The organism is Paraburkholderia sp. FW306-2-2C-D06C (genome assembly GCF_058781505.1).
Genome location: NZ_JBYSWU010000044.1, coordinates 1 through 49,122, shown reverse-complemented (window position 1 = coordinate 49,122; position 49,122 = coordinate 1). Strand labels below are relative to the sequence as shown.

Sequence of the window (49,122 nt, the reverse complement as noted above, 5' to 3'; positions counted from 1 at the left end):
TTGGGCCCGATTGCCGCCGCCAGCCATCCCCCCGCTGCGCCCCACCCTTCGGGCGCACGCTTCGCGCCCTTCCGCCCCGGTCCAAAACTCGCTGGCACAGCGTTTGCTGTGGTTTGCCATGTGTATTGCCGAGCGATCTGGCCAACTCCCGTGCAATCGGCCTCTGGCGTCAAAGCACCTGTTACTGGCCAGCGGCATGACGATCTTTGCACTACATTGACCAGTACGCGCCCTCGCTTCACGCATCGCGCGGGCAGCCGGCTCTGGAAGCCCAATGAGCGCTGTGATCGCATGTCAATTGCATCCACACCGCAGCAGGACGAATCTGGAAAAGACCGATGGAATCTCCAAACGGGTATGCGCCGCGGATCTACTTTTTTCATTCACTCCTCGTTGGGCCGCTCGATGCCTGGCCTGCGCAATTCGCTCATGCGGCCGCGCTGGGCTTCGATCACGCGCTGATCGGCAGCCTCTTCGAGCCGGGCCGGGCGGGACATGGACAGGTGGTCGGCAATCACGGCCAGGTGCATCCAGTGTTCGAGACGCAGCAACCGGCCACCGCGGCAATCAGGACGCTCGCGGATGCCGCCCGTCAGAACGGCTTGACCTTGCTGGTCGACCTCGTGATCGACCGGATGGCCGCCGATGGCGCGTTGTACGCCGAACATCCCGGCTGGTTCCATCCGTTCGAATCCGCAGAGGCGCGGCTCGATCCACGCCATGCGCATCGCGAGGACAACGTCGCCTACGCGAACTTCAACGACGCCGGCAGCAGCGCGGCGCTAGCCGGCTGGTGGACGCGTCAACTGCTGGCGCTGGCCGACGCGGGCGTCGGCGGTTTCCGTTTCGATTCGCCGCACCGCGTGCCGGCTGCGGTCTGGCGGCAACTCGGCGAGGCGGTGCGCGCGCGGCATCCGGAGGTGCGCTTCCTCGCTGCGACGCCGGGTCTCGCGCGCGGCGACCTGCTCGGCCTTGAAGACGCGGGCTTCGACAGCGTGTTCTCGTCGGTGCGCTGGTGGGACTTCCGCGCCGGCTGGATGGTCGAAGACCATGCGGCGCTCGCGCGCGTCGGCGCACCTGTCGCGTTTCCCGAAGCCCCTTACGGCACGCGGCTCGCCGCCGATCTGAACGATGCGCACGACGCCGCCATCGTCGAGCGGGCTTATCGTCGCGGGCTGTTCACGGCGGCCTCGACCGGCGCCGGCTGGATGATGCCAATGGGCTTCGAATACGGCGTGACGGAGCCGATGTGGCAAACGCGCGGCAACGCCTCGCAATATGCCCTTGCCTGTCAGTCGAAGAAATTCGACCTCTCGGAGCAGATCTCGCTGGCGAACGCGATGGTGCGCAATACGAAGGTACTGCAGGCCAATGGCGAATTGCGTCCGCTCAGCGGTCCGGGCGCACCCGCGGCCGTGCTGCTGCGCGCCGACAACCCCGACCTGCGCGACGCCGGCGAAGCAATCCTGATCGCGATCAATCCCGAACTCGGCGCGCCGGTGCGCGTCGATCCGGCGCGCTTCCTCGGCGGCGTGCCGGGCAACTTCACGCGCTTTGTGCCGCTCGAAGCGCCAGGCCATGTCGAACCCGCCGGATTGACGCCGTTCGCGCTCAAGCCCGGCGCGATCCGCCTGTTCCGCGCGGTGGCCGACGAGCCGATCCGTCTCGCGCCGCCGATCGACAAGGCGAGCGGCAAGCGCAGCGGCCACAAGACCGTCATGGAAGCGATCGCCGCGCCGCGCGTGGCGATCGAAAGCGTGACGCCCTCGGTCGATAACGGACGCTTTCCGGTCAAGCGCACGGTGGGCGAGCGCGTCGAGATCGGCGCGGCGATCTTCGCCGAAGGTCACGACAAGATCGCTGCCGCCGTGATCTGGCGCGCCGCCGACGAAACCGCATGGCACGAAGTGCCGATGGACCCCGCGCCGCCGGCCGGCCTCGACCTCTGGCGGGCGCGCATTCCGCTCGAACGCCTCGGCCGCCACGAGTTCACCGTGATTGCGTGGCGCGACGACTTCGCGTCGCTGGTCGAACACATCGAGAAGAAGCTGAAGGCCGGCCAAACCGTCGAGATCGAACTCGAAGAAGCTGCGCACCTGTTCGCGCTGGTGCTCGCCGAGGTGGAAACGTCTGACGGCGCGGTCACCAAGCCGCTCGAACAGATCGTCAAGGACTTCGCCAAGGCCGGCCCCGACGCGAAGCTCGCGCTGATCCTCGCGCCGGGCACGGCGAAGGCGATGACGGCCGCGCGGCACCGCCCGTACCTGAGCCGCGATCCGATCGTCTACAAGATCGAGGCCGAGCGCACCGCCGCGCGCTTCGCGAGCTGGTATGAGATCTTCCCGCGTTCGATGAGCGACGACGAATCGCGCCACGGCACCTTCGCCGATGTGATCACGAAGCTGCCGCGCGTGCGCGACATGGGTTTCGACGTGCTGTACTTCCCGCCGATCCACCCGATCGGCCGCGCCAATCGCAAGGGCCGCAACAACACGCTGAACGGGCAACCGGGCGACGTCGGCAGCCCGTATGCGATCGGCGCGGCGGAAGGCGGCCACACTGCCGTGCATCCGCAACTCGGCACGCTCGACGACTTCAAGACAATGCTGGCCGCCGCGCACGCGCACGGCCTCGAAATCGCGCTCGACTTCGCGATCCAGTGCGCACCCGATCACCCGTGGCTGAAAGAGCATCCGACGTGGTTCGCCTGGCGCCCCGACGGCACGCTGCGTTACGCGGAAAATCCGCCGAAGAAGTACCAGGACATCGTCAATCCCGACTTCTATACGCACGACGCCAAGCCCGACTTGTGGCTCGCTTTGCGCGACGTGATCCTGTTCTGGATCGAAGCGGGCGTGCGCATTTTCCGCGTCGACAATCCGCACACCAAGCCGCTGCCGTTCTGGGAATGGATGATCGACGACGTCCGCTCGCGCTATCCCGACACGATCTTTCTCGCCGAAGCGTTCACGCGGCCGCGCATGATGAACCGCCTCGGCAAGATCGGCTTCTCGCAGTCGTACACGTATTTCACGTGGCGCGAATCGAAGCGCGATTTCATCGAGTACATGACCGAACTCACGCAAACCAATGCGCGTGATTTTTATCGGCCGAACTTCTTCGTCAATACGCCGGACATCAATCCGCGTCATTTGCAATCGTCAGGGCGTTCGGGTTTTCTGATTCGCGCGGCCCTGGCGGCAACCCTCGCCGGTTCGTGGGGCGTGTACTGCGGCTTCGAGTTGTGCGAGGCGGCCGCGCTGCCGAACAGCGAGGAATATCTCGACGCCGAGAAGTATCAGCTGCGCGCATGGGACTGGCACCGGCCCGGCAACATCGTCGGCGAGATCAGCGCGTTGAACCGGATCCGCCGCGCGAACCCGGCGCTGCAAACGCACCTCGGTCTCACGTTCCTGCCCGCGCACAACGACAACGTGTTGTTCTTCGAGAAAGCGACCGAAGCACGCGACAACGTGATCCTTGTCGCGATCAACCTCGACCCGTTCAACGAACAGGGCGCCGATATCGAATTGTCGTGGGACACTTTCCAGCGTTGGCATCTGCACGACCACGGCACGCTGGAAGTGACCGATCAGATGACGGGTGCGCGCTTCGAATGGCATGGCCGCTGGCAGCACGTGCAACTCGGTTCGGGCCAGCCTTTCTCGATCTGGCGCATCGCGCCGCTCGGCGGCCTGCCCGCCGACCGCCCGGACGATGCCGACAGCGGCTATCACGCAGACGACGCTGGCAACCCAACCCCAACGGAAGGTGCGACATGAAGCGTGACGATCCAGCCCCAACCACGTCGCAAGCCCATTCGAGCGCAGCCACCGGCAGCACGGCGAAAGTGCGGACGGCACGGCGCGGCAAACCCGCCGCCCTCAGCGACGACCCGCTCTGGTACAAAGACGCGATCATTTATCAGGTGCACATCAAGTCGTTCTTCGACGCGAACAACGACGGTGTGGGCGACTTTCCGGGCTTGATCGCGAAACTCGACTACATCGCCGAACTCGGCGTGAACGCGATCTGGCTGCTGCCGTTCTACCCGTCGCCGCGTCGCGACGACGGCTACGACATTGCCGATTACCGCAACGTGCACCCCGACTACGGCCAGCTCGCCGACGTGAAGCGCTTCATTCAGGAAGCGCATGCGCGCGGCATCCGCGTGATTACCGAACTGGTGATCAACCACACGTCGGATCAGCACCCGTGGTTTCAGCGCGCGCGGCGTGCGAAACCGGGCTCGAATTATCGCAACTACTACGTGTGGTCGGACACCGATCAGAAGTACACGGAGACACGGATCATCTTTATTGACGCGGAACCGTCGAACTGGACGCATGACCCGGTTGCGGGCGCTTACTACTGGCACCGTTTCTATTCGCACCAGCCTGATCTGAATTTCGACAACCCCGCCGTGCTGCGCGAGGTGCTGCATGTGATGCGCTTCTGGCTCGATATGGGGATCGACGGGCTGCGGCTCGACGCCGTGCCGTATCTGGTCGAACGCGAAGGCACCAACAACGAGAACCTGCCGGAAACGCACGCGGTGCTGAAGAAGATCCGCGCGACCATCGACGCCGAATATCCGAACCGGATGCTGCTCGCCGAAGCGAACCAGTGGCCGGAAGACGTGAAAGAGTATTTCGGCGACGAAGACGAATGCCACATGGCGTTCCACTTCCCGCTGATGCCGCGCATCTACATGTCGATCGCGAGCGAGGACCGCTTCCCGATCACCGACATCATGCGGCAAACGCCGGACCTCGCCGAAACGAATCAGTGGGCGATTTTCCTGCGCAATCACGATGAACTGACGCTCGAAATGGTCACCGATTCGGAGCGCGATTATCTGTGGAACACGTATGCGAGCGACCGCCGCGCACGCCTGAATCTCGGCATTCGCCGCCGCCTCGCGCCGCTGATGGAACGCGACCGCCGCCGTATCGAGCTGATCAATTCGCTGCTGCTGTCGATGCCCGGCACGCCCGTGATCTATTACGGCGACGAACTCGGCATGGGCGACAACATCCACCTCGGGGACCGCGACGGCGTACGCACGCCGATGCAATGGTCGTCGGATCGCAACGGCGGTTTCTCGCGCGCCGATCCTGAGCAACTGGTGCTGCCGCCGGTGATGGGTTCGCTGTACGGCTTCGACGCGGTCAACGTCGAAGCGCAAAGCCGCGATCCGCATTCGCTGCTGAACTGGACGCGGCGCATGCTTGCCACGCGCCGCGCGAAACAAACCTTCGGACGCGGCACGATCCGCTTCCTGAAGCCGGAAAACCGCAAGATTCTCGCGTACCTGCGTGAGATGCCGGGCGAACCACCGATCCTGTGCGTCGCGAATCTGTCGCGCGCACCGCAAGCGGTGGAACTCGACCTGTCGGAATTCAACGGCTCGGTGCCGATCGAAATGACGGCGGATTCCGTGTTCCCCGCGATCGGCCAGCTCACCTATCTGCTGACCTTCCCGCCGTACGGCTTTCTGTGGTTCATGCTGTGCGAGGGCAGCCAGCGTCCGACGTGGGCGCAAGCGCATTCCGAGCCGCTGCCCGAATTCGTCACGATCGTGATCCGCGAAGGCCAGACCGGCCCGACGCCGGAGAATGTCCGTCTGCTGGAATCCGAAGTGCTGCCGTCATGGCTGAGCCGGCGCCGCTGGTTTGCATCGAAGGATCAGAAGATGCATGCCGTGCGCCTCGCCGCGCTGACCACGATTCCGAACGGCGGCTTCGCGTTCACCGAAATCGAAGCGGACGTGGGTGATCACACCGAGCGCTACGTGGTGCCGATCGCGATCACCTGGGGCGGCGAAACCACCACGCCGCTATTCATCCAGCTGGCGCTCGCGCGCGTGCGCCGCGGCCGCAACGTCGGTCACCTGACCGACGCATTCGCGCTGCCGATCTTCGCGCACGGCGTGCTGCGCAAGCTGCGCGAACGCGCGGTCATTCCGACGGTGCAGAAGAGCGAAATCAGGTTCGTCCCAACCGCGCGATTCGCCGAACTCGAGCATCTTGGCGAGCAGCCCGAAGTTCGCTGGCTCGCCGCCGAGCAAAGCAACAGTTCGCTGATCATCGCCGACGCTGCCGTCCTGAAGCTGGTGCGGCGCCTCGTGAGCGGCATTCATCCGGAAGCGGAAATCAGCCGCTATCTGACCCAGCTCGGTTATGCCTACACCGCGCCGCTGTATGGCGAAGTGGTGCGCGTGGATCCCGAAGGCGTACCGCATACGCTGGCTATCCTGCAAGGCTATATCGACAATCAGGGCGACGCCTGGAACTGGTCGCTCGACTTCCTGCGCCGCTCGGTCGACGAGCTGGCGCTCGCCGTCGATGCGGATGCGCAATCGCCCGATCGCGACAACGAAGCGATTCTGGTGGAAAGCTATAGCACGCTGGCCAGCACCATCGGCAAGCGGCTCGGCGAGTTGCACGTGGCGCTCGCCTCGCCTACCGACGACCCGGCCTTCGCACCGGAGCGCGCGAGCGCCGAACAGGTCAAGGCGTGGATCGACGGCACGCAAGCGATGCTCGCCGCCGCGCTCGATCTGCTCGCGCAGCGCATCGATCAAATGACCGACCCGGAAACCCAGGCATTGGCACAAAGCCTGATGGACCGTCGCGCGGCACTCACCAAAGCCGTCAACAAGCTCGTGCCGGCCGACGCAGGCGCCTTGCGCATCCGCATTCACGGCGACTTCCATCTGGGTCAGGTGCTGGTCGCGCAGGGCGACGCGTATCTGATCGACTTCGAAGGCGAGCCTGCCCGTACGCTCGAAGAGCGGCGTCAGAAGTCGAGCCCGTGGCGCGACGTGGCCGGTTTGCTGCGCTCGCTGTCGTACGCGAGCGCGGCGGCGCAGTCGACGATGGAAAGCGCGCCGCAGCAAACCGCCGATCGCAAGCGTGTGCTGTTCGAGCGCTTCCGCGCGAGCGCGGCGGAAGCGTTCCTGAAGGAGTACCGCGCCGCGATCGCCACCGCGGAGCCGCCGCTGGTCGCCGCGGAATCGGAGCAGGGCTTGCTCGATCTGCTCCTGATCGAGAAGGCCGCTTACGAAATTTGTTACGAAGCGGCCAATCGTCCGACGTGGCTCGGTTTGCCGGTACGCGGCCTCGCCGCGCTCGCCAGCCGTTTGCTCGACTACACCGGCACGCCGGCCCACGATTCATCCAACCAGGCGCCCGGCGCCGGCGCACCGCCTAACCCGACCGAGGGCGACTATGAGTGAGCACGATCCGGCCTCGGGCCTTCAACCGCTCGATATCGATGCGCTCGTCGAGGCGCGTCATCCAGATCCTTTTTCGCAGCTCGGGCTGCATCACACGGACGCGGGTCCGGTGGTGCGCGCGTTGCTGCCGAACGCCGCGCACGTCAGCGTGATTACGCGCGCCGACGGCACGACGCTCGGCGAGCTTCAGCAGCTGCGGCCCGGACTGTTTGCCGGCCGCGTCACGTCCGCGGCGCAGTACCGCTTGCGCATCGACTGGCACGGCGCGGTGCAGGAGATCGAAGACACCTATTCATTCGGCCCCGTGCTTGGCGACGAACCGCTGGGGCGTCTCGCCGGCGGCGATCCATATGCGGTGCTCGAATGTCTCGGCGCACGTCCGATGGAAATAGACGGCGTGCCTGGCGTGCGCTTCGCCGTGTGGGCGCCGAACGCGCGGCGCGTCTCGGTGGTCGGCGACTTCAATGCGTGGGACGGCCGCCGCCATCCGATGCGGCTGCGCCATCAGGCCGGCGTGTGGGAGTTGTTCGTGCCGCGCGTCGGTGTGGGCACGCGCTACAAATACGAGTTGCTCGCCCGCGACGGCCATCCATTGCCGTTGAAGGCCGATCCGTGCGCAATGCAAACGGAACAGCCGCCCGGCACCGCCTCGGTGGTCGCGCAGGTCGACGAAATCGAGCAGTTTCAATGGACCGATCAAGCGTGGATCGAGTCGCGCGCCGCCAGGCAAACCGCACGCGCACCGATCTCGATCTACGAAGTGCATGCCGAATCCTGGCTGCGCGTCGTTGAAGAAGGCCAGCGCGGTCTCAACTGGGAAGAACTCGCCGAACGCCTGATTCCGTACGTGCAGAGCATGGGCTTCACGCACGTCGAATTCATGCCGATCGCCGAGCATCCGTTCGGCGGTTCCTGGGGCTACCAGCCGCTCGGGCAGTTCGCGCCGTCGGCACGTTTCGGCAAACCCGAGCGGTTCGCCGCGTTCGTCAACCAGGCGCATGAGGCCGGTATCGGCGTGATTCTCGACTGGGTGCCCGCGCATTTCCCAAACGACGCGCACGGTCTGGTCGACTTCGACGGCACGCCGCTCTACGAGCACGCCGATCCGCGCGAAGGCTTTCACCAGGACTGGGACACGATGATCTACAACCTCGGCCGCAACGAGGTGAGCGCGTTCCTGATCGCCTCCGCGCTGGCATGGCTCAAGCGCTATCACGTCGACGGTTTGCGGGTGGATGCGGTCGCCTCGATGCTGTATCGCGATTACTCGCGCGCCGCCGGCGAGTGGGTGCCGAACATCTACGGCGGGCGTGAGAATCTCGAATCGATCGCGTTCCTGAAGCGGCTGAATCATGAGGTCGGCTATGTGCCGGGCGTGCCCGGCGCGATGACGATCGCCGAGGAATCGACCGCGTGGCCCGGCGTCACCGCGCGTGTGGAAGACGGCGGCCTCGGCTTCCAGTTCAAGTGGAACATGGGCTGGATGCACGACACGCTGCACTACATGCACGAAGACCCGATCCACCGCCGATACCATCACCATGAGATGACGTTCGCCATGGTGTACGCGTACTCGGAGCGCTTCGTGCTGCCCCTCTCGCACGACGAAGTGGTGCACGGCAAGGGCTCGCTGCTCGGCAAGATGCCCGGCGACACGTGGCAACGCTTCGCCAATCTGCGCGCGTACCTCGGCTTCATGTGGACGCATCCGGGCAAGAAGCTGCTGTTCATGGGCGACGAATTCGGCCAGATGGCGGAATTCGATCACGACACGTCGCCGCATTGGCATCTGCTCGACGATCCGAACCATCACGGCGTGCAGAAACTCGTGCGCGACCTGAATCATCTGTACCACCAGGAGCCGGCGCTGCATCAGCTCGACTGCGAACCCGGCGGCTTCGAATGGCTGATCGGCGACGACAGCAGCAACAGCGTATTCGCCTATCGCCGCAGCGACGGCGCGGGCCGCGAACTGGTGGCGGTCTGCAATATGACGCCGATGCCGCGGGTCGGCTACCGGATCGGCATGCCGCACGGCGGCCGCTGGGTCGAAGTGCTGAATACCGACGCCGGCGTGTATGGCGGCTCGAACATGGGTAATGGCGGGCTGGTTCACAGCGAGGAAATCTCGAGCCACGGCAGGCCGTATTCCGCTTCGCTGATTTTGCCGCCGCTGGCGACAATCGTTTTGCGCGCGGATTGATCGATGCGCCGTGGATGTGCCGTATACGAGCGCGCGGCGCATGCGTCGCGCGCTCGTTGCATGACGACCCACGATAGCGTCCATAAATCAGAACAAGGAAGGGGAACCATGTCGCATGCAATGCCCGACCGGCTTCTGCCGGGTTCGCCCTATCCGCTCGGCGCCAGCTGGGACGGCCTCGGGGTCAACTTTGCGGTGTTCTCGGCGAACGCGCAGAAAATCGAGCTTTGTCTGTTCGACCCCACCGGCCGCAAGGAACTCCGGCGTTTCATGCTGCCCGAATGCACCGACGAAGTCTGGCACGGCTATCTGCCGAACGCGCATCCCGGCACCGCATACGGATTTCGCGCGCATGGTCCGTATCAGCCGCAACATGGTCACCGCTTCAATCCGCACAAGCTGCTGCTCGATCCGTACGCGCGCAAACTGGTTGGGCGGTTTCGCTGGTCCGATGCGCTGTTCAGCTACCGCGTGCATTCGAATCGCGCGGACCTTTCCATCGACCGGCGCGATTCGGCGCCGGCCATGCCGAAGTGCGTCGTGGTCGACGAAGCGTTCGACTGGTCGCACGACCGGCGCCCGAATGTGCCATGGGGCGAAACCATCATCTACGAGGCGCATGTGCGCGGTGCGTCGATGCTGCGCAGCGATTTGCGCCAGCATGAACGCGGTACGTTCGCCACATTGGCTGCGCCGGAATTCATCGCGCATTTGCTGAAGCTCGGCGTCACCGCCATCGAACTGCTGCCGGTGAATGCGCTTCTGAACGACCGCTTTCTGGTGGAGCGCGGCCTGCGCAACTACTGGGGTTACAACACGGCGGCGTTCTTTGCGCCGGAGCCGTCGTATCTGAGCACGCACCGGCTCGACGAAATGCGCATTGCCGTGCGTCAGTTGCACGCGGCCGGCATCGAGGTGATTCTCGACGTGGTCTACAACCACACCTGCGAAGGCAACGAAATGGGGCCGACCGTGTCGTGGCGCGGGCTCGACAACGCCAGCTACTACCGGTTGATTCCCGGCGACGAACGCCACAACATCAACGACACGGGCTGCGGCAACACTGTGAACCTGCAGCATCCGCGCGTGCTGCAAATGGTGATGGATTCGCTGCGCTACTGGTCGACCGCGTTCAATATCGACGGCTTCCGTTTCGATCTCGGCGTGACGCTCGGCCGCGAGCACCACGGCTTCGATCCGGGTTCCGGTTTTTTCGACGCCTTGCGCCAGGACCCGGTCCTCTCGCAACGCAAGCTGATTTCCGAGCCGTGGGACATCGGCCCGGGTGGCTATCAGCTCGGCAATCACCCGCCTGGATTCGCCGAATGGAACGACCGTTTCCGCGACACCGTGCGCCGTTTCTGGCGCGGCGACGCCGGCTTGCGGCCCGACCTCGCCGCGCGTCTGACCGGCTCGGCCGATCTGTTCAACCGGCGCTTCAGGAAGCCGTGGGCATCGGTCAATTTTGTCGCGTCGCATGACGGTTTTACGCTCGCCGACATCACGGCGTACGAGCACAAGCACAACGAAGCGAATGGCGAAGACAACAACGACGGTCACAATGAAAATTGCAGCCGCAATTGGGGCGTCGAAGGCCCCGCCGACGATCCGCAGACTCTCGAAACCCGCGCACGCGTGGCCCGCTCGCTGACCGCCACGTTGCTGATGGCGCTCGGCACGCCGATGCTGCTGGCCGGCGACGAATTGCTGCGCACGCAGAACGGCAATAACAATGCGTACTGCCAGGATAACGAACTATCATGGCTCGATTGGGAGCGCGCGCAGGCGCCGGAAGGGCGCAGGATGACCGAGTTCGTCGCGCGGGTGACCGCGCTGCGCAAACAGCATCCGCTGCTGCGCGAGACGCGCTTTCTGTTCGGCGACCGCGAAGTGTTGCCGGGCCTGTTCGACGTCGGCTGGTTCGACGAGAACGGCGATCCGCTGACCATCGAAGCGTGGCAGGACCCGGAAGGCCGCGCGTTTACGCTGCGGCGCGCCGGTCCAGGCTTGAACGGCGAAACGGAAGTATTGTTGATGATGCTCAACGCGTCGGCGCACATGCTGCGTTTTACGCCTCCCCCACCGCACCTGGAATGGCACGTGCTGCTGGATACCGCCGAGCCCGAAAGCGCGCCGCATCGGTTGGCGGTTGCAGAGCTCGAAGTAGCCGCGCATAGCCTCGTGATGCTGGCGGCGCAACCGGTCGGTGAGGCGGATTGGCAGGCGGGCTGGAAAGCCGGCGCGCAGCACGGGCCGCGGCTATTGACGGCGCTGCCGCCGGATCCGGGGGCGCAACCGGCGGGAGACGAGAGGTCGCCGTCCGCGTGAGCAGTCCACGCATGGCAGCACGCACAGCAGGGCGGCGGCTTCACGACGCATAGGGTGAATAAGGTGCATAAGACTCGTTAGACACGTAAGGCGCGGCTCGATAGCAAAACCGAAGGGTGACGAAATCATGTCCGAATGTCCGATTGATCCTCACGCGCATCACCACGCACATTGCCTGCCGTTCGGCGCACAGTTGCTCGGCGCGGCGGGGACGAAACCGCGTACCCGGTTTCGTTTCTGGGCGCCTTCGTGCAAAACGGCGCAGGTGGAAATCGAAAGCGGACCAGCACAAGGCGCGCACGACATGACACCCGCCGGCAACGGCTGGTTCGAAGCGACCGCCGATTGCGGCGCGGGTACGCTCTATCGCTTCCGGCTCGACGGCAAACTTGCGGTGCCCGATCCGTCGTCGCGCTTCCAGCCACAAGACGTGCACGGTCCGAGCGAAGTGATCGATCCGCGCGCCTACTGTTGGGACAACACGCACTGGCATGGCCGCCCGTGGGAAGAAACGGTGCTGTACGAACTGCACGTCGGCGCGCTAGGCGGTTATGCGGGCGTGCAGGAGCGCTTGCCGGCGCTCGTCGCGCTCGGCGTGACCGCGATCGAGTTGATGCCGTTGAGCGATTTTTCCGGCAAGCACAATTGGGGCTATGACGGCGTGCTGCCGTATGCGCCGGATTCCGCCTACGGCCGCCCCGAAGCGCTGAAAGCGCTGATCGACGCGGCGCACGGCCTCGGTCTGATGGTGTTTCTCGACGTGGTCTACAACCACTTCGGTCCTGACGGCAACTATCTGCACCAGTATGCGCGCTCGTTTTTCCGTGACGGCACACATACGCCGTGGGGCCCGGCGATCGACTTCGACCGCAGCGAAGTCAGCGATTTCTTCACTGACAACGCGGTGTACTGGCTCAATGAATATCGCTTCGACGGCCTGCGTTTCGACGCGGTGCACGCGATCGGCGATCACGCGTGGCTGCGCGAATTGTCCGACCATATTCGCGCGAAGACGCAGCACGGGCGGCACGTGCATCTGGTGCTGGAAAACGAACACAACAGCGCGAGTCTGCTGGAAGCGCATTTCGACGCGCAATGGAACGACGACGCGCACAACACGCTGCACGTTCTGCTGACCGGCGAAACCGAAGGCTACTACCACGCCTACGAGGACCAGCCGATCCGCCGATTGGCGCGCGTGCTGTCGGAAGGCTTTGCGTATCAGGGCGACCCATCGCCGATTCACGGCGGTGCGCCGCGTGGCGAACCGAGCAAGCATCTGTCGCCGACCTCGTTCGTGATGTTCTTGCAGAATCACGACCAGATCGGCAATCGCGCGTTCGGCGAGCGTCTGCGCAAGCTGACATCAGACGACGCGTTACGCGCCGCGACCGGCCTGCTGCTGTTGTCGCCGCAAATCCCGTTGCTGTTCATGGAAGAGGAATACGGCTCGACCCAGCCGTTCCTGTTTTTCACCGACTACACCGGCGAGCTCGCCGACGGCGTGCGTGAAGGACGCCGCCGTGAGTTCGCCCGCTTTTCAGCGTTCGCCGACGAACAGCGCCGCGCACAGATTCCCGATCCGAACGATGCGAAGACGTTTGCTGCGTCGTCGCCGCCTGCGCTTGCCGAGGCGAGCGCACTGGAAGACGTAAAAGAGCGCCTCGAATGGATGCACTTCTACAAATCCGCGCTCACTGTGCGGGCGAAGCTGATCACGCCGCGTCTGAAGCATTCGAAAGCGCTCGGCGCGACGGTGTTGACCGCGCAAAGCGGCGCTGATGCCAATGCGCTGATCGCGCGTTGGAAACTCGGCGACGGCGAGACTTTATCGATCGCGTTGAATCTGTCTAACGACAGCGTGCCGTTCGCCGACGTCCCCGCCGGCAAGGTGATTTTCGAAACGCCGCCGCGCGTGCGCGAACAGATCGACACCAGGGTGTTGCCCGCGCACGCGTTCGTCGCATGGCTGACCGGCAACGTCAGCGACTACGCCATCGGCCACGATGCGCGCATCGCAGGTGTTCAGGAGCGCAACGCGTGAGTCCGACCCACCGCCCGAACGATACGATCGCCGCCCTCGCCACGCGCGCCGGCTTCGAGGTGGAATGGCGCGACGCGCACCATGCGACGCGGCATGTGCCCAAGCATACGCTCGCCGTTCTGCTCGAACGGATGGGGCTGCCGTGCGGTAACGCCACCGAGATTCGGCAAAGCGCCGCCGCGCTCGAAGCCGAACTGTCCGGCCGCAAACTGCCGCCGCTGATGACCGCCGAAGTCGAACGCGGTATCGCGCTGCCTGCCGCCGCAATCAGGTCCGACAGCCACTACCGGATCGAACTCGAAAGCGGCTCGATCATCGACGGCCGCTTCACCGCGCCCAAAGGCGAACAGGCCTTGCTCACGCCGATCAGCGAGCCCGGCTATCACACGCTCGTGATCAACGAGCAGCGCATGACGCTGGCCGTCGCGCCTTCGCGCTGCTACACCGTTGCCGATGCATGGCGCACGCGGCACGGCGGCTCCGCGCAAACGCCGCCGCTGTGGAGCATCGCGGCGCAGTTATACGGCTTGCGCCGCACGGGCGACGGCGGCATCGGCGATTATTCGGCGCTCGCGCAGCTGGCGATCGAAAGCGCGAAGCGTGGCGCGCATGCGCTCGCCGTCAGCCCGACACATGCGATGTTCAGCGCGGAGCCGCATCGCTTCAGTCCGTATTCGCCGTCGTCGCGTTTGTGGCTGAACGTCACGCATATCGATCCTGCCGCGGTGTTCGGCGCGGACGCGGCACGCGCCGCGATCGACGCCGCGCAAGCGGCCGATGCATGGTCGAGGCTCGAAGACTTGCCGCTGATCGACTGGCCGAATGCGGTTGTGTTGAAGCTGAAGGTATTGCGCGCGCTGTACGAGAACTTCTGCACGCATGAACGCGCGCAGGGCGCACCGCGCGCGCTGGAGTTTCACGGCTTCTGCGAACGCGCCGGCCGCGCACTCGAAGACCACGCGCGATTCGAAGCGTTGCAGGCCGCGCAACTCGCGCAAAAAGGGGGCAACGGTCACTGGCGCAACTGGCCCGAAGCATTGCGCGATCCGCGCAGTCCGGAAGTCGAAGCATTTGCGCAAGCCAATCGCCATGAAGTCGAGTTTCATCTCTTCCTGCAATGGCTTGCCGCCAAGGGTTTGTCGCACGCTCAGCACGCGGCTTGCGACGCAGGCATGGCCGTCGGCCTGATCGCCGACCTCGCGGTCGGTTGCGACAGCGCCGGCAGCCATGCATGGTCGTATTGCGACGACATGCTGCAAGGCGTGTCGGTCGGCGCGCCGCCCGACCTGTTCAATCAGGCGGGACAGGCGTGGGGCCTCACCACCTTTTCGCCGCGCGCGATGCGCACGCAGGGCTTCTCCGCATTCATGGACATGCTGCGCGCCGCGTTCTCCCATGCGGGCGGCATCCGCATCGATCACATTCTCGGCTTGCGGCGCTTGTGGCTCGTGCCGGAGGGCGAAAGCGCGCGCAACGGCGCCTATCTGCGCTATCCGCTCGAAGACCTGCTGCGGCTGATCGCGCTCGAATCGTGGCGGCATCGTTCGATCGTGGTCGGCGAAGATCTCGGCACCGTGCCGTCCGGTTTTCGCGAACGGCTCGACGAGCACGGCATCGCCGGGATTCGCGTGCTCTGGTTCGAGCGCACGCAAGACGGCAAGGGTTTCAAGCCGCCGCACGCATGGGATCGCAACGCGGTGGGCACCACGACGACACACGATCTGCCGACCGTAGCGGGCTGGTGGCGCGGCAGCGACATCACGTGGCGCAACCGGATTGGCCAGACGATGGCGCGCGCCGACGGCCGCGACCCCGAGGAAGCCGCGCAGGAAGAACGCGCCGCGGATCGCGCCGAACTATGGAGCGCGTTCCAGCAGGCCGGCGTCGCCGCGTCCGACGTCGCTGCGCCGCCGCCCGACGACGCGCCCGTAGACGAAGCGCTGGCCTTTGTCGCCGCGACGCCTGAGCCGCTCGTCACCTACCCGCTCGAAGATCTGCTCGCGCAAGTCGAGCAGCCGAATCTGCCTGGCTCGATCGACGAGCATCCGAACTGGCGCCGCCGCATGAGCTTGCCGATCGACGCGCTATTCGAGGACACGACGTTTTGCGATCGCCTGCTGGCAGTCGATCGCGCGCGCAGCGCCGCTATCCGTTCTACGACTCACGCTTCTTCGGAGCCTGATACGCCATGACCGTCCCGAGCTCCACGCTTCGCCTCCAATTCCATCGAGGCTTCACCTTCGACGACGCCGCAAAGCACGTCGAATACTTCGCCGCGCTCGGCATCAGTCACCTGTACGCGTCGCCGATCACAACCGCCGAGCCAGGCTCGATGCACGGCTACGACACCGTCGACTACACCCAGGTCAACGCCGAATGCGGCGGCGAGGCCGGCCTCAAGCGCCTCGTCGACAAGCTGCACGCGCGCAACATGGGGCTGATCGTCGACGTGGTGCCGAACCATATGGGCGTCGGCGGCTCGAGCAACGCGTGGTGGCTCGATATCCTCGAATGGGGCCGGCACAGCGCGTATGCGCGGCATTTCGACGTCGATTGGCATTCGCCCGATCCGGCTTTGCGCGGCAAGGTGCTGGCGCCGGCGCTCGGCGCGCCCTACGGCGAGGAACTCGCGGCGGGCCGCATTGCGCTGCATTTCGCCGCCGATACCGGGCGCTTCCATATCGGCTACGGTCCGCATGTGTTCCCCGTTTGCCCGATCGATTACGCGTCGATTCTGCAAGGCGCCGACCGCGCCGATCTCACCGCGCTGGCCGAGCGCTTCGAGGGCCTGACGACGCAGCCCGCCGATCAGCCCCGCGCCGCCGAAGGACGCGCCCTGCTGCGCGAGTTCGCCGCGCAGCAGGGCGCCTCGGCGATCGAGATCGCGCTCGAAACGTATGCGCCGGAGGACCCGGTCACGCGTGACCGGCTGCATCGCCTGATCGAACGGCAGCACTTCCGCCTGGCGTGGTGGCGCACCGCTTCCGATGAAGTGAACTGGCGACGCTTCTTCGACATCTCCACGCTAGCCGGCGTGCGCGTGGAGCGGCCCGAGGTGTTCGAAGCCGTGCACGCGCTGATTTTCCGTCTGTACCAGGAAGGCGTGGTGGACGGTTTGCGGATCGACCATATCGACGGCCTCGCTGAGCCGCGCGAGTACTGTCAGCGTCTGCGGCAGCGCCTCACTGAGTTGCGCGACACCGCGCCCTACGTGGTCGTCGAAAAAATTCTGGGCCGTGGCGAGCCGTTGCGCGACGATTGGCCAGTGGACGGCACGACCGGCTACGACTTCATGAACGACGTAGGCGCACTGCTGCACGATCCGGCCGGCGCCGAGCCGCTCGCGACGACGTGGGCCGAACTCACCGGCCGCAGCGCATGTTTTGCGGACGAGGCCTTAGCCGCACGGCGCAAGATCCTCACGGAAAACCTCTGCGCGGAACTGGATCGCGCGGCGCGTGCATTGCATCGCATTGCGCGCGATTCTCTGACGACGCGCGACTTCACCTTCACCGCGCTGCGGCGCGTGTTGACCGAGCTGGTCGTGCATTTTCCGATGTATCGGATTTATCCGCAGAACGGCTTGCGCAGCGCCGCCGATAACGTCTATTTCGAACAGGCGCTGGCCGGCGCGAAGGAAACGCTATCGCGCGCGGACCATGTCGTGCTCGAACGCGTGAGCGCATGGCTCGGCGGCAGCGCCGAAGAAGTGCCGAATGCACGGGTTAACGCACCGTCGCAGGGTCAGAATAGCGCGCCGCCGATTTATGCCGGCTCCGCGCGGCGCACCGCGCAAACGCTGTTTTCGCAACTGACCGCGCCGGTCGCGGCGAAGGCGATTGAAGACACCGCGTGCTATCGCTATGGCCGTCTGCTGTCGCGCAACGAAGTCGGCTCGGATCCGGGCGACTTCGCGTTGTCGGTTGAGCAGTTTCATGCGGGGAATCTGGAGCGCTCGCAGCGTTTTCCTCACGCGATGCTCGCCACCGCAACGCACGATCACAAACGCGGCGAAGACGTGCGTGCGCGGCTCGCGGTGTTGAGCGAGATTGCGCACGACTGGAACGCGACATTGCGCGCGTGGTCGACATTGAATGCGCCGCATCGCCGGGCGCTCGACGGCACGCCGATCAGCAGCGTCAGCAAGGATGCTAGCTACGACTGGGCGCCTGGCCCCGCCGCCGAAGCGATGCTGTATCAGACGCTGGCGGGCTGCTGGCCGCCGGAGCTATCGCCGGACGATGAAGCCGGCGTCAAGGAACTGGCCGGGCGCGTCGCGCAATGGCAACTGAAGGCGTTGCGCGAAGCCAAGCAGCAAACCAACTGGCTCGCGCCTGACGAAGCGTACGAAGCGGGATGCCGCGACTTCCTGTTCGACATCCTCGCGCCGCAGCGGCGCGACGGATTCTTGCGCGAGCTGTCCGGGTTCGTCGCGCGGATTGACCGCGCTGGTGCGCTCAATAGCTTGCAGCAGACGGTGTTGCGGCTGGCGTCGCCAGGGATTCCCGATCTTTATCAGGGCACTGAGCTGTGGGACTTCAGTCTGGTCGATCCCGACAATCGCCGGCCGGTGGATTTTGCAAAGCGCGAGGCGTGGCTCGTGCAGACGCCGCCGTCTGGATTTTTGCCGAGCTGGCGCGACGGCCGCGTGAAGCTCGCGGTGGTGCAGCGCGTGCTGGCGCTGCGCGCGCATTTGCCGGAGTTGCTGAGTCAGAGTACCTATTTGCCATTAACCGTGCGTGGCAGGCATGCGGCGCAGGCGATTGCGTTCGCGCGGCGGCATGAGAATGCATGGGCTGTGGTTATTGCCAGCCGGCTCGCTACTGGATTGCTGGGCGACGACGGCGATTTGCCTTTGGTCGATCCGGCCAGATGGGACGATACGGCGGTCGAAATGCCAGCTGATCTGGCTGGGCGGGCTTTGTTCGACTGGTTAAGCCCGGCGGCGCCTAAGGTCGATGAGAACGGATTGCTGTTTTTACGCGATGCGTTGGGAGGGATGCCGGTGGCTGTTCTGGTGGAGGATGGCGTACCAAGGGTTTAGGTTTTTTGCCTGCGCGGGCAGGCAAAAAAGAAACCTCAGGCGGCGCGGGTGAAAAAACCTTGTCACCCTCCTTCATCATCGAAAACCTTCGGGTACACCCGCACGAGCACAATGCGAGGTCCCTTCATCTTCTTGACGACGACGTCGAAACGATCGAATTCGACCCTCTGCCCTTCAACAGGCAGATCATTGAGCGCCTGAATCACGATACCGCCCACCGATTCGGCCTTGCCCTCGTCGATATCGATCCCCAACGCGCGCTCCAGCGACACCACCGGCAAGCTGCCCTTGCCCATCAACGTGCCATCGTCCATACGCGACCAGTCGGCGTCGCCTTGCCGGAATTCGTCATGAATCTGGCCGACCAGCGCGCCCAGCAGATTGTCGAGCGTCAGAAAACCGATCGGCTTCGAGTTCTTGTGTCCGACCAGCGCGAAATGCGGCGCGCCCTTCCGGAAGCGGCGAAACAGCTCAAGCGCCGGCATCTCCGGTTTGACGTACTGCACCGGCCGCGCATATTTGGAGAGATCGTCGAGCGTACTGCCCGCGTGGCGCGCCAGCAGCATATCCTTCAGGTGAATCATGCCGGCCACGCGCTCGCCAGCTGCGTCTTCGAATAACGGATAACGGCTGAAGCGATGCCGCGCCACCACCTGCATGTTCTCGCGCAACGGCAAATCGCGCCGCAAGCCGACCATTTCATAAGCAGGCCGCATCAGATCGGACACGGTCATGCGCGAGAAATCCAGCGAATGCGCAATCGTGTTCCATTCGTCCTGACTGTATGCGCCATCCGGCGAACCGAACTCAGTCGCGACATTGGCACGGCGGCCGCGCAAGATCAGCTTGAGTTCGTCGGTCGAATAGTGCGAATCGTGGCCGTGGCCGGCGTCCAGTCCCGCGAGCTTCAGTACCGCGTTGGCGCTGGAGTTGAGCACCCAGATCGCCGGATACATCGCCCAGTAAAAGCCGTAGAGCGGCGTGGCGGCCCACAGCGATACCTTCTCCGCTTCGCGAATTGCCAGCGACTTCGGCGCCAGTTCGCCCACCACGATGTGCAGGAACGAAATGCACGAGAACGCGAAGAACAGCGAAATGCCGTGGATCAGCTTCTCCGACTCCACGCCGGCCAGGCTGAAGAGCGGCGTGAGCAGTTCGGCAAACGCCGGCTCGCCGATCCAGCCCAACCCGAGCGACGCCAGCGTAATGCCGAGCTGACAGGCCGACAGATAGGCGTCGAGCCGGCCATGCACCTTCGCCAGCAAACGTCCGCGCATGCCGTGCTTGACGGCAAGGCTCTGCACGCGCGTCTGCCGCAGCTTGACCAGACCGAACTCGGCGGCGACAAAAAAACCGTTGAGGGCAACGAGAAACAACGCACCGATAAGGGCGACAACCTGGATCAAAGCGGCAAGCTCCGGCAACAAAAGTTGTCAGTATAAAGGGTGAAAGCTCGACGAAAGTTAATCGCGTACGGGAAAACGCTGCGACAGCCGGCCCTCACGCGGTTGCCGTCGCGCTGAGCGGCACACGCAGCGCGAGCGTGGCCGCTTCGGCGTCTTGCGTGTCGCTTTGCTCGAAACTGCCGCCGTGGGCTTCCGCGACGCGCTTGCTCAGCGCGAATACCCATGCGATCCGTTTGGCTTCACGCGGTTCGCGCGCCTGTTTGCGGGCGAATGCTTCAAGCACATGCGGCAACGAAGGATCGTCCAGCGCAGCGGCTGTCACGTTGAAGGTAACGGTGGCGTGCCACGTGGCAGCATCGGCACGCGCGGCCAGCGCGACGGTTGCGCCCTCCGCGCTCGCTTCCACGGCGAAGGTGAGCATCAGCCACAAGGCGGCGGCAAGGCGCTCCCGATCGCCGCTGAGTTGCTCCGTAGCAAGCTGCGAGTTCACGACGATCTCGACGCCGCGCGAGCGGGCCAAACCTGAGCGCACCTCTTCAGCGGTTTCGTCGAGTAAAGGATGCAGCGGAAACGGTTTGTACGCGAGCGCCAGCGATTTGGTTTCGGCGCGGGTCGCGTCGACGATCGTTTCGAGCAGCTTCACCTGCTGGTCTACGCCATTCCGGATGCCGGTCACGGCGCGCTGCGAGTTGGGGTCGTTCGCATCGAGCTTGCGCTCCAGCACGTAGGCCCAGCTATGAATCGCATTCAGCGGACCGCGCAGATCGTGCGACACCAGCGACAGCACGTGGTCGCGCATGAACAGCGCGGTCTCCGCCCGCAGATGCGCGGTGCGTTCGGATACGGCGAAGCCGGGACGAACCGGCTGACTGCCGCCGGCTCCGGTAGAAGACGTTGTCACGATCGAGCCCTCTCAGCCGGTACATGAATTGTTAAAAGAAGCCTAATTATAGGCATGCTGCCCGGCGCAACCACCCTGGCCGGACGGCCAAGGTGGCCGCAAACCGCGTGCCACGCGGCAATCCTCGGCGATGCGGCGCCAACGCGCCTACAATGTCGAGTTTTACGATTTGACCTAAGGAGCGACTCATGTCGACTGTGACTACCGAATCCGGCCTGAAATATGAAGACATCGTTGAAGGCACCGGCGCCGAAGCCGTCGCCGGCAAGACCGTCAGCGTGCACTACACCGGCTGGCTGACCGATGGCCAGAAGTTCGACTCGAGCAAGGACCGCAATGACCCGTTCGCCTTCGTGCTGGGCGGTGGCATGGTCATCAAGGGTTGGGACGAAGGCGTGCAGGGCATGAAGGTCGGCGGCACGCGCAAGCTGACGATTCCGCCGCAACTCGGCTACGGCGTGCGCGGCGCGGGCGGCGTGATTCCGCCGAATGCGACGCTTGTGTTCGAAGTCGAATTGCTCGGCGTCTAAGTTTTTCGCAGCTTTGCAATCGGTCATTGCCAATGAGTCACGCCGCCGTCACCGCGCCTAGCGTTTCGTTGCGCCGATACGGCGCGATCGAAGCGTCGGACGTGCACGACTTTCATCAGGTCGTGCTCGGACTCGACGGCGCGATGGTGATGGCCGTGGACGGCGTCGCGCAGCAGATCGACGCCGGTTCCGCATGGCTCATTCCGGCGGGCGCGCGGCACGATTATGCGGGTGTCGGCGAGAACCGGCAGTTGGTGCTGGATCTGCCGGCCGCCTCGCTGGCCATGCCGGAACGTCTGTTCGACCGCGCGCGGGCTGTCACGGTGGATGCCTCGCTCACGGAGCTCGTGCATCGGATTGCGGCGCATGCCACGGGCGGCGCCCAAGGCGACGATCTGGATACCCGGCGTTTTCATTGGGACGCCGCGGCGCGCTTAGGCGCAGCGTTGGTCGCCGACGCAGGCACGACAGCTGGGACGCAAGCGCCCGGCGCCGGCCTCGATTTCGCGCGTATCGACTGCTGGCTGCGCGCGCATCTATCGGAGCCGCTGCGCATGGCCGACCTCGCCGCGCATTGCGGCTTCGGCATGCGGCGCTTTCATCAGCTTTTTATCGAAGCCTTCGGCGAAACGCCGCATCGCTATTTGCAGCGGCTGCGGCTCGATACGTCGATTACGCTGCTCGCCGATCCGCGCCGTTCTTTGACCGACATCGCGTTGGAGATCGGCTTCGGCGATCAGAGCGCTTACACGCACGCTTTTACGCGGCGTTTCGGGCTGGCGCCCGGTCAATGGCGCGCGTTGCGCCACTGAGTTTTCAACGCGAGCCTTCCACGCGAGCCGCCTGATCAGGCGGCCCGCTTTCCTGCTTCAAGCTCCGTTGCTTCCAGCTCCGCGGCTTCAAGCTCCGTTGCTTCGAGCTCTGCGGCTTCAAGCTCCCATTACCCCGCCAAACCGCGCTCCAGATCGCCGCGAATATCGCCGGCGTTTTCCAGGCCCACGGCCAGACGGATCAACCCTTCGCTGATGCCTGCCGCCGCGCGCGCCTCCGGCGTCACGCGTCCGTGCGTGGTCGTGGCCGGATGCGTGATAGTGGTGCGCGTGTCGCCGAGATTGCCGGTGATCGAACAGATTTTCGTGCTGTCGATCACGCGCCATGCGTTCGCGCGCATCGCCTCAGGCGTCTCGCCCTTCAGCTCGAACGACAGAATCGCGCCGCCCGCCTTCTGCTGACGCATGGCCAGCGCGTGCTGCGGATGCGATTCGAGCCCCGGATAGAACACCCGATTCACGGCCGGATGCGTTTCCAGCCAGCGCGCGATTTCGAGTGCGTTCGCCGACTGCTTGTCGACCCGCAGCGACAGCGTTTCCATGCCCTTGAGCAACACCCACGCGTTGAACGCCGACAGCGTCGGCCCGGCGCTGCGCACAAACGGAAACACTTTCTCCATGATGAACTGCTTCGAGCCGACCAGCGCGCCGCCGAGCACACGGCCCTGGCCGTCGAGGAACTTGGTGGCCGAATGCATCACGACGTCCGCGCCGAGCTTCAACGGCTGCTGCAAGGCCGGGCTACAGAAACAGTTGTCGACCACGAACAGCGCATTGGCCGCCTTCGCGATCTTGCTGATCGCCTCGATATCCGCGACTTCGGTCAGCGGATTCGACGGCGTTTCGAGGAAGAACATCTTCGTCTCGGGGCGCACGGCGTTTTCCCACGCGTCCAGATCCGTCGGATCGACGAACGTGGTCGTGATGCCGAACTTGCTGAAGATCTGCGAGAACATGCCGAGCGTCGAACCGAACAGCGCCTGCGAGCTGACCAGATGGTCGCCGGCCTGCAACGCCGACATCACCACCGACATGATCGCGGCCATCCCCGAGGCCGTGGCCATGCATGCCTCGCCACCTTCGAGCGCGGCCAGACGGTCCTGGAACATCGAGACGGTCGGGTTCGTGAAGCGCGAGTAGGTGTAATAGTCTTCGGAATTCTTGAAGCGGTCGGCAGCTTCGGCGGCGTTCGCGAACACAAAGCTCGACGTCAGGAAAATCGCTTCCGAATGTTCGTTGAAGTCGCTGCGCACAGTGCCCGAGCGGACTGCCAGCGTGTCGAAGTTCAGGGAGTTGTCCATGTTGGTTCTGGTTTCCAATGTTCCATGGCTGCGTTCAACGTGGCTCACGTGAGAAGGCGCGCGCAACGCTGAACGGCAGCAACAAAAAAGCCCGCTTTTGCGTCGGCATAAGCGGGCTTCATGTGCGGGGGAAGCTGGAGCGGAGGCGGATGACTGCGGCTTTTCCACCATTCGCTTTAGCTGTTTCGGGTTGCCCCGCGTCCGCAAGCTGAGATCAAATCGACGCAAGCCGTCATGCTAACACGCTCGCGGCGTGGCGTGCAGCGCGCCACGCCGGTTGCGGGACCGCTCAACCTACCGACAATTGCAGGTGCAGTTGCGAACGCGCAGGCGCGCCGCCGTCGATCGCTTCGCTCGCAGCGTCGCGGTCCGATTGCGCGGACGGCGCAAGGCGTGCGGTTTCGATGCGGTCGAGATACTCCGTGGTGACATCGCCGGTGATGTAGTTGCCGTCGAAGCACGATGCTTCGAACTCCTTCAGCGCCGGATTGATGTCGCGCACCGCCTGCTTCAACGCATCGACGTCCTGATAGACGAGATGGTCGGCGCCGATCATACGCGCGACTTCTTCGTCGGTGCGGCCGTGGGCGACAAGTTCACCACGCGTCGGCATGTCGATACCGTAGACGTTCGGGAATTTCACCGGCGGCGCCGCCGAGGCGAAGATCACCTTGTTCGCGCCCGCGTCGCGCGCCATCTGCACGATTTCATGCGAGGTGGTGCCGCGCACGATCGAATCGTCGACGATCAGCACGTTCTTGCCCTTGAACTCGATGCCCATCGCGTTCAGCTTCTGACGCACCGACTTCTTGCGCACCGCCTGGCCCGGCATGATGAAGGTACGGCCCACGTAACGGTTCTTGAAGAAGCCTTCGCGATACTCGACGCCCAGCTTCTTGGCGACCTGCATCGCGGCCGGCCGCGGCGCAAAGGGAATCGGCATCACGACGTCGATCGCGACGTCAGGCAGTTCGCGCTTGATCTTCTCGGCGAGGTAGTCGCCCATGCGCAGACGCACGTTGTAGACCGGCACACCGTCGAGCACCGAGTCCGGACGCGCGAGGTACACGAGTTCGAAAATGCACGGGTTCAGGCTCGGATTCGTGGCGCATTGCTGCGAATGCAGATTGCCGTCGAGGTCGATGAAAATCGCTTCACCCGGCGCCACATCGCGCACGAACTCGAAGCCGATACCTTCGATCGCCACCGATTCCGACGCCAGGATCCACTCGACGCCTTCCGGCGTTTCCTGCTTGCCGAGGCACAGCGGGCGGATACCGAACGGGTCGCGGAACCCGAGCAGTCCATAACCGGCGATCAGCGACACGATAGCGTACGAACCCCGCACCCGGCGATGCACGCCCGACACCGCCTTGAACAGCGCGGCCGGATCGAGTTGCAGGCCTGAACTGGACAGCTGCAATTCGTGCGCGAGCACGTTGAGCATCACTTCGGTGTCGGAATTGGTGTTGATGTGGCGGCGATCGATGCGGAACATCTCATCTTTCAGCTGCTGCCAGTTGGTCAGGTTGCCGTTGTGGGCGAGGATGATGCCGAACGGCGCGTTCACGTAGAACGGCTGGGCTTCTTCTTCGCTCGACGCGGAACCGGCGGTCGGGTAACGGACCTGGCCGATACCGGTGGTGCCGGGCAGGCTGCGCATGTTGCGCGTGCGAAACACGTCGCGCACCATGCCGTTGGCCTTGTGCATGTGAAAATTGCTGCCGTTCGCTGTCGCGATGCCGGCGGCGTCCTGACCGCGGTGCTGCAGAAGCAGCAGGCTGTCATAGATCAGCTGATTGACCGGAGAGTGGGAAACTACGCCTACGATGCCGCACATGGCATGTCCTTCAAAGGTACGAAATTCGTAACGGCGACCGGTGCCTGCTATGGAACGTAAAAGCAGCCGGATTGCGCCGGAGTACTGCGGGCTTCCTCTGATCACCCGCCTGATCGTCACACACGGACGTAGGCGGCGAGCGTCTCGGGAAGCAGCGGTTTCATTATGTGCACGCCGTCGACCGCGTAGGGCCGAAGCAGGGCGTTGCGCCAGAATTCCTGTTGGGGCAGTTCGGTCAAGCCCGCGAGGGCGACCAGAATCAGCACCAGAATGACCCCGCGCACGAGGCCGAACATCAAACCAAGCGAGCGGTCCACGCCGCTCAAACCCGTTGCCTGCACGATGCGGCTCAGCAGCGCATTCAGCACGCTCGCCACCAGCACCACACCGATCACCACCAGCGCGAACGCCAGCAGCCATTGGGTCAACGCGCCGCCCGGCCACGTGGCGGGAATAAACGGCACGACATAACTGACGAAGCGGCAAGCAATGAAAAACGCCGCGATCCAGCCGATTAGCCCGAATACCTCGGACAAGAAGCCGCGCCACGTGCCGCGCAAAGCCGACAAACCGATCACCGCCATTACAGCGTAGTCGAAGGCAGTGAACATCGCTCGCTTACTGTGCAGCGGCGTTGTTCGCGCCCGACGTCAAGCCAGCCTCACGAACCTTCGCAATCGCGGCGGTGGCCGCTGCACGGTCGGCGAACGGGCCGGCGCGCAATAGCGTGCGGGTCGTGCCGTCTGCCTGCTTCCGACGTTCGGTATATGCCGGCACGCCCGCCGCTTTCAACTTGGTGGCCCAATTGCGCGCACCGGCATCGTCCGGGAACACGCCGAGCTGCACAGCGAAGCGGCTGCCCGGAGGCGACGCAGGCGTGCCGGAATCGGCGTCCGCGCTCGCGGCGTTGCTGTTGGCGCTGTCTTCGCTCGGAGCCGGAACGTTCGCGGCGCTATGCGTAGTCTGCGGTTTCGCTGGCTTGGCTGGCGTCGGCGGCGCAGCCACTGGTGCGGTATTGGCCGCGACGGCCGGCGCTTGCGGTTTCGCCGCAGGCCTGGCTACCGGCGCTGCGCTCGTTGCCACGCTCTGCTGCTTTGCGCCACCGGACTGACCTTGCGTAGCTGCCGTTGCCGGTGCAGCCGGCGTAAGGCCGGAAGCGGCGAGGGCCGCATCGGGCGCCGGATTGTCAGGCGCTACGCCGGCCTGCGTGTCTTCGTCGACCTTGTGAGCCCTCGGCGCGGGGCGGTTCGGGATGTCGATGGAGATGTCGTCGGTGACGGGCTTGGGATGCGAGTCCAGCACCATGGGCAGGACGACTACCGCTGCCACCACCAACGCGATCGCGCCGACGAGCCGGCGCCGCGCACGCTGCTTTTCAGGCAACGTAGGGTCGAGCAGCATCGCATCGGCGTCCACGGCGCGCTCCGTGCGGCGGGTTCGCCGCTCCACGCGTTCGCCACGGGCGGCACGAGTGGAACTGGTGTTTGCGCCACGCCGACCGGGCGTGTCGTCTTTCTTGCCGAACGAGAAAATTCCCATGAATCGCTTGGTTCGAGGCTGGCGCCCGTTCAGTGTTGCTGCGATTTACGGTAGGCCATGACGCCTGCTACCGTATAGAAACTGCCGAAAACCACGATTCTATCATTCTCCGACGCTCGTTTTAGAGCGTCTTGAAAAGCCTCGGCCGGCGTCGCGTAGCGCATCACACTGCTATCGGCGCCATCGGTCACGCCCTGCTCGCGCAACGCGGCTTCGAGCTCTTCGGCGGAAGCAGCGCGCGGAGTCGGCAAATCGGTCACGCACCAGTGGTCGATTTCGCCTTTCAGATGCGCCAATACGCCGGCAATGTCCTTGTCGCGCATCGCGCCGAACACCGCGTACGTGTACGGGAAAAAGCCCATATTGCCGAGGTTTTGCGTGAGCACCGCCGCTGCATGCGGATTGTGGCCGACATCGAGCACGATGGCCGGCTTACCGGGCAGGACCTGGAAACGCCCCAGCAATTCGACATTGGCAAGGCCGAGCCGAATGTCCTGCGCCGAGACCGGCAGACGGTCGCGCAGCGCTTCGAGAGCGGCGAGCGCCGCCGACGTATTGATCAGCTGGTTCGCGCCACGCAGCGCCGGATAGGCGAGCGCCGAACGGCGCATTGTCGGGCCCACGTAGCTCCATTGCTGGCGCTCGCTGCCCGCCTGCCCTTCATAGCGGAAATCGCGTCCGAACAGCCACAGTTCGGCGCCGATCTGTTCGGCGTGATCGATCAGCGTTTGCGGCGGAACCGGATCGGCGCAGATCGCCGGCTTGCCCGCACGGAAAATGCCGGCCTTTTCGAAGGCGATTTTTTCGCGCGTACCGCCGAGATAATCGGTGTGATCGATATCGATGCTGGTAATGATCGCGCAGTCCGTGTCGAGGATGTTGACCGCGTCCAGCCGGCCGCCCAGACCCACCTCGAAAATTACCGCGTCGAGTCCGCGCGAAGCGAACAGGCTCATGATCGCCAGCGTCGTGAATTCGAAGTACGTCAGCGTGACCGGTTCGGCGAGGCTCAGGCGCGCAGCTTCAACCGCTTCGAAATGCGGGAGCAGATCGGCGTCGCTCGCCATTGCGCCATTCACGCGCGCGCGTTCGTTGAACGACAGCAGATGCGGCGACGTGTGGCAGCCGACCGTAAAGCCGGCGCGCAGCAAAATCGATTCGAGGATCGCGCAGGTCGAACCCTTGCCGTTCGTGCCGCCGACCGTGATGATCGGGCACGCAAACGACAACTGCATCGCGTCGCGTACTTTGGAGATGCGAGCCAAACCCATGTCGATGCCGACCGGATGCGCGGATTCGAGGTGCGTGAGCCACGCGTCGAGGGTGGGGAATGTGGTCATCGGGTGAATCGCGAGTGAATCGGTTAGGCAGTGTGGCGAATATGCGCGGGGGCCGTCGGTTCGGTGCGCTGCGTACGACGCCATTGGAGGTCGCCGCGGACTTTATGCGCAGAAAGCTGGGCCTGGCAGCGCGAATCATGCGGCGCCGCGTCACGAGACCGTGATTATCCCGGAAATGACAGCGCGCCGCTTGATGACTCTCGCGGCGCGCTATTTTTTTCTGCTTTTCGTACTGCCGCCGCGCTTCGAGGGTGCGGCGCTGGTTAATGCTTTGACAGATCGATGCAGCCGCTTATTGTCACTCAACGGCGGTCACTCAACGGCGGTTCACACAACGGCCGCTCACACACCCGCGGCTTACGCGACGGCGTCAGCCGGCTGGCGGCTCAGCAGCGCCATCAATTGCGCGAGTTCTTCGCGCAGCTTGCGGCGGTCGACGATCATGTCGATCGCGCCCTTCGTCAGCAGGAACTCGGCGCGCTGGAAGCCTTCCGGCAGTTTTTCGCGCACGGTTTGTTCGATCACGCGCGGACCGGCAAAGCCGATCAGCGCTTTCGGTTCCGCGATCACCACGTCGCCGAGGAAGGCGAAACTCGCCGACACGCCGCCCATGGTCGGGTCGGTCAGCACGGAGATGAACGGCAGCCTGGCTTCGGCCAGTCTGGTCAGCATGGCCGTGGTCTTGGCCATTTGCATCAGCGACAGCAAGCTTTCCTGCATCCGCGCGCCGCCCGAAGCGGTGAAGCAGATGAACGGCACTTGCTGTTCGAGCGCGTTCTGCGCGCCGCGCGCGAAACGCTCGCCGACCACCGAACCCATCGAGCCGCCCATGAACGAGAACTCGAAGCACGCGACCACCACCGGCAGCGTATGGATTGCGCCGCCCATCACGACCATTGCGTCGGTTTCGTCGGTGTCGTCCATCGCCTCTTTCAGGCGCTCCGGGTACTTGCGGCTGTCTTTGAACTTGAGCGCGTCGACCGGCACAATTTCCTGGCCGATTTCATAACGGCCTTCGGGATCGAGCAGGCCGTCGAGCCGTTCACGCGCGCCGATGCGCATGTGATGGTCGCATTTCGGGCAAACATGCAGATTGGCCTCGACGTCGCTGCGGTACAGCACCGCTTCGCACGACGGGCACTTGATCCACAAGCCTTCCGGAATCCCCTTGCGGTTCTTCGGGTCGGTTTGCTTGATTTTCGGCGGCAGCAGCTTATCGAGCCAGCTCATATTGAATCCTTCTCGGGGTCAACGGTAGAGCAAACGGCGGGACGAACCCGCCGTTCACGCTACAGAAGACAAAAATAACTGTTGTTATCGGGCAGTCGCGACGCTATCGAGCGCCTCGCGCACTTCGGCGATGAAACGCGTGAGCGTTTCGGCAGCGGTGTCGGGTGCGGCTTGTTCGAGCAATTGCACGATACGGCTGCCGATCACGACGGCATCGGACACTTCGGCCACCGCACGCGCCGTTTGCGCGTCACGGATACCGAAACCGACACCCACCGGCAGGGGGACGCGCGACTTGATGGCCGGGATTTTACTCGCGATGCTGGAAACGTCCAGATTTGCCGCTCCGGTCACGCCTTTGAGCGACACATAATAGACGTAGCCGCTGGCGATCTTGCCGACTTCCGCGATGCGTTCATCCGTGGAGGTGGGCGCAAGCAAAAATATCGGATCGATGCCAGCAGATCGCATCTGTTCGGCGAAGCTTACGCACTCTTCCGGCGGATAATCGACCACCAGCACGCCATCTACGCCCGCTTCCTTCGCGGCCTTGGCAAACGCTTCGGCGCCCATCCGTTCAATCGGATTGGCGTAACCCATCAGCACGACCGGGGTTTTGTCATTGGTTTCGCGGAAGCGCTTCACATCGGCGATGACGTGGCGCAGCGACACCCCGTGCGCCAACGCGCGCTCCGACGATTGCTGGATTACCGGACCGTCAGCCATCGGGTCGGAAAACGGCACGCCAAGTTCGATCACGTCCGCGCCGCCGGCAGCGAGCGCGTGCATGAATTCGACCGTGCGCGCCGGGTCGGGATCGCCGGCCGTCATGAACGGGATCAGGCCTTTCTTACCCTGTGCGGACAGCGCGTCGAATGTGTTCTTGATACGGGACATGGAATATTCTCGGATTTAGGCTACTGCGCGCTCGCTTATTGCGCCTCGGTTTGCCGTTCGGTTTCGGCTGCAAGCGGCCGGGCAACAGCGGGAGCCGCCGCGACCGCGCTCACGCGTTCGCGCGCTATCGCGCAGTAACTTTCATTGATCTCATAGCCGACGAATTCGCGCTGCTGACGGGCGCAAGCGACTGCGGTGGTGCCGCTGCCCATGAAGGGGTCGAGCACGCGCCCGCCCTTCGGACAACTTGCCAGCACCATACGCTCGACAATTTCCAGAGGCTTCTGGGTCGGATGATCGACGCGTTCGGCATGTTGCCGATGCAGCCGGGACACCGACCAGACATCCTTGGGATTATAGCCAAGCTCCAGCCACTTGCTGCCTTCGAACAACTTACGCGAACGCGCCTTCTTCGTGACGGCATCGTACGGGATGCGGACGGGATCGAGATCGAAGTAATAATCCTTCGATACCGCGAAAAAGCCGATGTTGTCGTGCACCGACGTAAACCGGCGCGTCGTTCCGCCCATGCTCGGTACCCGCCGGTCCCAGATGATCTCGTTGACCATCGTGAGCTTTGTCTTCAGGAAACAGAAGATTTCCGGCGCGTACTGCCACGTGCAGAAGATATACAGCGAACCCGATGGCTTGAGCTTTGGAATGGCCAGCTCGAGCCAACCGTGCGTCCAGGCGAGAAAATCGTCACCTGAACGCATGTCGGAGTCGTTGCCATAATCCTTGCCGAGCCCGTAAGGCGGATCGCACAGAATCAGGTCGATCGATCCGTCGGGGATGTTCGCCACATCGGTCAGAAAATCGCGGTTCAACAGCTGGATGCCGGCAGGCACCTGCGGCAACAAAGGTGCAGGCGCCTCGGCCGCCATTGCGCCGGCGGCCGGGTTGGTTTCAACCGCGGGCTGGGGCTCGTCGAACTCGTCGCGCATCGTCGCGGCGCTCAGAACTGGATACCCGATCGCTCAGCGACCGTGTGCATGTCCTTGTCGCCGCGGCCCGACAGATTGACCAGAAGGTATTTATCCTTCGGCAGCGTGGGCGCGAGTTTCGCAGCATAGGCCAGCGCGTGGCTGGATTCCAATGCCGGAATGATGCCTTCGATGCGGCAGCAGTCGTGGAAGGCTTTGAGCGCTTCTTCGTCGGTGATGCCGACATATTGCGCGCGCTTGCTGTCTTTTAGCCACGCATGCTCAGGGCCCACGCCCGGGTAGTCGAGGCCTGCCGATACCGAATGCGTCTCGATGATCTGGCCGTTCTCGTCTTGCAGGAGATAAGTCCGGTTGCCGTGCAGCACGCCCGGGCTGCCGGCGATCAGCGACGCCGCATGGCGGCCCGATTCGATGCCGTCACCCGCCGCTTCGACGCCGATCAACTGCACCGAAGCGTCGTCAATGTACGGGTAAAAGATACCCATCGCGTTCGAACCGCCGCCCACGCACGCAATCACGGCGTCCGGCTGGCGACCGACCAGTTCCGGCATCTGCACCTTGCACTCGTCGCCGATCACGCGCTGGAAGTCGCGCACCATCATCGGATAAGGATGCGGCCCCGCCACCGTGCCGATGATGTAGAAAGTATTTTCGACGTTCGTGACCCAGTCGCGCATTGCTTCGTTGAGCGCGTCCTTCAGCGTGCGCGAGCCGGATTCGACCGGCACGACGGTCGCGCCGAGCAGCTTCATCCGGTACACGTTGGCAGCCTGACGGCGAATGTCTTCGGCGCCCATGTAGACGACGCACTCCATGCCGAAGCGCGCCGCGATGGTTGCGGTCGCGACGCCATGCTGCCCGGCGCCGGTTTCGGCGATCACGCGCGGTTTGCCCATGCGCCTGGCGAGCAGCGCCTGGCCAATCACGTTATTAACTTTATGAGCGCCGGTGTGATTCAGGTCTTCGCGCTTCAGGAAAATCTGCGCGCCGCCGAGCAGTTCGCTCCAGCGCTGCGCGTGATAAATCGGCGACGGACGGCCGACGAAATACTTCAGCTCGCGCTCGTATTCGGCGACGAATTCAGGGTCTTTTTGGTATTTCTCGTACGCGACACGCAACTCGTCGAGCGCGTGAATCAGCGTTTCAGCGACGAACACGCCGCCATATTGGCCGAAATGGCCTCTTTCGTCAGGCAAGTTATACATAGCGATCACTCTTCTCAGTGTGGTGCGCGGAGTTCATGCGAGAAAACCGCGCCGCCAGAATCATTCGGCGTCCGCTGCGCGCACTGCGCGTACGAACGCCGCCATCCGGGCGTGATCCTTCACGCCCCTGGCACCCGGCACTTCGATGCCGCTCGAGACATCGACCGCGTACGGGTGCACGCGATGGATCGCGTCACTGACGTTTTGCGCGTTCAACCCACCACTCAAAACGGCCCGACGCGCGAGCTCTGCTGGAATAAGTGACCAATCGAAAACCTTCCCGCCGCCGCCATAGCCTTCGACATGGGTGTCGAACAGAAGGCCGCTGGCTGCTGAATAGTTAAGCGCTGATTTTACCAAATCAGCGGGCTGAGTATCCGCCGCGATGCGTAGCGCGCGCAACCAAGGCAAACCCGCAAGGCTGGCGAGGGATTCGCACTGGTCCGCGGTCTCATCGCCGTGGAATTGCAGCAGCGTAAGCCCGATATTGCTTGCAACTTCGCGGATCCAGTCCGGCGTCGCGTTGACGAACAAACCGACTACCGATACGAACGGCGGCACGTCGTGCACCAGCTCGACCGCCTGCGCCACGCTGACGGAGCGCGGACTGGGCGGATAGAACACGAGGCCGATCGCGTCGGCGCCGAGATCGATCGCGTGCGCTACGTCTTCAGGCTTCGACAGGCCACAAAGCTTGATGCGCGTACGGCGCGGCGCGGCTTGCTGCTGCGCGTTGGAGTGGGCTTCGGCCGCCAGGTTTTCGCTTGATTTCATGATTGCGCTTTTTCGGTCCATACGGTATTCCACGGCACGCTGCCGGTCTGCGGCGCGGGCACGGCGAATTGCTCAGGATAGCCCACCTGCGCGAGGTACAGGCCGTCCGGCATAAAAGTCGGCGCGGCGCATTCACGATTGCGGCTGGCGAGAACCTCGGCCATCCATTCGACCGGGTGCCGGCCGCGGCCGATGGAAACGAGGCAACCCATCAGATTGCGCACCATATGATGCAGGAACGCATTCGCCCGAAAGCGCAAATGGATGAAGTCACCCTGTTGCCGGATATCGATCTGGTACAGATGCTTGACGGGCGTCTTCGCCTGGCAATCCGACGCACGGAACGACGAAAAATCGTGCTCGCCGATCAGATAGGCGGCCGCCGCGCGCATCGCGTCGACATCGAGCGGCGTGTGCACCCAACCGGCGCGCGTGTCCAGCATCGGCGAGCGCACCGGGTTGACGTACAGCACATAGTAGTAGGTTCGCTCGAATGCCGAGAAGCGCGCGTGGAACTCGTCGGGCATCGGCTTGGCCCACTGCACCGCGATGGTTTTCGGCAGAAACGCGTTGGTGCCGCGAATCCACGAAAAATCCGCGCGATCGAGTTCGGTATCGAAATGCACGACCTGGCCGAGACCGTGCACGCCCGTATCCGTACGACCCGCGACGACGGTCTGCACCGTCGTCTGTGCGAACTCGCGAAGCGCCCGTTCGAGCTCGTCCTGCACCGTCTTGCCGTGCGGCTGCGACTGCCAACCGCAGAATGCCGAGCCGTCGTACTGAACGCCTAAAGCGATACGCTTCACGACAACGGCGCGAGCGTGGAGAGCAACGCGCGGGCTTCAGTGCGCGTGGCCGGATCGTTCGCTTCGATCACTTCGTTGATAAGCGCACGCGCACCCGACAAATCGCCGAGGTCGATATATTCGGCGGCCAGATCGAGCTTGTTGCGGGCGATGCGTGCGAGGTCGGCCTGCGTGAAGGCCGGCAGCGGCTGAGCGGGGCTCGGCGGCAATTCGAGGTCGAAATCGAGCTTCAGCGCGCCAAAACCAGCCGCGCCCAGACCGGCGAGCGCCGCGGGGCCTGCGGTGCCGGAAGCGATTTCATCGGCGATATGCCGGGCGTCGTCCGGGTCGTGAGGCGCAACGGCATGGTGCGCGGCGGTTTCCGAGGGCACAGGCGGCTGCGGCGCGTGCGCTGCGGGCGCGTCGTCGTTTTCCGCGCCGGCGGTCGATTCGACGCGCGGCGGCAATGGCATGTCGAGACTGCCGAAGGCGTCGACGGCGTCGCGCGGGAATTCGGTCAGCGCGGTCGGCACAGGCTGAGCTTGCGTGACGGGAGCCGGCTCGAAGTGTGGCGCGGTGGCTGGCAATGCGTCCTGTTGCAAGAACGGCGCTGCGGCTGCTGGATGCGTCGACGCGTCGCTGTGCGGCTGACCGGACGGCGAAGTCGCGTGCGGCTCGACGGATTGCTGCGTGAAATCGAGTGTCGGCTGCGGTGCATGCGGATCGTCGTGCGGCTTCGTGAGCGGCGCCGGCGGCTCGTCTTCCCATTGCAGACGATGGGGCGGCTGCTCTTGACGCGAGACCTCGCTGACCGGTTCGAGCGGCGTCACCGGCAGCGCTTCGGCGCCGAGTTCGGCAGCGGCTGCAAGACTCGCGGCCGTGGTCGCGCCGTCGAAGTTTTCGTGATGGGCCGGTGGAACTGGTTCGGAGGTGAAGTCGCTGTGAGCGGCTGGCAAGACGTCGGGGGCCGGTTGCGCTGGCTCGGCGGAGGCAGGCGCTGGGCGGCGTTCTTGCCAAGGATGCTCAGACGCGGTGAACTCCTGCGCCGCTAAGGGGGTGCTGGTCGTGTCGGGTTGGTGGGCCGCTGCCGCGTGTTCAGCTGCTTCGCGTTGGGCCGCTTCACGTTCCGCTGCTGCGCGTTCCGCCGCTGCGTATTCTGCCGCTGCGCGTTCTGTCTCTGCGCGCTCCGCCGCTTCACGCTCCGCCGCTTCACGTTCCGCTGCTTCACGTTCCGCCGCTGCACGCTCCGCCGCCTCAAGTTCCGCCGCCTCACTCTCCTTCGCTGCTGCGTGACGCTGTTCCGCCTCACGCTCCGCCGCTAGTGCCGCCGCGCGCCGCATTGCAGCGTCGTCGCTCACACTCACATCTGCAGGTTCGTTCACGGGGCTCTGCTCACGCGTCGAAACGATCTCCTGCGGACCGGCGGCTCGCGCCGATGCCGTCACATCATCCGTAGACGCAGCGTCAGTCGCTGCAATCCTCTCGCGCTTGCGGCGACGCAGACGCAAAGCCGCCAGCAACACCACCAACGCCGCGCCGACTGCCGCCGCCACGCTCAAATTCGTTTGCGAAATCCCGGATTCGTTCGACGTGGAAATCGCCGCACCGCTATGACCGGCAACCGCCGCTGCGGACGACGCCCCCACCGGCGGCGGCATACCAGTCGACGCAGTGCCCGTCGCTTTCGTCGAACCGCCGATGCCGTGCTTCTGCAGTTCCATCAGCACTCGGTTTTTCAGCGCAAGCAATTGCTGCAAGCTGGATACCTGGGTATGCGCCTGCGAAGCCGGCTGAGCGGCGCTCGACGCCGGAGCAGCGAGCGCCGAGGCTCCTTCAGCCGACTCGCTGGCGGAAGGCTGGATCGACCCGGACCATACATGTGCGCCGCTCCCCGGCAACGCGGACGAAGCGGTCGCCTGCGAACCTGCTACCGACAATACGGACGAAGCCGCACCCGCCACAGCTGCACCGCCCGCAGACATTCCGCTCGCACCCGGCATCGCGCCGTTTGCTTGAGAGGCCGCGCCGGCCGCGCCTGTCACCACGGGCGTCGCCGGCGCCGCAGCGCGAGCCGCGGCACTTGCCGCACTCGCTGCAACGGCATTGACCTGTGCCACTCCACTCGCCGCGCCAACCGCCGTCGCAGCGCTCGACGCGGAGACCGGCGCCGCCGCAGGAGCGGATGCGGCAACAGCCGCAGACCCCACACTCGCCGACGAAGCCACCAGGGCCCCGGACGCGTCCAGCGCCGGCACGGTCAACACGGCACCCATCCGCATCCGGCTCGGGTCATGGCTCATGAAGGCGTTCGGATTCGCGTCGAACAACGCGCGCGACGCACGAGCGAGCGTCGCCCGGTCGTGCGATTGCGTGACGGCAATCGCCACGTCGTTCAGCGACTGCCCTGGCCGAACCGTGTACTGACTGCCTGCGGCATATGACGTGGCCGTGGCGGTCGACGCGCCCTCCGGCGCGCTCGCGGCATCGACCGTGGCTGCCACAGCGCCGCCTGCGCCGACACCGACGCCAGCCAGCGCAAAAGCCAAAGCAGCCGCAGCCGCCAACCGGCCTGCACCGTGATGAATGAACATAGCCCGAAGGGAAGAGAGTCGAAGGTTCATCGGGACTCCTGGCGCATCAGCGCGCAGCCCTTGTTTGCGGTTGGAAAGAGACAAGATAATCGGGGCACACAATGAAAAAAGCGTCGCGAGAAACGCGACGCTTTTTGAGTTTTCTACGCGTCGTGAGCGCGTAGTTTACTTTACTTGTCGAGCACAATGCGAAGCATGCGACGCAGCGGTTCGGCCGCGCCCCACAGCAGCTGATCGCCGACCGTGAAGGCCGACAGATATTCGCCCCCCATTGCCAGCTTGCGCACCCGGCCGACCGGCACCGTCAGCGTGCCCGTGACCACCGCCGGGGACAGATCGCGCATCGACGCTTCGCGTTCGTTAGGCACCACCTTGACCCAGTCATTGCCCGACGCAAGGATGCTGTTCACTTCGTCCAGCGGCACGTCCTTGTTCAGCTTGATGGTCAGCGCCTGCGAATGGCAACGCATGGCGCCGATCCGCACGCACAGGCCGTCCACCGGAATCGAACCCGGCGTGCCCATGGCCGGCTTGCCGAGAATCTTGTTGGTTTCGGCGCCGCCCTTCCACTCTTCTCTCGACATGCCGTTGCCGAGATCCTTGTCGATCCACGGAATCAGCGAGCCGGCGAGCGGTACGCCGAAGTGGTCGGTCGGCATGCGGTCGCTGTTCATTGCATTCAGCACGCGGCGGTCGATGTCGAGAATCGCCGACGACGGATCCGTCAGATCTTCCTTGGCCGCGCCGTACAGCGTGCCCATTTGTTGCAGCAGTTCGCGCATGTTTTGCGCGCCCGCGCCCGAAGCAGCCTGATACGTCATGGCCGTCATCCAGTCGACGAGGTTTTCGCGGAACAGGCCGCCCAACGCCATCAGCATCAGGCTGACCGTGCAGTTGCCGCCGATGAAATTCTTCTGGCCCTTGACCAGCGCATTCTTGATCACGTCGAGGTTGACCGGATCAAGGATGATGACTGCATCGTCTTTCATGCGCAGCGACGAAGCCGCGTCGATCCAGTAGCCGTTCCAGCCCGCTGCGCGCAGCTTCGGGAACACTTCATTGGTGTAATCGCCGCCCTGGCAGGAGATGATCGTTTCGCACTTCTTCAGGTCTTCGATGCTTGTCGCATCTTTGAGCTTGGTCTCGTTTTTGGCGAACGACGGCGCGTTGCCGCCCGCATTGCTGGTGCTGAAAAACACCGGTTCGATCAAGTCGAAATCGCCTTCCTGCTGCATACGTTGCATCAGGACGCTACCGACCATGCCGCGCCAACCTACGAGACCTACGTTCATGACTTCATACCCTTCGAGTGGAAACTTCCCCGCATCTTTGCCCGCAGTGACCGCGCGGGGAAGATGAGCGGGCACGACGGACGATCAGCGTTTCGTGATCGTTTTCGGGGTAATCGCTTTAATGAGCGTTTTGGTGGTAATGGCGAACTCAACCGCACGGGCCGTTTTGCCGTGCTGGTTAGAAATCGAGGAGATTTGGGAGATCTGCGCCATCGCTACAATATACACGAAAACCGGAATCTGGCGACGCCATCGTCCGTATTACGCGCGAATTGGCCTGTTTTCGAGGCCAATCCGCGTTTTAAAGGCCGTTTGAGGCCTAACGACTGTTTAGGCTTAAACGCTTTACAGCGCGGCGACCACCGCATCGCCCATCGCTGCGGTGCCGACTTGCTGGCAGCCCGGCGTCAGAATGTCGCCAGTGCGGAAGCCCTGTTCCAGCACCTTCTTGACTGCGGTTTCGATGCGATCGGCCTGCTCCGCCTTGTTCAGCGAATAGCGCAGCATCATTGCGGCGGAGAGAATCGTGGCCAGCGGATTCGCCACGCCCTTGCCGGCGATGTCCGGCGCGGAACCGTGCGACGGCTCGTACAGGCCCTTGTTGTTCTTGTCGAGCGAGGCCGACGGGAGCATGCCGATCGAACCCGTCAGCATCGCGGCTTCGTCGGAGAGAATATCGCCGAACATGTTGCCGGTGACGATCACGTCGAACGACTTCGGCGCCTTCACCAGTTGCATGGCCGCGTTGTCGACGTACATGTGCGACAACTCGACGTCCGCGTATTCCTTCGACACGTCGATCATCACGTCTTTCCAGAACTGGGATGTTTCGAGCACGTTGGCCTTATCCACCGAAGTCAGCTTCTTGCCGCGCTTTTGCGCCGCCTGAAACGCGACGTGCGCGATGCGGCGCACTTCGGGTTCCGCATAACGCATCGTGTCGAAGCCTTCTTTCGCGCCGGCGAACAGGCCGTCCGGCGCTTCGCGCACGCCGCGCGGCGAGCCGAAGTAGATGTCGCCGTTCAGTTCGCGCACGATCAGGATGTCCAGACCCGACACGATTTCCGGCTTCAGCGACGAAGCGCCTGTCAGTTGCGGATAGCAGATCGCCGGACGGAAGTTCGCGAACAATTGCAGATGCTTGCGCAGACCGAGAATCGCCTGCTCCGGACGCAGTGCGCGTTCGAGCGAGTCGTATTTCCAGTCGCCGACGGCGCCGAACAGGATCGCATCGGCTTCCTTTGCCAGCGCGAGCGTCGAATCGGGCAGCGGATGACCCTTCGCTTCGTAGCCCGCGCCGCCAACCGGCGCCTCTTCGAGTTCGAACTTTTCGCCGAGTACGTTCAGGACCTTCACGGCCTCCTTGACGATTTCGGGGCCGATGCCGTCGCCCGGCAACACTGCGATCTTCATGCGAATTCCTTGATGATGTTCTTTGAGACTTGCGTGCTTGAATCAGCGAACGGGTCTTTAAGCCCTTAGCCGACGATGCGGTGATTCAGCCAGGGCTGCTTCGCGATCCGCTCCGCTTCGAACTGGCGAATCTTGTCCGCGTGACGCAGCGTGAGGCCAATATCGTCGAAACCGTTCAGCAGGCAGTACTTGCGGAACGCCGCGACTTCGAACGGATATTCGGCGCCGCCGTCCGACGTGCGCACCACTTGCGCTTCCAGATCGATGGTCAGCTTGAAGCCGTTGAACGCGTACGTTTCGTTGAACAGGTGATCGACTTGCTGTTCGGTCAGCACGATCGGCAGCAGGCCGTTCTTGAAGCAGTTGTTGTAGAAAATATCCGCGAAGCTCGGCGCGATCAGCGCACGGAAACCGTATTGCTGCAACGCCCACGGCGCGTGCTCACGCGAGCTGCCGCAGCCGAAGTTCTTACGCGCCAGCAGCACCGACGCGCCTTGATAACGCGGCTGATTCAGCACGAAATCCGGATTCAGCGGGCGCTTCGAATTGTCCTGACCCGGCTCGCCGTGGTCGAGGTAGCGCCATTCGTCGAACGCGTTCGGACCGAAACCCGTGCGCTTGATCGACTTCAGGAATTGCTTCGGAATGATCGCGTCCGTGTCGACGTTCTCGCGATCGAGCGGCGCCACGACGCCGGTGTGTACGATGAATTTATCCATGACGCTTGCGCCTGTTTCAAGACCGGACGATGCGCGCGGCGACCGCAAAGCCGCCCGCGCGTTGCCGGCAAAATTCAAAAACCGCTTATTTGTCAGCGTGGTTGCTGATCGAATTGCCGAGGTGCGACATGTCCTCGCCGAATCCGTGCACCGTGTTGCAGCCGGCCAGACCGAACAGCAACCCAGCCAGGGTACCGAGCGCGAAACGGCGCAATAGAGTGGTGCGATTCATGTTCTTCATCATGCGAGTTATCCAAGCTTGCGAATGTCGACGAAATGCCCTTCGATGGCCGCAGCCGCAGCCATTGCGGGGCTCACGAGGTGGGTACGGCCACCGGCGCCCTGACGACCTTCGAAATTACGATTCGACGTGGAAGCGCAACGCTCGCCCGGATCCAACCGGTCGGCGTTCATTGCGAGACACATCGAGCAACCGGGTTCACGCCATTCGAAACCGGCATCGGTAAAGACCTTGTCGAGGCCTTCACGTTCCGCTTGCGCCTTGACCAGACCCGAGCCCGGCACCACCATCGCCAGGCGGATGTTCGGCGCGACGCGGCGGCCGAGCTTCTTCACGACGTAAGCCGCGGCGCGAATGTCTTCAATGCGCGCGTTGGTGCACGACCCAATGAAGATTTTATCCGGCTTGATGGATTCGATCGGCGCATTCGGTTCGAGCGCCATGTACTTCAGCGCGCGTTCCATCGCGTCGCGCTTGACCGGGTCTTTTTCGCGTTCCGGATCCGGCACTCGGCCGTCCACAGCGGTGACCATTTCCGGCGACGTGCCCCACGTGACTTGCGGCACGATCTCGGCGGCGTTCAGTTCGACCACGCGATCGAATTGCGCGCCTTCGTCCGACTTGAACTGCTTCCAGTACTCGACCGCGTGATTCCACTCGACGCCTTCCGGCGAGAACGGGCGGCCCTTCAGGTATTCGATGGTGGTGTCGTCCACCGCGACCATGCCGGCGCGCGCGCCTGCTTCGATCGCCATGTTGCAGACCGTCATGCGGCCTTCCATGGACAGCGCGCGAATCGTCGAACCGCCGAATTCGATCGCGTAGCCGGTGCCACCCGCCGTGCCGATCTTGCCGATGATCGCGAGCACGATGTCTTTCGCGGTGCAGCCGCGCGGCAGCGGACCTTCGACCTTCACCAGCAAGTTCTTGCTCTTCTTCTGCAAGAGCGTTTGCGTGGCCAGCACGTGCTCGACTTCCGACGTGCCGATGCCATGCGCCAGCGCGCCGAACGCGCCGTGCGTGGACGTGTGCGAATCGCCGCAGACGATCGTCATGCCAGGCAGCGTAGCGCCCTGCTCCGGCCCGATGATGTGCACAATGCCCTGACGCAGGTCGTTCATCTTGAACTGGGTGATGCCGTAGGCGTCGCAGTTGCTGTCGAGCGTATCGACTTGCAGCTTCGAAACCGGATCGGCGATGCCATGGCTGCGATCCGTGGTGGGCACGTTGTGATCGGAGACCGCCAGATTCGCGCTGATACGCCACACCGGACGCTCAGCCAGCTTCAGGCCTTCGAACGCCTGCGGGCTGGTGACTTCGTGCAGCAGGTGGCGGTCGATATAGAGAATCGTCGTGCCGTCTTCTTCCGTGTGGACCACATGCGTGTTCCACAATTTGTCGTAGAGAGTCTGTGCCATGGTATGCGGGGTAGTAATGACTGCGGGCTGACTGTGTCCGGTCGATTATGCCACGCAGAGCCGCCTTCTGGCCCATCAAACCACGGAAAAACCGATAAAAAACAGGGGGTTGGGTGGTAGTGCCGATACCTGTATCGCTGTTACCCGGCAGCGGAATGCGTGACGGCGGCCCCACGCGCTGCCGCGCTTACAGGTGGTCAGCGCTCGAGATCGAAGCCGAGTTGCGCGCGGCCGAGCGGCGTCAAATCGCTTTCCTGTGCGCGCCCGATAAAGCCGGTCTCGAAGTGATCGGCCGGAAAGTCCGGCGTGCTTTCGCCACGCAGGAAGCTTGGCAGCTGACTCCAGCCCTGGATTAACCGATACAGGCTGGCCGATCGCGCTGATCGCTACTAAAGCGGGCTTTCCGAATCTCGCCAATTTCAACCGGCAGTTTTTGTCGGCGCGCGGCATGACGCCGAGTGCGTACCGGCGCTTTTTCGAAACCCATGGCCATACGCCGAAGGACGTCGCTTCGGCACAGGTCAACCTCGAGACACGATCGCCTTCGCTCGAACGGACAAGACGGCGTCAGGCCCGCCGGACACCCGCTTGAGAACACCACGCGCACCAAGCGACGCGCCACAAAACAAAACGCCCCAACGGCAAACCCGCTGGGGCGTTTTGTTTCTAGTCAGCGCCAAATCTGCGCCCATTCGCAGCGAACCAATCACCACGAACTACGCAGACTCAACCTCGATCAACGTTGTGCGAGCGGCTTCGCTTCACGCTGCGTATCGCCGATGAACAGCTGACGCGGACGGCCAATCTTCTGCTCCGGATCGGCGATCATTTCGTTCCACTGTGCAATCCAGCCGACCGTACGCGCCATCGCGAAGATACACGTGAACATCGAGGTCGGGATGCCCAGCGCGCGCTGCACGATGCCCGAATAGAAGTCGACGTTCGGGTACAGCTTGCGCGACACGAAGTATTCGTCTTCCAGTGCGATCTTTTCCAGTGCCATGGCCAGCTTGAACAGCGGGTCGTCGTGCAGACCCAGCTCTTCCAGCACTTCGTGGCAGGTTTCGCGCATCAGCTTCGCACGCGGATCGTAGTTCTTGTAGACGCGGTGACCGAAGCCCATCAGCTTCACGCCCGAGTTCTTGTCCTTCACCTGCTTGATGAACTCAGGAATGTTATCGACCGAGCCGATTTCTTCCAGCATGTTCAGCGCGGCTTCGTTCGCACCGCCGTGCGCCGGCCCCCACAAGCAAGCGATACCGGCTGCGATACACGCAAACGGGTTCGCGCCCGACGAACCGGCGAGACGCACGGTCGAGGTCGATGCATTCTGCTCGTGGTCCGCATGCAGAATCAGGATGCGGTCGAGCGCGCGCACCAGCACGTCGTTGACCTTGTACTCTTCGCACGGGTTCGAGAACATCATGTGCATGAAGTTCGCGCTGTACGACAGGTCGTTCTTCGGGTACGCAAACGGCTGGCCGATGCTGTACTTGTACGCCATCGCGACCAGCGTCGGCAGCTTCGCGATCATGCGAATGGCCGACACTTCACGGTGACGCGGATTGTTGATGTCGAGCGAGTCGTGATAGAACGCCGACAGCGCGCCGACTGCGGCGACCAGAATCGCCATCGGGTGCGCGTCGCGGCGGAAGCCACGGAAGAAGAAGTGCATTTGCTCATGCACCATCGTGTGCTTCGTGACGGTGCCCACGAACTCCGCGTTCTGCTGCGCGTTCGGCAGCTCGCCCTTCAGCAGCAGGTAGCAGGTTTCGAGGAAGTCGGCGTTTTCCGCGAGGTTGTCGATCGGGTAGCCGCGGTACAGCAGTTCGCCCTTGTCGCCGTCGATGTACGTAATCGCCGAATTGCAGGCCGCCGTCGACATGAAGCCCGGGTCGTACGTGAACTTGCCGGTCTGGCCGTACAGTTTGCGGATGTCGATCACGTCCGGGCCGAGAGTGCCCTTGTAAATCGGCATTTCAACGCTCGGCGAATTGTCGCTGAACGATAGCGTGGCTTTAACATCTGACGGGGTCATAGCACATCCTCAATCGAAGTATGGAAACAGGGTTTCGATAATTTGCACGCCTGGGAACAACGAACAAGCCGCGCTCAAGCCGCTCAAGCGTTTCGCAGCAGTTCCAGCACCCGGACGACATCCGGGTCGGCAAGGTCGCCTTCTGGTTCCTTGCGCACGAGCAGCAAGTCCATCAGGTCGTTATCGCTCAGCTCGAGCAGGCGGGTGAGTGCGCCCACATCGGCGTCGCTGAGGTCATGCTCATATCGGCTGAAAAAACGCTCAAAGATCAGATCGTTTTCCAGCAAGCCGCGCCGCGCGCGCCAGCGAAGGCGCGCGCGGCGAAGAGGGTCGGACTGATGTGATGATTCGTTCATGTCAGTACGCGCCGGGCCGCCCCCAAGCGTACTGACCGCCCCCTCGGGGGGCAGCGAACGATAGGGAGCGTTGGGTTGTTCATATTAAACAGCGCGGCGAACCATCAATTCCTTGATCTTGCCAATCGCCTTGGTCGGGTTCAGGCCCTTCGGGCAAACGTCGACGCAATTCATGATGGTATGGCAACGGAACAGACGGTACGGATCTTCCAGGTTGTCGAGGCGTTCACCGGTCGCTTCGTCGCGGCTGTCCGCGATGAAACGATAGGCTTGCAGCAGGCCCGCCGGACCGACGAACTTGTCCGGATTCCACCAGAAGCTCGGGCACGAAGTCGAGCAGCTGGCACACAGAATACATTCGTACAGGCCGTCCAGCTCGTCGCGTTCTTCCGGCGACTGCAGACGTTCCTTTTCCGGCGGCGGCGTATCGTTGATCAGGTACGGCTTGATCGAGTGATACTGGTTGAAGAACTGCGTGAAATCGCAGATCAGGTCGCGCACGACCGGCAGACCCGGCAACGGACGCAGCACGATCTTTTGCGGCAGGTCGTTCAGGTTCGTCAGGCACGCCAGACCGTTCTTGCCGTTGATGTTCATCGCGTCCGAACCGCACACGCCTTCGCGGCACGAACGGCGGAACGACAGCGTTTCGTCGACAGCCTTCAGCTTGACGAGTGCGTCCAGCAGCATGCGTTCGTGCGAGTCGATTTCGATCTCATACGTTTGCATGCGCGGCGCTGCGTCCTTATCCGGGTCGTAGCGGTAAATTTCAAATGTACGCTTAGCCATTTCTGAATTCCTTTGACTTGTGCCTTAGAAGGTCCGCGCTTTCGGCGGAACCGATTCGACCGTCAGCGGTTGCATGTGAACCGGCTTGTAGTCGAGGCGATCGCCTTCGCTGAACCACAGCGTATGGCGCAGCCAGTTTTCGTCGTCGCGATGTTCGAAGTCGTTCTGCGCGTGCGCGCCGCGGCTTTCCTTGCGCGCTTCGGCGGAAACCATCGTGGCGCGGGCCACTTCGATCAGATTCGCCACTTCCAGCGCTTCGACGCGCGCGGTGTTGAACACTTTCGACTTGTCCTTCAGGTGGATGTTGTCGACGCGTTCGGCCACTTCGCGGATACGCTCGACGCCTTCGGCCAGCAGCTTCGACGTGCGGAACACGCCGGCGTGCGCCTGCATCGCGGCGCGGATATCGTTCGCGACGTTTTGCGTGTATTCGCCCGACGAGGACTTGTCCAGCTTGTCCAGACGCGACAGCGCGAAATCGGCAGCATCGGCCGGCAGCGGCTTGTGCTCCTTGATTTCCTTCACGTGCTTGACGATGTGGTTGCCGGCCGCGCGGCCGAACACCACCAGGTCGAGCAGCGAGTTCGTGCCGAGACGGTTCGCGCCGTGCACCGACACGCACGAGCATTCGCCCACGGCGTAGAAACCGTTGACCGGCACTTCGTGACCCTTCGACGTACCCACGACCTGGCCGTGGATGTTGGTCGGAATACCGCCCATCTGATAGTGGATGGTCGGCACGACCGGAATCGGCTCTTTAATGCAATCGACGTTCGCGAACTTCAGCGCGATTTCGCGGATCGACGGCAGACGCTTCATGATCGTCTCGGCGCCGATGTGCGACAGGTCGAGCAGCACGTGATCCTTGTTCGGACCGACGCCGCGGCCTTCCTTGATTTCCTGGTCCATCGAACGCGAAACGAAGTCGCGCGGCGCCAGATCCTTCAGCGTTGGCGCGTAGCGTTCCATGAAACGCTCGCCGTTCGAGTTACGCAGAATGCCGCCTTCGCCGCGCACGCCTTCAGTAATCAGCACGCCCGCGCCGGCCACGCCGGTAGGGTGGAATTGCCAGAATTCCATGTCTTGCAGTGCGATGCCCGAACGCGCGGCCATGCCCAGGCCGTCACCGGTGTTGATGAACGCATTCGTGGACGCCGCGAAGATCCGACCTGCGCCGCCCGTGGCGAACAGCGTGGTCTTGCCTTCGAGGATGTAGACGTCGCCGGTTTCCATTTCCAGCGCCGTCACGCCGAGCACGTCGCCGTCGGCGTCGCGGATCAGATCCAGCGCCATCCATTCGACGAAGAACTGCGTCTTGGCAGCAACGTTCTGCTGGTACAGCGTGTGCAGCAGCGCGTGACCGGTACGGTCAGCCGCCGCGCAAGCGCGTTGCACCGGCTTTTCGCCGTAGTTCGCGGTGTGGCCGCCGAACGGGCGCTGGTAAATCGTGCCGTCGGCGTTACGGTCGAACGGCATGCCGAAGTGTTCGAGCTCGTACACGGCGTTCGGTGCTTCGCGGCACATGAACTCGATCGCGTCCTGGTCGCCAAGCCAGTCGGAACCCTTGATCGTGTCGTAGAAGTGATAGTGCCAGTTGTCTTCGCTCATGTTGCCGAGCGATGCGCCGATGCCGCCTTGAGCAGCGACCGTGTGCGAACGCGTCGGGAACACTTTGGACAGCACGCAAACCGACAGACCGGCGCGCGCGAGTTGCAGCGAAGCGCGCATCCCCGAGCCGCCTGCGCCGACGATAACCACGTCGAAACGGCGACGCGGCAGAGAATTCTTGATTGCAGCCATTCTTTTACACTCTCCAGAGAATCTGCGCAGCGTAGCCCGCACAAGCGAGCAGCCAGACGATCGTCAGCGACTGAAGCAACAGGCGTACACCGACGGGCTTCACATAGTCCATCCAGATGTCGCGGATACCAACCCACGCGTGATAGAACAGCGACAGCAGCGTGACAAACGTGGCGAGCTTCATCCATTGCGTCGCGAAGATCGACGCCCAGCCTTCGTACGAGAAATCGCGCGCGCCGAAGAACCACACGAGCAGGATCACCGTGTAGATCGCCATCACGCAGGCGGTAATGCGCTGGGCGAGCCAGTCGCGCAGACCGTAATGTGCGCCGACGACGAGACGCTTCGGACCGATTCGGTTATTAGCTGCCATTTTCTTAGAAGACTCCGAACAGTTTTGCGGCGAATGCAATCGTGAGGAGGGACGACACGACGAGGACCACAATGGAGGTTTGCTTGCCACCTTCCTTGGTGACCGCGCGGTGCGTGTCCATCACCAGGTGACGGATGCCGGCGCAGAAGTGAAACAGGAAGGCCCACGCGAGAACGAGCGTGATGAGCTTGACGATGATGTTGGAGAGGAAGCCTTTGAATACTTCGAAACTAAGTTCGGAAGTGACGCTCTGATCGAAGAGGTACAGCAGGAACGGAAGAAAAACAAAAAGCAGACCACCGCTTACGCGATGCAAGATCGACACTCGCCCCGCTAGCGGGAGACGGTATGCCGTCAAAATCTGCCCGATACCGATGTTCCGGAATTCCGGCCTCGGTTTTTTTACGGCTTCAGCCATGCTAGACCCCTACTATGTAGTCACACTAATCCGCGATTTTAGCGCCTTTTTTTATCGCGCTGCAGCGAAAACCACCGCAGGTCCGTTACAGCGTGCGCGATAAAGGCGCCTTCAAACAGGCGCGCGTGTGGGACGCCGCGCCTTCATCCAGCCCGACTCAGCTTAGATCGTTCTGATAGTAATACCCGGTTGTGACATACCAACCACGCCGGACTTCAACCGGCCGGTCCCCGTATGTATAGGACACACGTTCCACCGACAGCAGCGGGAAACCCGCCGGCACGCGCAACAGATCAGCCACCGAAGGCTCGGCCGCGACCGCGCGGATTTTCTCCGTTGCGCGGATCATGCGCGTGCCGAACTCGGTCTCGAACATCGCGTAGAGGGGACCTTTATACTCCGACAGGCGTTCGAGCGTCAGCCCGCGGAACACGCCGCCGGGCAGCCATATCTCGTCGAGTACGGTGACTTCGCCGTCGAACTGCAGCAGGCGTTTGATCAGCACCACCGGATCGGCGGGCTTCAGATCGAGTTGCCGGGCGATGTCCGCTGAAGCGCGCAAACGCCGGCATTCAAGCAGGCGGCTGACGTGCGGATGCTCCGCGCCGTCATCGGCCAGTAACCGGAGGAAGCGAAACTGGGCGCGGTCTTCGTTGTGCGTTGCAACAAACGTGCCCTTGCCCTGGCGGCGCACCAGCAGGTTGTCGGCGGCAAGCTCGTCGATCGCTTTGCGCACTGTTCCCTGACTGACCTTGTATCTGACCGCCAATTCGACTTCACTAGGAATGATCTCGCCGGGCTTCCATTCGCCGCTTTCGAGGCTCTGCGTAATCAACCCCTTGATCTGCTGATACAAGGGGCTGAAAGTGGGCGACGCAGCGGGCGTGGCAGCGGATACACCTCCGCCCGCGGCCCCTTGGCCATTGGGATTCGTGGTGTTCACCGGGTTCGAAGTCATCCGCGCATTTCATCATAAAGGGCTGGGGCGCGTCTAGGTTTTTCCCCGCAATAGATATGTCTTATATAAGACATAAGATAATGTTGACTTTGTGTCGGCCGACTCCTACACTCCCTGTCGAGCAAGGGTTTGCGGGGTTTTCGGCGGCTGTTTTGCACTGTGCCGTGCAGCACCGCGACGCACCGGCAGCCACTCTGCACCATGCCGTTCCCACGCAGTCCAGGTTTCGATTCGCCGCCATTCGCTGGTCAGACGTTTGCCGAAACGCGCTGTTTGCAGGAGCCCGCACCGTGCAGCGGCTACCCGGCGCTGATATGCCCCGCTCCCCGCCC

At 63.5% G+C, this 49,122-nt stretch carries 35 protein-coding genes and 2 pseudogenes; 10 read left to right on the top strand and 27 right to left on the bottom strand.

Annotation, left to right across the window (positions count from 1 at the left end; translation table 11 throughout):
* Positions 1–338 precede the first annotated feature (338 nt).
* The 7 genes from AC3WLT_RS27180 (at position 339) to treY (ending at position 18,859) form a co-directional block, all read left to right on the top strand.
* The gene (locus AC3WLT_RS27180; RefSeq protein ID WP_492594763.1) at positions 339–3,782 is read left to right on the top strand and encodes a maltotransferase domain-containing protein; all 3,444 of its coding nucleotides are present in this window, start codon (positions 339–341) and stop codon (positions 3,780–3,782) included.
* On the top strand, positions 3,779–7,240 hold the full coding sequence (treS, locus tag AC3WLT_RS27175) for a maltose alpha-D-glucosyltransferase (protein ID WP_492594762.1): 3,462 nt from the start codon (positions 3,779–3,781) through the stop codon (positions 7,238–7,240). Before AC3WLT_RS27180 ends, treS begins: the two co-directional genes overlap by 4 nt.
* Positions 7,233–9,443: a 1,4-alpha-glucan branching protein GlgB gene (gene glgB / locus AC3WLT_RS27170; protein WP_492594761.1), complete on the top strand. Its 2,211-nt coding sequence runs from the start codon at positions 7,233–7,235 to the stop codon at positions 9,441–9,443. Before treS ends, glgB begins: the two co-directional genes overlap by 8 nt.
* A gap of 108 nt (positions 9,444–9,551) precedes the next feature.
* Positions 9,552–11,771, top strand: coding sequence for a glycogen debranching protein GlgX (gene glgX, locus AC3WLT_RS27165; protein WP_492594760.1), 2,220 nt, complete (start codon positions 9,552–9,554; stop codon positions 11,769–11,771).
* Positions 11,772–11,898: 127 nt separating this feature from the next.
* Complete coding sequence (gene treZ, locus AC3WLT_RS27160) at positions 11,899–13,815, top strand: malto-oligosyltrehalose trehalohydrolase (RefSeq protein WP_492594759.1); 1,917 nt, start codon at positions 11,899–11,901, stop codon at positions 13,813–13,815.
* Positions 13,812–16,007 (top strand): 4-alpha-glucanotransferase, encoded by a 2,196-nt coding sequence (gene malQ, locus AC3WLT_RS27155; RefSeq protein ID WP_492594758.1) that lies wholly within the window; start codon positions 13,812–13,814, stop codon positions 16,005–16,007. The genes treZ and malQ overlap by 4 nt, the downstream gene beginning before the upstream one ends.
* Positions 16,004–18,859 (top strand): malto-oligosyltrehalose synthase, encoded by a 2,856-nt coding sequence (treY, locus tag AC3WLT_RS27150; RefSeq protein ID WP_492594757.1) that lies wholly within the window; start codon positions 16,004–16,006, stop codon positions 18,857–18,859. The genes malQ and treY overlap by 4 nt, the downstream gene beginning before the upstream one ends.
* Positions 18,860–18,921: 62 nt before the next feature.
* On the opposite strand, the gene AC3WLT_RS27145 is transcribed toward treY, so the two are convergent.
* Positions 18,922–20,265 carry a hemolysin family protein gene (locus tag AC3WLT_RS27145; protein WP_492594756.1) on the bottom strand — a complete coding sequence of 448 codons (1,344 nt, stop codon included), beginning with the start codon at positions 20,263–20,265 and terminating at the stop codon, positions 18,922–18,924.
* A 94-nt stretch (positions 20,266–20,359) separates the two neighbouring features.
* On the bottom strand, positions 20,360–21,166 hold the full coding sequence (locus AC3WLT_RS27140) for a sensor histidine kinase (protein WP_492594755.1): 807 nt from the start codon (positions 21,164–21,166) through the stop codon (positions 20,360–20,362).
* Between the two features lie 188 nt (positions 21,167–21,354).
* Here AC3WLT_RS27140 and AC3WLT_RS27135 point away from each other — a divergent pair, with 188 nt between their 5' ends.
* Together AC3WLT_RS27135 and AC3WLT_RS27130 are read left to right on the top strand one after the other, a co-directional pair.
* The gene (locus AC3WLT_RS27135) at positions 21,355–21,696 is read left to right on the top strand and encodes an FKBP-type peptidyl-prolyl cis-trans isomerase (RefSeq protein WP_027803023.1); all 342 of its coding nucleotides are present in this window, start codon (positions 21,355–21,357) and stop codon (positions 21,694–21,696) included.
* Between the two features lie 32 nt (positions 21,697–21,728).
* Positions 21,729–22,508: a helix-turn-helix domain-containing protein gene (locus tag AC3WLT_RS27130; protein ID WP_492594754.1), complete on the top strand. Its 780-nt coding sequence runs from the start codon at positions 21,729–21,731 to the stop codon at positions 22,506–22,508.
* Positions 22,509–22,636: 128 nt separating this feature from the next.
* On the opposite strand, the gene AC3WLT_RS27125 is transcribed toward AC3WLT_RS27130, so the two are convergent.
* From AC3WLT_RS27125 to AC3WLT_RS27040, 18 genes and pseudogenes are all read right to left on the bottom strand, one after another.
* A complete protein-coding gene (locus AC3WLT_RS27125; protein ID WP_492594753.1) occupies positions 22,637–23,827 on the bottom strand; it encodes an O-succinylhomoserine sulfhydrylase in 1,191 nt (396 codons plus the stop codon).
* Between the two features lie 289 nt (positions 23,828–24,116).
* Positions 24,117–25,667: an amidophosphoribosyltransferase gene (gene purF / locus AC3WLT_RS27120; RefSeq protein ID WP_492594752.1), complete on the bottom strand. Its 1,551-nt coding sequence runs from the start codon at positions 25,665–25,667 to the stop codon at positions 24,117–24,119.
* A 116-nt stretch (positions 25,668–25,783) separates the two neighbouring features.
* Positions 25,784–26,278 (bottom strand): CvpA family protein, encoded by a 495-nt coding sequence (locus AC3WLT_RS27115; RefSeq protein WP_492594751.1) that lies wholly within the window; start codon positions 26,276–26,278, stop codon positions 25,784–25,786.
* A gap of 7 nt (positions 26,279–26,285) precedes the next feature.
* Complete coding sequence (locus tag AC3WLT_RS27110; protein WP_492594750.1) at positions 26,286–27,206, bottom strand: SPOR domain-containing protein; 921 nt, start codon at positions 27,204–27,206, stop codon at positions 26,286–26,288.
* Between the two features lie 29 nt (positions 27,207–27,235).
* Positions 27,236–28,546, bottom strand: coding sequence for a bifunctional tetrahydrofolate synthase/dihydrofolate synthase (folC, locus tag AC3WLT_RS27105; RefSeq protein WP_492594749.1), 1,311 nt, complete (start codon positions 28,544–28,546; stop codon positions 27,236–27,238).
* A gap of 357 nt (positions 28,547–28,903) precedes the next feature.
* Positions 28,904–29,776 carry an acetyl-CoA carboxylase, carboxyltransferase subunit beta gene (accD, locus tag AC3WLT_RS27100; RefSeq protein WP_492594748.1) on the bottom strand — a complete coding sequence of 291 codons (873 nt, stop codon included), beginning with the start codon at positions 29,774–29,776 and terminating at the stop codon, positions 28,904–28,906.
* A gap of 84 nt (positions 29,777–29,860) precedes the next feature.
* A complete protein-coding gene (trpA, locus tag AC3WLT_RS27095) occupies positions 29,861–30,673 on the bottom strand; it encodes a tryptophan synthase subunit alpha (protein WP_492594747.1) in 813 nt (270 codons plus the stop codon).
* Positions 30,674–30,708: 35 nt separating this feature from the next.
* Entirely contained in the window at positions 30,709–31,617 is a 909-nt protein-coding gene (locus AC3WLT_RS27090) for a DNA-methyltransferase (RefSeq protein ID WP_492594746.1), read from the bottom strand.
* Positions 31,618–31,628: 11 nt separating this feature from the next.
* Positions 31,629–32,822 carry a tryptophan synthase subunit beta gene (gene trpB / locus AC3WLT_RS27085; protein WP_492594745.1) on the bottom strand — a complete coding sequence of 398 codons (1,194 nt, stop codon included), beginning with the start codon at positions 32,820–32,822 and terminating at the stop codon, positions 31,629–31,631.
* A gap of 60 nt (positions 32,823–32,882) precedes the next feature.
* Positions 32,883–33,596 (bottom strand): phosphoribosylanthranilate isomerase, encoded by a 714-nt coding sequence (locus tag AC3WLT_RS27080; RefSeq protein WP_492594744.1) that lies wholly within the window; start codon positions 33,594–33,596, stop codon positions 32,883–32,885.
* The gene (truA, locus tag AC3WLT_RS27075) at positions 33,593–34,405 is read right to left on the bottom strand and encodes a tRNA pseudouridine(38-40) synthase TruA (protein ID WP_492594743.1); all 813 of its coding nucleotides are present in this window, start codon (positions 34,403–34,405) and stop codon (positions 33,593–33,595) included. Before truA ends, AC3WLT_RS27080 begins: the two co-directional genes overlap by 4 nt.
* Positions 34,402–37,005: a motility hub landmark protein FimV gene (locus tag AC3WLT_RS27070; RefSeq protein ID WP_492594742.1), complete on the bottom strand. Its 2,604-nt coding sequence runs from the start codon at positions 37,003–37,005 to the stop codon at positions 34,402–34,404. Before AC3WLT_RS27070 ends, truA begins: the two co-directional genes overlap by 4 nt.
* Positions 37,006–37,145: 140 nt before the next feature.
* Positions 37,146–38,267: an aspartate-semialdehyde dehydrogenase gene (gene asd, locus AC3WLT_RS27065; protein WP_492594741.1), complete on the bottom strand. Its 1,122-nt coding sequence runs from the start codon at positions 38,265–38,267 to the stop codon at positions 37,146–37,148.
* A 345-nt stretch (positions 38,268–38,612) separates the two neighbouring features.
* Positions 38,613–39,680 (bottom strand): 3-isopropylmalate dehydrogenase, encoded by a 1,068-nt coding sequence (leuB, locus tag AC3WLT_RS27060; RefSeq protein WP_492594740.1) that lies wholly within the window; start codon positions 39,678–39,680, stop codon positions 38,613–38,615.
* A 65-nt stretch (positions 39,681–39,745) separates the two neighbouring features.
* The gene (leuD, locus tag AC3WLT_RS27055) at positions 39,746–40,399 is read right to left on the bottom strand and encodes a 3-isopropylmalate dehydratase small subunit (protein WP_492594739.1); all 654 of its coding nucleotides are present in this window, start codon (positions 40,397–40,399) and stop codon (positions 39,746–39,748) included.
* An 85-nt stretch (positions 40,400–40,484) separates the two neighbouring features.
* On the bottom strand, positions 40,485–40,643 hold the full coding sequence (locus AC3WLT_RS27050) for an entericidin A/B family lipoprotein (RefSeq protein WP_154557950.1): 159 nt from the start codon (positions 40,641–40,643) through the stop codon (positions 40,485–40,487).
* A 5-nt stretch (positions 40,644–40,648) separates the two neighbouring features.
* A complete protein-coding gene (gene leuC / locus AC3WLT_RS27045) occupies positions 40,649–42,058 on the bottom strand; it encodes a 3-isopropylmalate dehydratase large subunit (protein WP_492594738.1) in 1,410 nt (469 codons plus the stop codon).
* A gap of 197 nt (positions 42,059–42,255) precedes the next feature.
* Positions 42,256–42,396, bottom strand: a pseudogene (locus tag AC3WLT_RS27040) (DUF1479 domain-containing protein); the annotation flags it as partial.
* Positions 42,397–42,410: 14 nt separating this feature from the next.
* Here AC3WLT_RS27040 and AC3WLT_RS27035 point away from each other — a divergent pair.
* Positions 42,411–42,650, top strand: a pseudogene (locus tag AC3WLT_RS27035) (helix-turn-helix domain-containing protein); the annotation flags it as partial.
* A 144-nt stretch (positions 42,651–42,794) separates the two neighbouring features.
* Here the strand turns inward: AC3WLT_RS27035 and gltA are convergent.
* The 7 genes from gltA to AC3WLT_RS27000 form a co-directional block, all read right to left on the bottom strand.
* Complete coding sequence (gene gltA, locus AC3WLT_RS27030) at positions 42,795–44,096, bottom strand: citrate synthase (RefSeq protein WP_341317152.1); 1,302 nt, start codon at positions 44,094–44,096, stop codon at positions 42,795–42,797.
* Positions 44,097–44,179: 83 nt separating this feature from the next.
* Positions 44,180–44,452, bottom strand: coding sequence for an FAD assembly factor SdhE (locus tag AC3WLT_RS27025; protein ID WP_492594737.1), 273 nt, complete (start codon positions 44,450–44,452; stop codon positions 44,180–44,182).
* Between the two features lie 84 nt (positions 44,453–44,536).
* A complete protein-coding gene (locus tag AC3WLT_RS27020; protein ID WP_132383613.1) occupies positions 44,537–45,241 on the bottom strand; it encodes a succinate dehydrogenase iron-sulfur subunit in 705 nt (234 codons plus the stop codon).
* 24 nt (positions 45,242–45,265) lie between these two features.
* Complete coding sequence (gene sdhA, locus AC3WLT_RS27015) at positions 45,266–47,041, bottom strand: succinate dehydrogenase flavoprotein subunit (protein WP_492594736.1); 1,776 nt, start codon at positions 47,039–47,041, stop codon at positions 45,266–45,268.
* A gap of 4 nt (positions 47,042–47,045) precedes the next feature.
* Positions 47,046–47,414, bottom strand: coding sequence for a succinate dehydrogenase, hydrophobic membrane anchor protein (gene sdhD, locus AC3WLT_RS27010; protein WP_492594735.1), 369 nt, complete (start codon positions 47,412–47,414; stop codon positions 47,046–47,048).
* A 4-nt stretch (positions 47,415–47,418) separates the two neighbouring features.
* Positions 47,419–47,832 carry a succinate dehydrogenase, cytochrome b556 subunit gene (sdhC, locus tag AC3WLT_RS27005; RefSeq protein ID WP_492594734.1) on the bottom strand — a complete coding sequence of 138 codons (414 nt, stop codon included), beginning with the start codon at positions 47,830–47,832 and terminating at the stop codon, positions 47,419–47,421.
* A gap of 157 nt (positions 47,833–47,989) precedes the next feature.
* Positions 47,990–48,790: a GntR family transcriptional regulator gene (locus AC3WLT_RS27000; RefSeq protein ID WP_492594733.1), complete on the bottom strand. Its 801-nt coding sequence runs from the start codon at positions 48,788–48,790 to the stop codon at positions 47,990–47,992.
* Between the last annotated feature and the right edge of the window lie 332 nt (positions 48,791–49,122).

What these genes read in the sequence shown, in the direction of transcription:
- AC3WLT_RS27180 (WP_492594763.1), top strand. Translation starts at nt 339, where the DNA reads ATGGAATCTCCAAACGGGTATGCGCCGCGGATCTACTTTTTTCATTCA.
- treS (WP_492594762.1), top strand. Translation starts at nt 3,779, where the DNA reads ATGAAGCGTGACGATCCAGCCCCAACCACGTCGCAAGCCCATTCGAGC.
- glgB (WP_492594761.1), top strand. Translation starts at nt 7,233, where the DNA reads ATGAGTGAGCACGATCCGGCCTCGGGCCTTCAACCGCTCGATATCGAT.
- glgX (WP_492594760.1), top strand. Translation starts at nt 9,552, where the DNA reads ATGTCGCATGCAATGCCCGACCGGCTTCTGCCGGGTTCGCCCTATCCG.
- treZ (WP_492594759.1), top strand. Translation starts at nt 11,899, where the DNA reads ATGTCCGAATGTCCGATTGATCCTCACGCGCATCACCACGCACATTGC.
- treY (WP_492594757.1), top strand. Translation starts at nt 16,004, where the DNA reads ATGACCGTCCCGAGCTCCACGCTTCGCCTCCAATTCCATCGAGGCTTC.
- AC3WLT_RS27135 (WP_027803023.1), top strand. Translation starts at nt 21,355, where the DNA reads ATGTCGACTGTGACTACCGAATCCGGCCTGAAATATGAAGACATCGTT.
- AC3WLT_RS27130 (WP_492594754.1), top strand. Translation starts at nt 21,729, where the DNA reads ATGAGTCACGCCGCCGTCACCGCGCCTAGCGTTTCGTTGCGCCGATAC.
- AC3WLT_RS27125 (WP_492594753.1), bottom strand. Translation starts at nt 23,827, where the DNA reads ATGGACAACTCCCTGAACTTCGACACGCTGGCAGTCCGCTCGGGCACT.
- purF (WP_492594752.1), bottom strand. Translation starts at nt 25,667, where the DNA reads ATGTGCGGCATCGTAGGCGTAGTTTCCCACTCTCCGGTCAATCAGCTG.
- AC3WLT_RS27115 (WP_492594751.1), bottom strand. Translation starts at nt 26,278, where the DNA reads ATGTTCACTGCCTTCGACTACGCTGTAATGGCGGTGATCGGTTTGTCG.
- AC3WLT_RS27110 (WP_492594750.1), bottom strand. Translation starts at nt 27,206, where the DNA reads ATGGGAATTTTCTCGTTCGGCAAGAAAGACGACACGCCCGGTCGGCGT.
- folC (WP_492594749.1), bottom strand. Translation starts at nt 28,546, where the DNA reads ATGACCACATTCCCCACCCTCGACGCGTGGCTCACGCACCTCGAATCC.
- accD (WP_492594748.1), bottom strand. Translation starts at nt 29,776, where the DNA reads ATGAGCTGGCTCGATAAGCTGCTGCCGCCGAAAATCAAGCAAACCGAC.
- trpA (WP_492594747.1), bottom strand. Translation starts at nt 30,673, where the DNA reads ATGTCCCGTATCAAGAACACATTCGACGCGCTGTCCGCACAGGGTAAG.
- AC3WLT_RS27090 (WP_492594746.1), bottom strand. Translation starts at nt 31,617, where the DNA reads ATGCGCGACGAGTTCGACGAGCCCCAGCCCGCGGTTGAAACCAACCCG.
- trpB (WP_492594745.1), bottom strand. Translation starts at nt 32,822, where the DNA reads ATGTATAACTTGCCTGACGAAAGAGGCCATTTCGGCCAATATGGCGGC.
- AC3WLT_RS27080 (WP_492594744.1), bottom strand. Translation starts at nt 33,596, where the DNA reads ATGAAATCAAGCGAAAACCTGGCGGCCGAAGCCCACTCCAACGCGCAG.
- AC3WLT_RS27070 (WP_492594742.1), bottom strand. Translation starts at nt 37,005, where the DNA reads ATGAACCTTCGACTCTCTTCCCTTCGGGCTATGTTCATTCATCACGGT.
- asd (WP_492594741.1), bottom strand. Translation starts at nt 38,267, where the DNA reads ATGAACGTAGGTCTCGTAGGTTGGCGCGGCATGGTCGGTAGCGTCCTG.
- leuB (WP_492594740.1), bottom strand. Translation starts at nt 39,680, where the DNA reads ATGAAGATCGCAGTGTTGCCGGGCGACGGCATCGGCCCCGAAATCGTC.
- leuD (WP_492594739.1), bottom strand. Translation starts at nt 40,399, where the DNA reads ATGGATAAATTCATCGTACACACCGGCGTCGTGGCGCCGCTCGATCGC.
- AC3WLT_RS27050 (WP_154557950.1), bottom strand. Translation starts at nt 40,643, where the DNA reads ATGATGAAGAACATGAATCGCACCACTCTATTGCGCCGTTTCGCGCTC.
- leuC (WP_492594738.1), bottom strand. Translation starts at nt 42,058, where the DNA reads ATGGCACAGACTCTCTACGACAAATTGTGGAACACGCATGTGGTCCAC.
- gltA (WP_341317152.1), bottom strand. Translation starts at nt 44,096, where the DNA reads ATGACCCCGTCAGATGTTAAAGCCACGCTATCGTTCAGCGACAATTCG.
- AC3WLT_RS27025 (WP_492594737.1), bottom strand. Translation starts at nt 44,452, where the DNA reads ATGAACGAATCATCACATCAGTCCGACCCTCTTCGCCGCGCGCGCCTT.
- AC3WLT_RS27020 (WP_132383613.1), bottom strand. Translation starts at nt 45,241, where the DNA reads ATGGCTAAGCGTACATTTGAAATTTACCGCTACGACCCGGATAAGGAC.
- sdhA (WP_492594736.1), bottom strand. Translation starts at nt 47,041, where the DNA reads ATGGCTGCAATCAAGAATTCTCTGCCGCGTCGCCGTTTCGACGTGGTT.
- sdhD (WP_492594735.1), bottom strand. Translation starts at nt 47,414, where the DNA reads ATGGCAGCTAATAACCGAATCGGTCCGAAGCGTCTCGTCGTCGGCGCA.
- sdhC (WP_492594734.1), bottom strand. Translation starts at nt 47,832, where the DNA reads ATGGCTGAAGCCGTAAAAAAACCGAGGCCGGAATTCCGGAACATCGGT.
- AC3WLT_RS27000 (WP_492594733.1), bottom strand. Translation starts at nt 48,790, where the DNA reads ATGACTTCGAACCCGGTGAACACCACGAATCCCAATGGCCAAGGGGCC.